Source organism: Allosalinactinospora lopnorensis (assembly GCF_000981225.1).
Classification (GTDB): domain Bacteria; phylum Actinomycetota; class Actinomycetes; order Streptosporangiales; family Streptosporangiaceae; genus Allosalinactinospora; species Allosalinactinospora lopnorensis.
Genome location: NZ_LAJC01000047.1, coordinates 1 through 46479 on the forward strand (window position 1 = coordinate 1; position 46479 = coordinate 46479).

The 46479-nt window shown below is 69.0% G+C and carries 47 protein-coding genes and 5 pseudogenes; 19 read left to right on the forward strand and 33 right to left on the reverse strand.

The window, feature by feature from the left end; translation table 11 throughout:
* Window positions 1-455: 455 nt before the first annotated feature.
* A pseudogene (locus VS93_RS31840) lies at window positions 456-926 on the forward strand (sigma 54 modulation/S30EA ribosomal C-terminal domain-containing protein); the annotation flags it as partial.
* Window positions 927-1036: 110 nt separating this feature from the next.
* On the opposite strand, the gene VS93_RS16940 reads toward VS93_RS31840, so the two are convergent.
* The 5 genes from VS93_RS16940 to VS93_RS16960 all read right to left on the reverse strand — a co-directional run bounded on the left by VS93_RS16940 (window position 1037) and on the right by VS93_RS16960 (window position 5544).
* Complete coding sequence (locus VS93_RS16940; protein ID WP_046470894.1) at window positions 1037-1765, reverse strand: aspartate/glutamate racemase family protein; 729 nt, start codon at window positions 1763-1765, stop codon at window positions 1037-1039.
* Between the two features lie 129 nt (window positions 1766-1894).
* Complete coding sequence (locus VS93_RS16945; protein ID WP_156184889.1) at window positions 1895-2338, reverse strand: hypothetical protein; 444 nt, start codon at window positions 2336-2338, stop codon at window positions 1895-1897.
* The gene (locus tag VS93_RS16950) at window positions 2335-2643 is read right to left on the reverse strand and encodes a hypothetical protein (protein WP_162231691.1); all 309 of its coding nucleotides are present in this window, start codon (window positions 2641-2643) and stop codon (window positions 2335-2337) included. The genes VS93_RS16945 and VS93_RS16950 overlap by 4 nt, the downstream gene beginning before the upstream one ends.
* 449 nt (window positions 2644-3092) lie before the next feature.
* Complete coding sequence (locus tag VS93_RS16955) at window positions 3093-3749, reverse strand: hypothetical protein (protein WP_156184890.1); 657 nt, start codon at window positions 3747-3749, stop codon at window positions 3093-3095.
* A gap of 403 nt (window positions 3750-4152) precedes the next feature.
* The gene (locus VS93_RS16960) at window positions 4153-5544 is read right to left on the reverse strand and encodes an NAD-binding protein (protein WP_201776668.1); all 1392 of its coding nucleotides are present in this window, start codon (window positions 5542-5544) and stop codon (window positions 4153-4155) included.
* Between the two features lie 472 nt (window positions 5545-6016).
* Between VS93_RS16960 and VS93_RS16965 the strand changes: the two genes are divergently transcribed.
* Window positions 6017-7165 carry a helix-turn-helix domain-containing protein gene (locus tag VS93_RS16965; protein WP_052745814.1) on the forward strand — a complete coding sequence of 383 codons (1149 nt, stop codon included), beginning with the start codon at window positions 6017-6019 and terminating at the stop codon, window positions 7163-7165.
* 133 nt (window positions 7166-7298) lie between these two features.
* Window positions 7299-8066, forward strand: a complete 768-nt coding sequence (locus tag VS93_RS16970; protein WP_046470898.1) for a Stf0 family sulfotransferase — start codon at window positions 7299-7301, stop codon at window positions 8064-8066.
* A 95-nt stretch (window positions 8067-8161) separates the two neighbouring features.
* Here VS93_RS16970 and VS93_RS16975 read toward each other — a convergent pair whose 3' ends face one another.
* Window positions 8162-8992, reverse strand: a complete 831-nt coding sequence (locus VS93_RS16975) for an SAM-dependent methyltransferase (protein ID WP_046470899.1) — start codon at window positions 8990-8992, stop codon at window positions 8162-8164.
* A gap of 137 nt (window positions 8993-9129) precedes the next feature.
* Here VS93_RS16975 and VS93_RS16980 point away from each other — a divergent pair, with 137 nt between their 5' ends.
* Window positions 9130-10695 carry an acyl--CoA ligase family protein gene (locus VS93_RS16980; RefSeq protein ID WP_236700592.1) on the forward strand — a complete coding sequence of 522 codons (1566 nt, stop codon included), beginning with the start codon at window positions 9130-9132 and terminating at the stop codon, window positions 10693-10695.
* A 9-nt stretch (window positions 10696-10704) separates the two neighbouring features.
* On the opposite strand, the gene VS93_RS27095 is transcribed toward VS93_RS16980, so the two are convergent.
* The 11 genes from VS93_RS27095 to VS93_RS17025 form a co-directional block, all read right to left on the reverse strand.
* Window positions 10705-11175, reverse strand: coding sequence for an alpha-N-acetylglucosaminidase C-terminal domain-containing protein (locus VS93_RS27095; RefSeq protein WP_052745815.1), 471 nt, complete (start codon window positions 11173-11175; stop codon window positions 10705-10707).
* The gene (locus tag VS93_RS16985) at window positions 11151-12887 is read right to left on the reverse strand and encodes an alpha-N-acetylglucosaminidase (protein ID WP_052745816.1); all 1737 of its coding nucleotides are present in this window, start codon (window positions 12885-12887) and stop codon (window positions 11151-11153) included. Before VS93_RS16985 ends, VS93_RS27095 begins: the two co-directional genes overlap by 25 nt.
* 5 nt (window positions 12888-12892) lie before the next feature.
* Window positions 12893-13822: a carbohydrate ABC transporter permease gene (locus VS93_RS16990; RefSeq protein WP_082126959.1), complete on the reverse strand. Its 930-nt coding sequence runs from the start codon at window positions 13820-13822 to the stop codon at window positions 12893-12895.
* A complete protein-coding gene (locus VS93_RS30520) occupies window positions 13819-14310 on the reverse strand; it encodes a carbohydrate ABC transporter permease (protein ID WP_201776669.1) in 492 nt (163 codons plus the stop codon). The genes VS93_RS16990 and VS93_RS30520 overlap by 4 nt, the downstream gene beginning before the upstream one ends.
* Window positions 14226-14786: a carbohydrate ABC transporter permease gene (locus VS93_RS30525; protein ID WP_201776670.1), complete on the reverse strand. Its 561-nt coding sequence runs from the start codon at window positions 14784-14786 to the stop codon at window positions 14226-14228. The genes VS93_RS30520 and VS93_RS30525 overlap by 85 nt, the downstream gene beginning before the upstream one ends.
* Before the next feature lie 49 nt (window positions 14787-14835).
* Window positions 14836-16215, reverse strand: coding sequence for an ABC transporter substrate-binding protein (locus VS93_RS17000; RefSeq protein ID WP_046470900.1), 1380 nt, complete (start codon window positions 16213-16215; stop codon window positions 14836-14838).
* A gap of 299 nt (window positions 16216-16514) precedes the next feature.
* Window positions 16515-17243: a PaeR7I family type II restriction endonuclease gene (locus VS93_RS17005; protein ID WP_046470901.1), complete on the reverse strand. Its 729-nt coding sequence runs from the start codon at window positions 17241-17243 to the stop codon at window positions 16515-16517.
* A 9-nt stretch (window positions 17244-17252) separates the two neighbouring features.
* Window positions 17253-18923 (reverse strand): Eco57I restriction-modification methylase domain-containing protein, encoded by a 1671-nt coding sequence (locus tag VS93_RS17010; RefSeq protein WP_201776671.1) that lies wholly within the window; start codon window positions 18921-18923, stop codon window positions 17253-17255.
* 199 nt (window positions 18924-19122) lie between these two features.
* Window positions 19123-19608: an NERD domain-containing protein gene (locus VS93_RS30530; protein WP_156184891.1), complete on the reverse strand. Its 486-nt coding sequence runs from the start codon at window positions 19606-19608 to the stop codon at window positions 19123-19125.
* Between the two features lie 85 nt (window positions 19609-19693).
* Window positions 19694-19951 carry a hypothetical protein gene (locus tag VS93_RS17020; protein WP_046470902.1) on the reverse strand — a complete coding sequence of 86 codons (258 nt, stop codon included), beginning with the start codon at window positions 19949-19951 and terminating at the stop codon, window positions 19694-19696.
* Entirely contained in the window at window positions 19948-20136 is a 189-nt protein-coding gene (locus VS93_RS17025) for a helix-turn-helix domain-containing protein (RefSeq protein WP_046470903.1), read from the reverse strand. The genes VS93_RS17020 and VS93_RS17025 overlap by 4 nt, the downstream gene beginning before the upstream one ends.
* Window positions 20137-20492: 356 nt before the next feature.
* Here VS93_RS17025 and VS93_RS17030 point away from each other — a divergent pair, with 356 nt between their 5' ends.
* Both VS93_RS17030 and VS93_RS17035 read left to right on the forward strand, forming a co-directional pair.
* Entirely contained in the window at window positions 20493-21311 is an 819-nt protein-coding gene (locus tag VS93_RS17030) for a helix-turn-helix domain-containing protein (RefSeq protein WP_052745818.1), read from the forward strand.
* A complete protein-coding gene (locus VS93_RS17035) occupies window positions 21295-21474 on the forward strand; it encodes a DUF397 domain-containing protein (protein WP_046470904.1) in 180 nt (59 codons plus the stop codon). The genes VS93_RS17030 and VS93_RS17035 overlap by 17 nt, the downstream gene beginning before the upstream one ends.
* A gap of 110 nt (window positions 21475-21584) precedes the next feature.
* On the opposite strand, the gene VS93_RS17040 is transcribed toward VS93_RS17035, so the two are convergent.
* Together VS93_RS17040 and VS93_RS17045 are read right to left on the reverse strand one after the other, a co-directional pair.
* Window positions 21585-22313: a response regulator gene (locus tag VS93_RS17040; RefSeq protein WP_052745819.1), complete on the reverse strand. Its 729-nt coding sequence runs from the start codon at window positions 22311-22313 to the stop codon at window positions 21585-21587.
* 336 nt (window positions 22314-22649) lie between these two features.
* Entirely contained in the window at window positions 22650-22829 is a 180-nt protein-coding gene (locus VS93_RS17045; RefSeq protein WP_046470906.1) for a DUF397 domain-containing protein, read from the reverse strand.
* A gap of 189 nt (window positions 22830-23018) precedes the next feature.
* Between VS93_RS17045 and VS93_RS17050 the strand changes: the two genes are divergently transcribed.
* The 3 genes and pseudogenes from VS93_RS17050 to VS93_RS17060 all read left to right on the forward strand — a co-directional run bounded on the left by VS93_RS17050 (window position 23019) and on the right by VS93_RS17060 (window position 24936).
* On the forward strand, window positions 23019-23282 hold the full coding sequence (locus VS93_RS17050; RefSeq protein ID WP_046470907.1) for a phosphoribosyl-ATP diphosphatase: 264 nt from the start codon (window positions 23019-23021) through the stop codon (window positions 23280-23282).
* An 86-nt stretch (window positions 23283-23368) separates the two neighbouring features.
* Window positions 23369-24222 (forward strand): annotated as a pseudogene (gene hisG, locus VS93_RS17055) (ATP phosphoribosyltransferase).
* Between the two features lie 30 nt (window positions 24223-24252).
* On the forward strand, window positions 24253-24936 hold the full coding sequence (locus VS93_RS17060) for a spermine/spermidine synthase domain-containing protein (protein ID WP_046470908.1): 684 nt from the start codon (window positions 24253-24255) through the stop codon (window positions 24934-24936).
* A gap of 28 nt (window positions 24937-24964) precedes the next feature.
* On the opposite strand, the gene VS93_RS17065 is transcribed toward VS93_RS17060, so the two are convergent.
* From VS93_RS17065 to VS93_RS17080, 4 genes are all read right to left on the reverse strand, one after another.
* On the reverse strand, window positions 24965-25621 hold the full coding sequence (locus tag VS93_RS17065; RefSeq protein WP_046470909.1) for an SRPBCC family protein: 657 nt from the start codon (window positions 25619-25621) through the stop codon (window positions 24965-24967).
* Window positions 25618-25989 carry an ArsR/SmtB family transcription factor gene (locus tag VS93_RS17070; protein WP_046470931.1) on the reverse strand — a complete coding sequence of 124 codons (372 nt, stop codon included), beginning with the start codon at window positions 25987-25989 and terminating at the stop codon, window positions 25618-25620. The genes VS93_RS17065 and VS93_RS17070 overlap by 4 nt, the downstream gene beginning before the upstream one ends.
* Before the next feature lie 95 nt (window positions 25990-26084).
* A complete protein-coding gene (locus VS93_RS17075) occupies window positions 26085-27035 on the reverse strand; it encodes a mechanosensitive ion channel family protein (protein ID WP_236700594.1) in 951 nt (316 codons plus the stop codon).
* 206 nt (window positions 27036-27241) lie between these two features.
* Window positions 27242-28054: an SDR family NAD(P)-dependent oxidoreductase gene (locus VS93_RS17080; RefSeq protein WP_046470910.1), complete on the reverse strand. Its 813-nt coding sequence runs from the start codon at window positions 28052-28054 to the stop codon at window positions 27242-27244.
* Between the two features lie 204 nt (window positions 28055-28258).
* Between VS93_RS17080 and VS93_RS17085 the strand changes: the two genes are divergently transcribed.
* Window positions 28259-28960 (forward strand): class I SAM-dependent methyltransferase, encoded by a 702-nt coding sequence (locus tag VS93_RS17085; protein ID WP_046470911.1) that lies wholly within the window; start codon window positions 28259-28261, stop codon window positions 28958-28960.
* Window positions 28961-29083: 123 nt separating this feature from the next.
* On the opposite strand, the gene VS93_RS17090 is transcribed toward VS93_RS17085, so the two are convergent.
* On the reverse strand, window positions 29084-29314 hold the full coding sequence (locus VS93_RS17090; RefSeq protein ID WP_156184893.1) for an SHOCT domain-containing protein: 231 nt from the start codon (window positions 29312-29314) through the stop codon (window positions 29084-29086).
* Between the two features lie 310 nt (window positions 29315-29624).
* Between VS93_RS17090 and VS93_RS17095 the strand changes: the two genes are divergently transcribed.
* Together VS93_RS17095 and VS93_RS17100 are read left to right on the forward strand one after the other, a co-directional pair.
* Window positions 29625-29858, forward strand: a complete 234-nt coding sequence (locus VS93_RS17095) for a FitA-like ribbon-helix-helix domain-containing protein (protein ID WP_046470913.1) — start codon at window positions 29625-29627, stop codon at window positions 29856-29858.
* Entirely contained in the window at window positions 29855-30262 is a 408-nt protein-coding gene (locus VS93_RS17100; protein ID WP_046470914.1) for a type II toxin-antitoxin system VapC family toxin, read from the forward strand. Before VS93_RS17095 ends, VS93_RS17100 begins: the two co-directional genes overlap by 4 nt.
* Window positions 30263-30276: 14 nt before the next feature.
* Here the strand turns inward: VS93_RS17100 and VS93_RS17105 are convergent, their stop codons facing one another.
* From VS93_RS17105 to VS93_RS17130, 6 genes and pseudogenes are all read right to left on the reverse strand, one after another.
* Window positions 30277-30528: a Smr/MutS family protein gene (locus VS93_RS17105; RefSeq protein ID WP_046470915.1), complete on the reverse strand. Its 252-nt coding sequence runs from the start codon at window positions 30526-30528 to the stop codon at window positions 30277-30279.
* Window positions 30525-31355 (reverse strand): class I SAM-dependent methyltransferase, encoded by an 831-nt coding sequence (locus tag VS93_RS17110; protein ID WP_046470916.1) that lies wholly within the window; start codon window positions 31353-31355, stop codon window positions 30525-30527. Before VS93_RS17110 ends, VS93_RS17105 begins: the two co-directional genes overlap by 4 nt.
* 76 nt (window positions 31356-31431) lie before the next feature.
* Window positions 31432-32241, reverse strand: coding sequence for an SURF1 family cytochrome oxidase biogenesis protein (locus VS93_RS17115; RefSeq protein ID WP_046470933.1), 810 nt, complete (start codon window positions 32239-32241; stop codon window positions 31432-31434).
* A gap of 113 nt (window positions 32242-32354) precedes the next feature.
* Window positions 32355-33392: a chaplin gene (locus VS93_RS17120; protein ID WP_046470917.1), complete on the reverse strand. Its 1038-nt coding sequence runs from the start codon at window positions 33390-33392 to the stop codon at window positions 32355-32357.
* Between the two features lie 658 nt (window positions 33393-34050).
* Complete coding sequence (gene add / locus VS93_RS17125; RefSeq protein ID WP_046470918.1) at window positions 34051-35091, reverse strand: adenosine deaminase; 1041 nt, start codon at window positions 35089-35091, stop codon at window positions 34051-34053.
* Between the two features lie 113 nt (window positions 35092-35204).
* A pseudogene (locus tag VS93_RS17130) lies at window positions 35205-36688 on the reverse strand (aldehyde dehydrogenase (NADP(+))).
* A 516-nt stretch (window positions 36689-37204) separates the two neighbouring features.
* On the opposite strand from VS93_RS17130, the pseudogene VS93_RS17135 reads away from it, so the two are divergent.
* From VS93_RS17135 to VS93_RS17145, 3 genes and pseudogenes are all read left to right on the forward strand, one after another.
* Window positions 37205-37776, forward strand: a pseudogene (locus VS93_RS17135) (TetR/AcrR family transcriptional regulator).
* A 331-nt stretch (window positions 37777-38107) separates the two neighbouring features.
* Window positions 38108-38956, forward strand: a complete 849-nt coding sequence (locus tag VS93_RS17140; RefSeq protein ID WP_338022759.1) for an alpha/beta hydrolase family protein — start codon at window positions 38108-38110, stop codon at window positions 38954-38956.
* 190 nt (window positions 38957-39146) lie between these two features.
* Window positions 39147-39788: an HD domain-containing protein gene (locus VS93_RS17145; protein WP_046470919.1), complete on the forward strand. Its 642-nt coding sequence runs from the start codon at window positions 39147-39149 to the stop codon at window positions 39786-39788.
* Here VS93_RS17145 and VS93_RS17150 read toward each other — a convergent pair.
* The 3 genes from VS93_RS17150 to VS93_RS17160 all read right to left on the reverse strand — a co-directional run bounded on the left by VS93_RS17150 (window position 39785) and on the right by VS93_RS17160 (window position 42739).
* Entirely contained in the window at window positions 39785-40543 is a 759-nt protein-coding gene (locus VS93_RS17150; protein WP_046470920.1) for a sulfite exporter TauE/SafE family protein, read from the reverse strand. The two genes, VS93_RS17145 and VS93_RS17150, sit on opposite strands and share 4 nt — an antisense overlap.
* A gap of 195 nt (window positions 40544-40738) precedes the next feature.
* Complete coding sequence (locus tag VS93_RS17155) at window positions 40739-41698, reverse strand: SPFH domain-containing protein (RefSeq protein WP_046470921.1); 960 nt, start codon at window positions 41696-41698, stop codon at window positions 40739-40741.
* A gap of 255 nt (window positions 41699-41953) precedes the next feature.
* A complete protein-coding gene (locus tag VS93_RS17160; RefSeq protein ID WP_046470922.1) occupies window positions 41954-42739 on the reverse strand; it encodes an ABC transporter ATP-binding protein in 786 nt (261 codons plus the stop codon).
* 147 nt (window positions 42740-42886) lie between these two features.
* On the opposite strand from VS93_RS17160, the gene VS93_RS17165 reads away from it, so the two are divergent.
* The 4 genes and pseudogenes from VS93_RS17165 to serB all read left to right on the forward strand — a co-directional run bounded on the left by VS93_RS17165 (window position 42887) and on the right by serB (window position 46455).
* Window positions 42887-43663 (forward strand): hypothetical protein, encoded by a 777-nt coding sequence (locus VS93_RS17165; protein WP_046470923.1) that lies wholly within the window; start codon window positions 42887-42889, stop codon window positions 43661-43663.
* Window positions 43664-43767: 104 nt separating this feature from the next.
* Window positions 43768-44415 (forward strand): DUF1707 SHOCT-like domain-containing protein, encoded by a 648-nt coding sequence (locus tag VS93_RS17170; RefSeq protein ID WP_338022760.1) that lies wholly within the window; start codon window positions 43768-43770, stop codon window positions 44413-44415.
* A 60-nt stretch (window positions 44416-44475) separates the two neighbouring features.
* Window positions 44476-45099, forward strand: a complete 624-nt coding sequence (locus VS93_RS17175) for a DUF1707 SHOCT-like domain-containing protein (protein WP_046470924.1) — start codon at window positions 44476-44478, stop codon at window positions 45097-45099.
* A 112-nt stretch (window positions 45100-45211) separates the two neighbouring features.
* Window positions 45212-46455, forward strand: a pseudogene (gene serB / locus VS93_RS17180) (phosphoserine phosphatase SerB).
* Window positions 46456-46479 lie beyond the last annotated feature (24 nt).

Sequence of the window (46479 nt, forward strand, 5' to 3'; positions counted from 1 at the left end):
CGGGGATCGCCTACAAGAAGTAGCCGGAGATATTCATGGCGGGGGCTTTGACCAGGGACGTCGATACCAACGTCCTGGTCTCATAGGGCCATCGGCCTAGGTGGGTCCGCCCCTCGCTGACCAGACTGGGAGCGATGGCCCGGCCCTGGACGAACAGTTAGGCACTACCCGTGGTAGACACAACGACCTTCGAACTCCAGACCGAAACCCGCGGACACGTCTCGGCCGAGGAGGTGGAGCATGCCCGGGAGCGGGTGCGGGCCGCCGCGGCCCACTCCCACGAGCCGGTGCTGTCCGCCCGGCTGAGGATCACCCGGTTGCCCGACCCGGCCGTCCCCCGTCCTTTCGTCGCACAGTGCAACCTCTATGTGAACGGGCGGCCGGTGCGCGCCCAGGCCGCGGAGGCCAGCTGCCACGAGGCGGTCCATCAGATGGTGGAGCGGCTGCGGGTCCGCATGAAGCGCACCTCCCGCGACTGGGAGGCCCAGCGTGGAAAGCGGCCATCGGCCGCATCGCACGAATGGCGTCACGCCAGCCCGCCGGCGGAGCGTCCGCCGTACTTCCCGCGGCCGCGGGAGGAGCGCGAGGTGATCTGCCACAAGTCCTACACGCTGGCCCGGCAGTCCACCGACGAGGCGATCCTCGACATGAGCGCCCTCGACTACGGCTTCCACCTCTTCACCGAGGAGTCCACCGGCCAGGACAGTGTGGTCTACCCGTCGGACGACGGCTACCGGCTCGCCCAGTCGTCCCCGGACACCGAACACCTCGGGTCGATCGCCGCCCCTGTGACGGTGAGCCCGCACCCGGCGCCCAGGATCACCCTTTCCGAAGCCGTCGAACGGCTCGAACTCATCGGGCTGCCCTTCCTCTTCTTCGCCGACGCGGCGACCGGGCGGGGCAACGTGCTCTACCACCGCTACGACGGGCACTACGGCTCATCGTGCCGATGCTGTGACACGCTCCTCGGCCTCCACGCCGAGGAACGTCCAACGGCGCGGATCCCGTACCGCCTCCTCCGGCGAGACCGGCGCCATCAGCCTCCGACCGGTCCGCCTCGCCACGCCGGCAGGGCCCGGTCGCCGAGGGCGACGTCGAGGGCGGCCCGGACTATCAGGCGGGTCGAGTCAAGCGCGGGGAGGGGAGAGATCTCGGGCGTCACCAGAAGCGGGATCTCGGTGCACACGAGGGCGACCGCGTCGCAGCCCCGTCCCGCCAGCCGCTCGATGACGCGGACGTACTCCTCGCGGGACTCCTCGGTGAACACACCGTTCACCAGTTCGTCGAAGATGATCGTGTTGATGGTGCGGCGGTCATCCGGATCGGGCACTTCGGTGGCTATCCCGCGGGCGGCGAACGCTCGGGGGTAGACCGGGCTGTCCATGAGGTAGGTGGTGCCGAGCACGCCCACTCGGCCGCGGCCGTCGCGGGCCGCCTGGTCGGCGACCACTTCGGCGATGTGCAGGCCGGGGAGCGCGAGATCCTCGCCCGGTTGTTCGAGGGCCTGGTGGGCGGTGTTGTCCGGGCAGACGAAGAAGTCCGCGCCCGCGCGGGCGAGCCGCCGCACGCTCACCGACAGCGTGTCCCGGACCGAGGCGTGCTCCCCGGCATCCCACGCGGGCATGCTGTGCCCGAAGGCGATGTAGTCGAGGGTCACGTCGGGGTACACGTGCGAACCGAGTCGGCGGACCCCCTCCTGGCAGAAGGCGAGGAAGCACAGGGCTGCCCCCTCTGTGCTGTGGGCGAGAATGCCGAGGTGCTTCATTCCGGCTCCGCGGGTCCAGGGACGGCATGGGTCCTGGCCAGTATCGCCGGACCCCCGTTTCCGGGAAACGGACCGCGACCGCGGTGTCCGGAGGAGGGGCCGCTCTCGCCCGAAGACCGGGGCCGGTGATCAGGTCGCGGGCCGTGTGCCGGGACTCGGGGCGGACGGGGGCGTGAACAGGTCGGGGCGGTAGTGCCAGGCGTACGCCAGGAGCCGGTTGTCCTGGCCGGGGCGACCGGCCGCGTTGAACGCTATGGCGACCTGGGATTTACCCGTTCGCGGATCGCGGGGCTCGGCCTCCAGTACGGACCGCAGTCGTTCCGGCTGCGAGCCTTTCGTGGGGAGAACCTGTTCGCCCCACCCGATGAGCCCGTCCGAAGTCGGGTAAAGCGGACCGCCCAGCGCCGTCCTCCCGCGGGCCGAGGATGCCGCCCAGGCCAGGCTCCGCGGCGCCCGGTTCATCATGAACTGCTGGACACGTCCGATCGCCGTGACGTCCCGCCACCGCATCCGCAGCCTGGTGCCGAGAAGATCGCTGCATTCCACACCGGTCGGTGAGACCCGCACGGTCACGGATGCGGCCTGGCGCCGGTGCGCGTAGCCGAGACCCGCCGTGTAGAGGCGCCGCCGAACAGACCGAAAAGCAGCGGTCCGGTGGGTCCCATGAGGCCGTACAGGCCGACGAACCCCCCGACCAGCGTCGAGAGCAGGAAGAACAGGAAAATGAAGGGGGTCCACGGGAGCAGGTACATGGCCGTGGTTCTGGAATCGAAATTCGGGTGCAGAACCTCGACATCGGGATCGCCGGGCGACGGCCATGCGGTTTCATCCGATGGACCGCCGGGGCCGCTGGAAAAAAGAGGGTTACCGTTTCCCATGAGATTCTCCATGATCTCATTCATCCAGTTGTTCCGGACACCCTAGCGGCCCGTGTCTCCGGCTTCAATAGCGGAATCCGGGAATGATCACCTCCATGAACGGTCTCCCCGGGTGCCGCACCCCTCCGGAAATCCGACCGTATACGGAGAATCACGGTATCGACCTCTCAATTTTTCGCGGCCCGATTTCCGGCCATCCGCGAATCAGCTCGGCCGATAATTGGAGATCGCGAATTGCAGCCGCCCGGCGGGTGCCGGGAGCATCGCCGTCTTCCGTACAGCGCTCCTCCCGTTTTCCGGGTACGTGGGAGGCGTGATGGAAGGCGCCGCCGGGGACCGGATCCCAGCGTGCGCGGGACAGGACCGGACCGAGCGGGACTCCCCTTCGCTGCCTGAGTCATCGTGTGGAGGCTAGGCCGGGCTCCCGGACGTCCCGGCCCCGGAGCCGGCTAGATCCCCGCTGTCCGCAGCCGGTCGGGGTCGAAGGTCGTCGTTACGGGCTCCGCGGCGTCCGCCTCGGTGATGCTGATCCCGGTGCCGTCCGCGAAGGCCACGCGTTCCGGGCACATGGAGTCGATCCCCTCCCACACGAGGGCCTGCCTGCTGAACAGCCCCCCGCGCTCCCGCAGCCAGACGCGGCAGGAGGGATCGATCAGGCTGTGGAAGGACTCCGTGACGAGTTCGTGACGGCCATCGGAACTCACCTCGGTCTCCACCACCTCGCTGCCGTCATCGGCCCAGGTGTCCACCAGCATCGCGGGCGGCCACAGGGCCACCGTCACCAGTCCCAGGACGGCGGCCAGCGAGCCCCACACCCGTGCGCGGTACCGGGACAGCCTCGGGGCGAAGGCGACGTAGAGGACCACAGCGGCCGTCCAGCAGGCGGGCGCCGCGAGAATGGGGACGTCGAAGCGGTAGAAGCGGTTCGCCAGCACAACAGCGGGGACCGTCGCGACTCCCGCCGCGAAGAACGCGAGGACGGCGAGCGACCACACGAGCCGGCGCCGGCGAAGCGCCCGATCCGCCGCCCCGGTCCCCTCCCCGCCCGCACCGGAGGCTCCTCCTCGCCCGTTTGCTCGCTCTGTTCGGCGGACATGCCCACTCACCCCATGCGATTCTTGCCGTGTCACCATCAGTTGAAGCCCGTCAGCGCCTGGTTGGTCGGTGGTGCGTGCCGACCGTGCTCGCCCGGTTGCGAGCACGGCCAGACCCTGCCCCAGGCACTGTCCTGTCCGTGCTTCGGGACCCATTCGTCTCGAAAGGACAGTAATGGCTACCGACCACCACTTCGGGCTCTCCGGCGGCTACGCTCCCGATCCCGACCGCGAGACCGCGGCGATCGTCGATGCCTTCTTCGAGCACATCGCAGCGGTACTGCGCGAACGCTCCCTCTCCGAGGGTCTTGTCGCCGCCATGCGGGAGCGGCACGAGGAGCTGGAGGCCGCGAACGCGCACCTGGCCGTGGACGAGCCCGGCCCGGACTCTCCCCGGCAGGCGATGAGAGTCCGTTCAGTTTGCGTTGGGGCATGGCGCTGGGGCCTGGCGCCACCACCCGATGTCGAGCACCGTGCCGTCCTCGAGCAGCGCGTACAGTTGGTCGTCGGCGGTGAAGGTGGCGAGTGGCCGCTGTTCGAGCGCGGTCGCTGCGATGAACGAGCCCCCGATCTGGTTGACGTCGCAGACCATGGCTATCCGGAACAGGGAGCGGGATTCGGCCACGACGTCGTCCTCACCCCCGGCCCGGATCACGATCCGCCGGTCCGGCGCCACCGCGCGGGCCGCCACCGCCACCGCCACGTTCTCCAGCGGGGCCGATGACACCGCCACGATCGCCCGGGCGTTCGGCACCCCGAGCTTTTGCAGCAGGAACCGGTCCCCACCGCGGCCGAAGATGACCGGAATCCCAGCGGACCTGGCCAACGGCAGACACGCGGCATGCCGGTCGCGCTCGACCGCGACCACGCCAAGGCCAAGCCGTTGCAGCTCCTGGCACAACCGGAGCCCGACCTGGCCGAGCCCCACCACGACGACGTGCCCACTCCGGGGCACCGCCCGCGTCCCCATCATCCCGGTCAGGCGCAGGGAGGTCATCCGGTCCACGAGCCCCGCGGTGAACAATGCGGAGAACGCCAGTACGCACAGCAGGGTCACCGTCGACAGGGCGTGGTACCACGTTGGCGCACGTGCGGCCACTGCGGGCGAGTCCACCGTGGTCAGTGTGGTGGCGGCATGCCACGCCGCGGTGATGACGGGTTCCCGGAGCACCGCCGCCCCCAGCACGGTGTCGAGCGTGAACACGGACACGAGCCCGAGCAGGCCCACCAGCAGGACCCGCGTAGTGCCCTCCAGAGGCCGCAGCTGCGCACGGAGCCTGTCCCGCACCGTTCGTCGGCACCTGATCGCGGCCCGTGGGACGCGTTCGACGCGCAGCCCGCTCGCCGTGCGGCGCACCGTGACGTAACCATCGGTCTCTCGGCTAAGGCTCACGATGGTCTCGGCGACACACGGGCCGAGCAGCGCCGGGACCAGTGCGTCCGTCATCGCGATCACCGTGCAGTTCGGGACAGAACGAACCACCTCGTCCGCCACGGTCCTGTCGAAGATCGTGACCAGCAACGGGATCCCCGGCCGTGTGTGCTCCACCAGCAGGGCGTAGCGCAGGGCCCGGATGTCGTCGCGGGAGACCACCGCGACCGCATCGACGTCATTGGTCAACGCCACCTGAACATCCCGGTTGGACGGGCCGTGCAACCGGCGAACCGGCCGCCCCCACACGTGGACGTAGGAGGCGACGGCGTCACAGAGATCATCGCCGCCGATGACCAGAAGGCGCCGATCCGAGAGTCCCGCACCACGGGCGTCCGTACCCGGCATGATCTCCGGTGCTGGCGGGGCCTCCACGAATATCTCCTCACGCCGGGAACGACAGCAGGGCCCACGTTAGAAAACCGGTTCCCCCGACCGCTTGTTCGAACGGCCAACAACGGTGGGGGCGACTTGTCCGCCACAGCGTGGACAGCGTGCGGCGGCCCCCATCTCCAGCGCGCGGGTACCCGAGCCGGCTTCTTGCCTCCCTCCGGTCGCCCGTCGCGCCACTCCCGGCCGATCCGCTCGTTGGCACCGATGATCCGACACGCTTCTGCGTTACCCACACCTTGTCGCACAAGCCGGAAGTATGCCTCCCGCTCTCGACGCAGCTTCTTAAAGCCCATCGCACCCCAAAGCCGAGGTGTTGCGACGACCGATAGAACCCGAGTGCCGCCGTCGCGGGGATCTCGTTCCCCACCACGCTCCCGCATGTGGATCCGACCGCACCAGTTGACCGGCGTTGCCTAGCCTGGAGGGCAACGGTCAACACCCCGAGGGAGCCCCCGTGACCGACTTCGCTCGCCGCGCCCGCGAGGCCATGCAGGCTCGGGGCGTCTCAACGCGGCAACTCGCCCGCGAACTCAAGTACGATCCCGGTTGTCTTTCGCGCGTGCTCAACGGCCGACAGCGCCCGTCGCAACAGTTGGCCGACGCCCTGGACCGGTTCCTGGGCGCGGACGGAACGCTGACGGACGCAACCACTGCACCCGATGAACCCTCCGCGGGTTTCCCGGAGGAACCGAGCGGCGTTGATGGCGAGATCGCGCACATGCGCGCCACCATTGATCACCTGGTCGCGCACGACAACCGGTACGGCGGGGACGAGATCGCCTCTGCCGCGGTGCGCGTATGGCGCAGCGCGCAACACCGGCTGGACAACGGCGCGATTCCCGAACCACGCCGGGGGGACTACCTGGCTTCCGCCGCCGAAGTGGCAGAACTGGCAGGCTGGTTGCTGTTCGACGCCGACCAGCAGGACGCTTCCCGCACCGCCACCTTGGAAGCGCACATGCTGGCACGCCACGCCGGGGACCGCTCCATGGAGCGGTTCGCGCTGACGAACCTTGCTATGCAGGACGTAGAGGTGGATCGCCCCGGAGAGTTCCTGAGGATCGCTGACGAGCTTCTTTCCCACCCCCGTATTCCGCCCCGCATAGCGCTGCTGGCGCGCCTACGGCGAGGACGTGCGCTCGCGTGTATGGGAGAGCACCGGCGCGCCTTGGACGACCTGGGGACCGCACGCGCCGCCCTTCAGGATTCGATCACCCCGCGCGATCCCGCGTGGACGTGGTGGGTGAACGACTGCGAGTTGAGCGGACACGAAGGCGAGGCCCTGCTCGCCCTGGGTGACGCCGACGCCGCCGTGCCGAAGATGGAGCGCGCCGCCGAGTTGTCCGCAGCGTTCCGCCCGGAAGGCCGGGGGACCCTCTATTACCAGGTGTCCCTGGTGCAGGCGTACACGGTGGCCCGGGCATGGCGAGAGTGCGCATCGGCTCTGGACGCCATTCCCCCGAAACTGGGATTGATCAGCTCCGGCCGCAACCGCCGCCACCTCCGCACGGCGCTTCGTGCCGTTGGCCGCCACCCTGGTACACCCACACACCTCTCGGAGCTCGCTCGGGACATAGCTTCCTCCCACCTGACCGCCGCTTAAGATCACTCGCCTCCTTCCGCCCCCGGCTACGGCTTGCGGCCGACGCCTTGGAACACGCCGGGTCGGAGAGCCGACCTGATCGAACGGGAAAACCGGTCGCGCCCCGCGGGCCGGGTCGTGTTGAATCTGTCCGATGCCCCAGATGACGAACGCCGCCGGATGGGCCGATTCGTACCTGGTCTGCGCGACCCCACGCACAGGGAGTTCGCTGCTGTGCGGACTGCTGGCCTCGACCGGCATCGCCGGATGCCCTGAGGCCTACTTCCGTCAACCCGACGAGCGCTCGTGGGCCCGGCAGTGGCGGATCACTGATGGTTCCGGTGTTTTCCGCTACCAGGACTACGTGCGTGCCGCGCTGGCCGCCGGCCGCACCGCGAACGGGGTTTTCGGCGCGAAGGTCATGTGGGGGACCCTGGAGGAGGTCGTCGCCAAACTGGCCGCCGTCCACCCGAGCCTGGCGGATGCGGACCTCGACCTGCTGAACCGGGAGCTCGGCCGTACCCGGTTCGTGTTCCTGCGGCGTGCGGACATCGTGGCCCAGGCCGTGTCCTGGCTGCGTGCCGAGCAGACCAACCTGTGGTGCGCGGGCCGCCCCGAGCCCTCCGGGGACGAACCCCGCTTCGACTTCGACGGCATCCACGACCTCGTCCGGCTGATCGAGGAGCACAACACCGGCTGGCGGGAGTGGTTCGCCTCCTTCGGCATCCGGCCGCACCCGGTCGTCTACGAGGAGCTGGTCGCCGACATGGCGGGCACCACCCGCGGCGTCCTCGACTTCCTCGGCCTTCCCGCCGGGGCCGCCATCGCGCCCAGGCACCGGCGCCAGGCCGACGAGCTCAACGCCGAGTGGATCGACCGCTACCGGGCTAAGGTCGCGAAGCGCAGACACCGCCCGGCGTGATCACCCGCCGCTCTGACACCTCCGTTCGTCTCTTGGGCCTCGCCCGCGCGGCGGCCGGATCCCCGTACGACCGCCCGCGGGTGCCCGCCCGGCGGCTACGGCTTGCGGCCGACGCCGCCGAAGTGGTCCAGCTCGGAGAGGGTTCCGGCCTCGGGGGGATCGGGGCGCCAGTAGGGGACCGAGACCAGGCCGGGTTCCACCGGCTCCAGGCCGTCGAAGAACCGGGCGAGCTCTTCGGGGCTGCGGTTGACCCGCGGGTTGGTGCCGACCTCGTTCCAGTGCCGCACCATCGCGTCCATCGTCTCGCCGTCGACGACGTTGGTGTCGTCGCACAGGGCCAGATAACCACCCGAAGGCAGGGCCGCCATCAGCCGGTCGACGATCGCGTACGCCTCGTCGTTGTCGGTGATGTGGCCCAGGATCCCCATCAGCATGAGCGCGACCGGCCGGTCGAAGTCCAGGGTCCGGGCGGCGGCCCGCAGGATCTCGTCGGGCTCGCGCAGGTCGAAGTGCAGGTAGTCGACGCTGCCCTCGGGCACGCCGACCAGCAGCGCGTGTGCGTGCACCAGCACCAGGGGGTCGTGGTCGACGTAGACGACGCGGGACTCGGGCGCGACCGTCTGCGCGACCTCGTGGGTGTTGTTGGCGGTGGGCAGGCCGGTACCGATATCGAGGAACTGGCGAACTCCCGCCTCGCCCGCCAGGTGGAGGACGGCGCGGTTCAGAAAGGCCCGGGAGGCGCGGGCGATGGCGAACATCTGCGGGTTGCTCTTGGTGATCTGCTCGCCGACCTCTCGGTCGGCAGCGTAGTTGTCCTTGCCCCCGAGCCAGTAGTTCACCACCCGGGCGGAGTGGGGGACGGAAGGGTCGACCAGCAGTTCGGGATCCTCGGGCGAGGGCCCGGGAGTAGGGGAGGAGCCGGTCATCGAGTTCTTCCCGTGTCGCGCTATGGCAGGTTTTCCGCCCCACCGTAGGCCGTCGTTCCGGCGACGGCCACAATCAGGCGATTCGGCGCTGTTGACGGGTATGCCCTAGGACGGCTGGAACCAGCGGGAAAGGGGCGATGATGGGTGCGATGGCCTTCCGGGAACTGACCCCCGTGGCGTTCTTGGAGCGTGCGGCCGCGGTGTTCGGCGACCGCCCGGCCGTCGTGGACGGGAACCTGCGCTACACCTACCGGGAGTTCTGGGCGCGCGCGCAGCGGCTGGCCGGGTTGCTCGCCGAGAGCGGGATCCGTCCGGGCGACCGGGTCGCGGTGCTGGCGCCGAACACGCACGTGCTGCTGGAGGCCCACTACGGTGTGCCCCTGGCCGGTGCGGTGCTGGTGGCGCTGAACACGCGCCTGGCCGCGCCCGAGATCGGCTACATCCTCGAACACAGCGGGGCTCGGCTGGTCGTCGTGGACACCGAGTACCGGCCGCTGCTGGAGCAGGCGCTGGACCACATCGACGACCGGCCGGAGGTCGTCGACTCGCAACGGTACGGCTCGCTGCTGGAGGCGACGCGGCCGCACCGGACCGATGTCGCCGACGAGCGCTCCCTGCTCTCGATCAACTACACCAGCGGCACCACCGGCCGCCCCAAAGGCGTGATGTACCACCACCGTGGCGCCTACCTGCAGGCACTGGCGATGGCCTACCACGCGAAGCTCGACACCTCGTCCAGATATCTGTGGACCCTGCCGATGTTCCACACCAACGGCTGGTGCTTCCCGTGGGCGGTGACCGCGGCCGGCGGCGTACACCACTGCCTGCGCAAGGTCAGCGCCGAGGAGGTGTGGCGGGCGGTGCACGCCGAGGGCGTCACGCACTTCTGCGCCGCGCCGACGGTACTGGCGATGCTCGCCGACTACAGCGGCGCCACCGCGCCCGCACGGCCGGTGCGGGTGTTCACCGGGGGCGCACCGCCCTGGCCCGCGCTGCTGGAGCACATGGGCGCCCTGGGGATCGACGTCCGGCACCTCTACGGCCTGACGGAGACCTTCGGCCCGGCCGTGGTGTGCGAGTGGCAACCCGAGTGGGACGACCTGCCCGCCGACCAGCGCGCGCGGCTGGTGGCCCGGCAGGGGATCGCCAACGTGGTCGCCGAACCGGTCCGCGTGGTCGACACGGAGGGCGAGGACGTGCCCTCCGACGGGCGCACGCCCGGCGAGATCCTGCTGCGCGGCAACGACGTGATGCTCGGCTACTACCGCGACGACGAGGCCACCGCCGCGGCCACGATCGACGGCTGGTTCCGCAGCGGCGACCTGGGGGTCCGGCACCCTGACGGCTACGTCGAGCTGCGCGACCGCATCAAGGACGTGATCGTCTCCGGCGGCGAGAACATCGCCTCGGTCGAGGTGGAGAATGCCCTCACCGAACACCCCGACGTGCTGGAGGCCGGGGTAGTGGGGACGGCGCACCCCAAATGGGGCGAGGTGCCCGTCGCCTTCGTGGCCCTGCGCGCCGGCGCCTCCGCCGATGAGCGGGAGCTCATCGACTTCGTCCGCGAGCGGATCGCCCCGTTCAAGGCCCCGCACCGGGTGAACTTCAGCGAGCTACCGAAGACCTCCACCGGCAAGCTGCAGAAGAACGTCCTGCGCCAATGGAGCGCTCAGCCCGGCCACGGCCCGCCCTCCCCGGAGTGACGGCGGCACTCAGCGGGGCCCGCGGCCGCCCGCGGACATCCCGGTGGCGTCGGAGGCGTAGTCGGTGAAGAGGCGGCGCGCCACCTCCAGGGTCTCCCCTTGTGGGCGGTCCGGGTAACGGTCCTGCGCGGCGCACCAGGACTCCTCCGCCTCGGTCAGCGCCCTGCCGAGGCCGCCGGCGTCCAGCCGGGTTCCGGTCGCGAGCGCTTCCCCGAGATGGTCGGACCATATCCGCCACCTCGGCAGGTGGTAGCCGGCCACCAGGCCCGCCCAGTGGCGTCCGGAGTAATCGCGCAGCGGGCTGTCGCGCGGCCCCCACACGGTGATCAGACGGCGGGCGTTCCACTCGTAGAGGCGGCCCTCCTCCTGCGTGGCGCCCCACGAGCGCGCCCGGTCGAGCCACGGTCCGAGCAGGTACTCGGGCCGCGTGGCCAGGAGCTCGTCGAGGTCGCGGATCAGGCCCAGGAAGCGTCGGCGCACCGGCGGGTCACGGCGGCGTCGCCCGCGCGGTAGGCGCGCACGACCCGGCCGTGCCGAACACGCGCGAGCAGAGTGAGGACCTGCTGGGCCACATCGACCAGGTCGCGGCCGTAAGGGCCGGCCGCGAGCTCCGGGGTGGCCGCGACCACAAGCCGGCGCCAGGCCTCCACCAGGTGGGCCGGGTCCCACTCCGGACGACCCGAATGCCGGTACGCCGGCTCGGCCGGCTCCGCCTCGTCCGGCACGCCGGGCCGGGAGATGACGATGGACGCGGGCGGGCCGGCGGCTTCCCGGTCCGCGTAGACGGTGCCGAGCAGGATGCTCCAGGCCTCCTCCGCGTCGGGCAGCCGGCGCCCGTAGCGGCGCCGGGCATAGCCGCGGGCCCACTCGTCGAGGTCGGTGACGTCCCCGCGCCACAGGAGGTCGGTGAGGCAGGCGTAGACCGCCGGGTCCCCGCCGGTGGCCTCCATCGTCTGCCCGATGCCGCTGAGGCTCCCCCGCTGCGGATCGTCGAGGAGCTCGGCGAGGTCGGCGGCGACGCGGGGCAGTTTGCCGTGCATGCCGGGACGGCCGCCGAAGTTGTGCAGCACGCACCACGCCCACGGTTTGCCGTGGAACGAGGAGGTCTCCCGCCACAGCGGCCGCTGCTCGGCCCACAGGTCGAGCAGGAACATGTGGTCGTCGGGGACGGCGCCGAGCAGCGCGCTGATCCGCTTCGGCGTCCAGAACCCGCCCTTGTAGCTGAACGGCCAGCTCTGCATGACCCATACGGCCTCCGGGTCGGCGCCGACCATGGACTCGTGCACCGCACGGCCGAGCTTGGCGAGCCCCGCCGGCTCGCCCGTCGGGGGCGTCGTCTCGATGAAGGGGTCGGCGGCGTACCAGTGGCCGGTGCCGAACCGGCGCGTCTGCTCGGCCACGAACGCCTGGCCGATCCGCCGGAAACGCGGGTCGCGCGGGTCGAGCATCCGGGTGCGGAAGTCGAACCACCGCCGGGAGTGCCCGCTGTCGATCTCCGCGGGGACGTTTCCCGCGAACGCCTGCAGCACCGGCGTCATGCCCAATTCGCGCTCCCGCTCGATGATGCGCCCGCCCAGCGCCTCGTGGGCGTCGATCCAGGACTGCGGCAGCGGGCCGCCCCACTGCTCGGTGCACCCCATCCAGGTGAACGGCAGGTAGGCCGGTCCGCCGAGGAAGGCGCGGATGTCGTCGTCGTCCATCCCCAACTGGCGGTAGACGGCCTGCCAGACGGCTTCCTGGCCGGTGATGGCGAGGGGCAGGTTGATGCCGTGCAGCGCCATCCAGTCGATCTCGCGCTCCCACTCCGGCCAGCCCCAGAACGCGGTGGTGTAGCTGAAGGTGCAGAAGTTGAAGCGGTAGCGGTACCGGAACGGCGTCGTCCGGCGGGTGCGGCGGACGTTCGGCAGCCGGGCCGGCAGGGTGATCCCGCGCGTGTCCCACGAGACGTCCCGCTCGCAGACTTGGCCGACGTACCACCTCAGCGCACTGGCCTGGGCGACCGGGGAGGTCCCGCGCAGCTCGACGCGCGCGCCGACCGCCTCGACCTCGAACGTGTCTCCGGCACCGCCGGACGGCAGCTCCGCCGGCACGAACTCCTCAGCGCGTTCGCCGAGGAGGCGGCGCAGCAGGCCGGGGATCCCTTGGGGCTGTTCGGCCCGTTCAGTGTCCGGCCGGGAAGCGGGGATGGACATCGTCGCTACTCCTTCGTGGCACCCGCGGTCAGTCCTTCGGCGAAGACACGTTGCGCGAACAGGAAAAGGATCGCGATCGGCAGCGTCATGACGACGGAGGCCGCGAGCAGCACGGTCGGCGCGACATCCTGGTTGTCCAGCAGGGCGATGCCGATCGACGCCGTCCAGCTCTCCCGGGTCTCCAGCAGGAACAGCAGCGCGAACAGGAACTCGTTCCACGCCACGATGAAGACGTAGAGCGCCGTGGCGACCAGAGCGGGCACCGCGAGCGGCAGCACCACGTGCCGGATCGTGCGCAGCCCGCCGCAGCCGTCGATCGCGGCGGCCTCCTCGATGCTCTCGGGGAGGCCCGCGAAGAAGTTGCGGAGCATGAACAGCGCGACCGGCACCGTCTGCGCCAGATAGATGACCACCAGCGCCACGAGCGACCCCCGCAGCCCCATCCCCGTGAAGAGGACGAAGAGCGGGATCGCGATCACCACCGCCGGAAACAGGTAGACCGACAGGAACAGCACACCGAGCGTCCGCTTGCCGGGGAAGTGGAACCTGCTCACAGCGTAGGCGCCGAGCACGGAGAACAGCAGCGCGCACGCGACGGTTCCCAGCCCGACGAAGAGGCTGTTGAGCAGAAAACTCCCGACGTCGTAGCCGCCCTCCTCCATCGGGGCGAGCGCGCGCCGGTAGCCGTCGAGCGTCGCCTCGGCCGCCGTGGGGAGGATCCGCAGCGGGTCGGCCAGCAGCGACTCCAGCGGGCGCGCGGACAGCGCGACGAGGTACACCAGCGGCACCACGGTGATCACCAGGAGGAACGCACGCATCAGCCACGCGAGCGCGCCGAAGACCACGTTCTCCACCCGCTCGCGTTCCCAGCCGCGGCGCCGCAGGTGCGCGGCCGCGGACCGCGCCGCGGTCGCCGTACGGTGCGTGTGCGTCATAGCCGCCCTCCGCTCCGCGGTTGGACGCGCCAGATGTAGGCGACGAGCAGCACGCCCATGGCCGCGGCCATCACCAGGCCGAGGGCGGAGGCGCCGCCCAGGTCGTTGCGCGCGGTGAGGTACTCGTAAACCTGGAGGCTCATCATCTGGGTGCCGCCCGCCCCGCCGGTGAGCAGGTACACATCGGTGAAGTTCTGGAAGATGAAGATGGCGCGCAGCACGAGCAGCAGGCTGAGGACGCCCCATAGCTGCGGCAGCACGATGTGCCGGAACACCTGGCTCGGGGCCGCGCCGTCGATCCGGGCCGCCTCGATGAGGTCGCCGCTGATCACCTGCAGCCGGGCCAGGATGAACAGGAACGAGAAGGCGAACGACCGCCAGATCTCGAAGACGATGACGGTGATCAGGCGACCGGGACCGCCACGGTCAGGCCGAGCACCTCGACGTCGGCGCTGCGCTGGCTGAGGAACAGCACCGGGTCGTCCCATCCCAGCCAGCGCTGCCCCGCCGCGTTGATGAAACCGAACTGCGGGTCCAGCATCGTCTGCCACAGCAGGGCGGCGGCCACCACCGGAACGGCGAACGGCACGAGCAGCAGGCTGCGCAGCGCCGCCCGTCCGGGGAAGGCCCGGTGCAGCGCGAGCGCGGCCAGCAGCCCCATCAGGACGGAGCCCACCCCGCCGAACAGCGTGTAGGCGGCGGTGGCGGCGGCGCTGGACCAGAAGTCGGACGACGTCAGCACCTGCCGGAAGTTGCCGAGTGTGTAGTCGGCGTTGGTCAGGTTGACGTACGGCAGGTCGATGAGGCGGATCTCGGTGAGCGCCAGGAACAGGGTCCAGCCGAAGGGGATCAGCACCACGAGGGCGATCACCAGGAACGTCGGGGACACCAGCGCCAGAGCGAAGCGCGAACGGCGCTGCGCGTAGCCGGACGGGCGCAGCAGCGCCGCCACCCCTTTGGCCATCCTCGCCCCTTCCTACCTGCGCGTGGTCGCCGGACCGCCGGTGGCGGCGTCAGTCGGCGCTGAGCTCCTCGGCCCGCTCCTGGACCTGGCGGGCGGCCTCGTCCGGGGTCATGGTGCCCTGCATCACGTGCTGCAGCGCCTGGGACACCACGAACTCCCCGTAGAGCGCCTGCACGAGCGGCCCCTGGTCCCCGGCCACCGCCCAGCGCTCGAAGTTCAGGGCGCCGTCGGAGATTGCCGACACGCCGTCCTCGCCGATCATCGCGCCGATCGTCGACGTCTCAGCCGTGTCTCCCACCTCGGCCTCCTTCCAACTGCCGATGAACTCCTCAGGGGCCTCGCCGGTGCCCGGGCGCATCGGGAACTGCCCCTCGGCCGCGACCTCCAGCAGGCCGGGATAGCCGTCGGACAGCAGGTGGCCGACGAACTCCTGGGCCTCCTCGACGTCGCCGTGCGGGGTGATGCCGAGATTGAGGGTCTGGCCGAACTGGACCGGGTCCCCGCCGGGTCCGCTCACGCGCTGCACGAAGCCGGTGTTGTCGGCGAGCCAGCCGGGGTCGTCCGCGCATTCGGGGCAGGACGGCGCGATCTCCGTGGACAGCCCGTACAGCTCGTCGAACAGGTGCGGGGACCAGATCATCATGGCCGCCCGGCCGGAGAGGTAGGTCGCCCGCGTGGACAACTCGTCCTGCTGCCCGCCGGCCGAGTACTCCGTCATCCACGTGGTGTAGCGGTCGATCGCCTCGACGCAGCGCGGGGTGTGGAAGTCGACCCGCCCTTCGCTGTCGACCAGTTCGCATCCGTTGGCCAGGGCGATGTGCTCGAACGTCTGCTGGGTGTAGGGCGTGCTGGTGGAGGTTCCGGCGAGCAGGCCGACCGTGTCGCCGCCGTGCAGGGTGCGCGCGGCCTCTTCGATGGCGTCGAAGTCCGTCGGCGGCTCCAGTCCGGCCTCCTCGAACAGGTCCTCGCGGTAGAAGATCAACTGCCCCCACCCGTCGCTGGGAACGGCGGCGGTGCGGCCCTCCGACCGGACGAGGTCCAGCGCGGCCGGGTTGAAGGTCTCCCGCCCGAGAGAGGCGATGACGTCCTCGGCGGCGCCGGCGTCGAGGATCCCGTCGGCGGCCCACCCCTGCGTCAGGTCGACCGTGTGGAACAGGACGTCGGGCAGGTCGCCGGCCGCGGCCGCGTTCGTGACGGCTGTCGGCATGTCGCCGGGGTCGATCGCGACGAGCTCTGTCTCGATCCCGGTACCGGCCGTGAAATCGTCCAGGACCGACTGCATCTGTTCGAGCTCGTTCGGCAGGACGAGGACGGTCCAGACTGTGATGACGCCGTCCCTGCTGTGGCCCCCGGCCCCGGGGAAGCACGCGGTCGCGGCCAACGTGGCCATCGCCATGAGCGCCACGGCGATCCGTCTGGCCACCGGCATGAAAGCGACCTCCGCTCGCGAAGCCGGGTCGAGCTCTCTACCGCTCTGTTCTACGCCGGACGGGGAGCAGGGTCAAAGACCCAGCGCGGGACCGCCGTAACGCGTCGGCCCCCGGGCCGGGTCGTGCCGCGGAGCCTTTTCGCACCGGCCGGTCTCGGCGAAGACGCCTTTGAGGTCCTGGCCATCGGGGTAGGCCGGTGCGACCTCGAAACTCGGGCACGACCACGGCGTAGATCTGCCACTGTCCGGAAAATCTGACGGGGCCGCTTGTGGACGCGGGACGGGTGGCCATAGCCCTGTCACCCCGGGTATCCGAGATCGCGCAGGTAGCTAATGCGGGCGTTGACTCCGGCGCAGAAGTGGGCCCAGTCCAAGGATGCGACGGGTTCGACCGGGTGGGGGTCGTGCTGGGAGGAGGTGATGTAGCAGACCGCGTCGTAGAGATTCTCCTCGATCAGGCGCCGGCAGAAGACAGCGAACCGATCCTGGTAAGAGGTGCCCTGCCAGATGCTGTCAGCAGGGATCGCCGCTTTGGAGGCGAGGCGCACCGGTTCCCGGGACTTGGCATGGTCTTCCATGATGAAGAAGTAGCCCAGCCAGGGCTTCTCGCCGGGATATAGCTCGGCGAGGGCGGCGCGGCGCAGGTCCACGGCACTGCCCAGGGCCTCTTCGATCCGGTTGTTGTAGTTGTTGCTGAAGGAAGGCCCGCCCAGCGCCTTGAGTTCGAAGGCCGCCACCAGAGTGCCGCGGTGGGCGATGACGACGTCCCACTGCTTCTGCGGCCGGTAATAGCCGGGCAGCTCCATGCCGTGCTTTTTGGCGATCCTGATCGCGCTGTCGGGGTAGCCGGCCTCCCGGAAGAACTTGGCGATGAGTTCAGCGATGACGTCGAAGTGCTTACCACCGCGCACCGAGCCCGCGGTGCCCGCACCCACGCGGCCCGCCACTTGTGAGCTGGTGTTCTGGGCGTCCTTCACCCCCCAGTACCGGGCGATCGCCTCTTCCAGGTCGCGACGGGTGACCGCCACCGGGGCCTCCTAGTCGGGCAGGTGGTCCAAGCCGTAGGCGTCGAGAGCGGCCTCGGTCGCCACCGCGACATCGCGGCGCTCGAAGGCCTTCGACAGCGCCGCTTGGACCTTATCGCCAATCCGGCCGGGGTGGGGAACTCGGATCTTGCGCAGGTATTGGGCCTGGAACCGCAGTGTGCCTCCGCGCATTTTGACGCCGTAGGCGTGCACGAAGGCCTCAGCGATGCCGGAGATCAGCAGCCCGCCCAGCACGCGCAGGTCCCAGTCCTGGGAGGTGATGTAGTACAGGTTGTGGTGCGGGTAGAAGCCGCCCTCGTCCAGCACCGGGTGGATGGTGGTCTTCATGTCCGGCAGTAGCAACTTGGAGCGGCCGATGAGGGAGTGGTCGACCTTGTCGATGGTCTTGTACCAGCGCTCGGGTTGCTTGACGGCCACATAGCGCCGGCGCAGCACGGCGGCGTGCGCGGTGAGGTAGCGGCGCAGCCGCGGCAGGTCGTCCAGGCAGACCAGGTTCCCGGCGGGGGTCCACGGGTTGATCAGGTAGTGGCCCTGCCAGGTGAAGGTGCCCGAGGCGATGTCGCGCACCATCGCCAGCGGCAGCAGGCACTCGGGTTCGACGATGTCGGGGTCGGTGGTGATGAAGACCTTGTCGGCGCCGGTGGCCACACCGATACTCACCCGTGTGGCGCCGTGAGGGTCTTCCAGGGTGGGGAAGCGGTCGGTGAGGTCTTCCAGCAGCGCCAAGCGCGCCGGGGAGGCCGCCGGCCAGAAGTCGCCGCCGCTGAACCAGTGGGGCAGCCGCACCGCCCGCACGCCCCAGCGCTCCAGCCCGCCTCCGCCCGCGCGGCACCACTCCACCAGTTGGGCGGCGTCCTGGGGGGTGAAGGAGCGGGTGGCCTCGGCGGCCACGACCTCGCCCTGAGGGCGGCTGCTGAGGACGGTGATGGCCGGGTAAGCCGCAACCTGCTCTTCGAAGGCGTCTACATCGTGCATGGACAGCACCACGTCCACGCTGTACTCGCGCCCGACGAGTTCGCGCAGCCGGGCGCCGTACTGATTGTGCATCCAACGGTCCGCGCAGATGAAGCCCAGCACCCCGCCGGGGTTCAGGCTGCGCAAGGCGGCCTCGTAGAAACCGACGTAGACATCGGCGCGCCCGCCCATGGTGGGATGCGCGGACCGGTAGGCCGCCATCCGCGCCGCAGGTACATCCTCCAGGCGGATGTAGGGCGGGTTGCCCACCACAACGTCCGCGCCCGACGCGGTCGGCCGGGCCAAAAGGTAGTCGCCCTGGCCGACCCAGTGCTGCGCGCAGCGCCGGGCCTCATCAGCATCCCAGCCCTGGGCGGCGAGCTCCTGATGGACCAGGACGCGGCTGTGCTCCACATTGGACTCCAGCAGGTCATAGGCGACCACTGAGCCCAGCGCATCCTCCAAGCCGCGGCCGTGGCGCCGGCAGGACTCGCCGAGCCGGCGGGAGATCGGGCCCAGGAACGCCCCGCGCCCGCAGGCCGGCTCAGCGATCACCAGCCGGGCCAGATCCCGTTCAGGGACATAGCCCACGAGATCGAGCAGCAGTTCGACCACCCAGCCGCGGGTGAACACCTCCCCGTGCTCGATCGCCTCCTGCAAAGACGGAGGGAGCACGTCACTGCCCTGGAAAAGCCCAAGCTGCGTCACAGGGAGCACACTACAAGCAGAACCCCCGCAGCCCCCTGCGCCAGCAGCGATTGTGGACGAGACAAGGGTCGCTCTGGGCCGGAGCCGCTCGATAGCAGCAAAGGTGCGCGATAGGACAGTGCCCCCGGGCCTCGCGGCAGCGGACCAGCACGGAAGCTCTCGGCGGCGCCCCAGGCCTTCACGGAAAGACAAGGAGTCCTCACCGCTCCTGCTCCTGATAGCGCGGCGGAAGGGCCCGTTGGAGCGCGCTGATGGTGCGTTCGACGTCGGCCTCGGTGAGGCCGTCCGTTTCCTGCCTGCGCAGCCACCGGCGCACGTTGAACCCGCCGATGACATCGACGCCGCCGATACGGTGAATGTTCCAGGGCAGGGTTGGGCCGTAGACGACCAGGCCGGCACGCACCGCGACCTTTCTCTGCAGCTCGTCGGTGATGACTCGCTGGACGGCGCGGGACTTCTTCCGGACTTCCTCCAAACACTCGTTCTTGGAGAACCTGCCGTGATACAGCCGGTCGAGCTTGGTGTAGACCGAAAGCCGCCGATCCCAGTTCTCCGAATCGAGGAGGAACACCCCGCGCGTACCCACGATGACGTGGTCGACCGCGCCCTCGCCGCCGGGAAGCGCGCGAGCGTGCCGAACGCGGTCGGACGCTCGGACATGAGCCGGCCCCGCCGCGAAGGGGATGCGGCGGGGCCGGAGCGCGGTGTGTCCTGTGCTCGGTGACGTTGGCCTATAAGGGTTGTCTTCCGCTTGGTTGTCGTTGGGGTGTCTACAGCGGGCAGGAGTGCGACATGGGGGGGCTGGAGGAGAAGCGGCATCCGGAGGCCGGGCACTGCCAGTGTGCCTGGATCGGTTCGGCGGCGGAGGGCGGCTGTTCGGTGTCGAGCCATTCGGTCAACCGCTCGCGCAACTCCAGCGAGGTCTGGCGGACCGATCCCAACCAGTAGGCGTGGTCCTCGGTGGCCTCGACCAGTTGGTCAACGAGGTCGTTGAGCGCGTGGCGCTCCTTCGGGCTCAGGTCCATCATCGCTGCGCCTTCCGGGCCTCGCGCAGCGCGTAGACGTCACCGGCGCGGTAGTAGCGCCAGCCGTGCACGGTGGCCAGGTAGCCGATCCGTCCCTTACGCGCCCAGGCCCGCATGGTGGAGGGGGAGATGTTCAGGACCTGGGCGGCCTCACTGGTGGACAGGTAGTGGTCGGGGTGGACCTCCATCACGCCGCCACCGCCTCGGGAAGAAGACCGAGAAGGCGATCGGCGGCGGTGGCCCAACACTGACGCCTGGCGATCCACGCCGCGCGCAACCGCCGGTCGGCTCGCCGCCGCTGCTCAACCGCGACCAGGTAGGGGCGAATCCGCGCGCTTGGGCGCGATGGCAAACTGATCATGTCATCAGCTCCCTGCATTAGCTGGTGGCCACGCCCTAGGGCCGCTACCACGGTCGCTAGGGCTTTTGTGTGTTCGCCCCAACCATGACGGAACCAGCATTGACCTGCCATGGAAGCCACACTTTTGAGTCTTTTTGTCGAAGTGGTCGCTCTTGGTCACCAAGCGGTGCGATTCTGAGGCGCATGGCGAGGAGAGAGAAGACCCGATGGTTTCAGTTCGGCACCGAGCTACGTCGTCTACGGGAGCAAGCTGGGCTAACGCAACGCCAACTGGCGGACAAGATCAATCTCTCCCACACGATGCTGGGTGCGCTTGAGCGAGCGATGCGAGTTCCGCGAGCGGAGCATGCGGATGCTCTGGACGCCACCTTGGAAACAGGTGGGACCTTACGACGCCTGTGGCAGGACCTGCACAATCAGCGGTACGTTCCGGAGTGGTTCAAGGACATCCTGATCCTGGAACGGCGCGCGGCCGAGATCAGGGCGTATGAGCCCACGACCATCCCCGGCTTGCTTCAGACCTCTGGCTACGCCCGGGCACTAGTCAAGGCCCGGTCCCCCAGTGCGCCCCCCGAGGAGGTAGAAGAGATCGTCAAGGGGCGCACGAAGCGCCTCCCCGCGATCACGGAGAATCGGTCATTGGTGCGTTTCATCATCAAGGAGGGGACGTTCTTCCGCATTGTGGGTGATGAGACGATTATGAGAGACCAACTGGGACATATTGTCCAACTCACGGAAGAGGGAAGGATCCAGGTCCAGGCGCTTCCAGACACTCCCACAAGCGCGGATCCCGGCACCCCGTTCCGGGTGATGGCGCTTAGTGACACACAGTCGGTCGGCTATGTGGAGCACACTCTAGGCGGCGTGACGTTCGACGCTCCGGACAAGGTGCGGGAGCTGTCGACCCTGTTCGGAACGTTGCAAGCGGAGGCCCATCCGTTCCCCACTTCCGTCGAGTTGATACGGAAGATTCAGGAGGATCGCTATGGAGCAGTGGCATAAGAGCAGCTACAGCCAGGGAAACGGCGGCGACTGCGTCGAGGTTGCCGAGTTGCCGGAGCAGGTGAAGGTCCGGGACACGCAGAACCGCACCGCCGGACATCTGTCGTTTCCCCCCGCCGAATGGTCCGCCTTCCTGGCGGACCTCCGCACAGACGACCTGTAGACCTCGGTAAGGCGCCCCCGGCCCACCGCATGGGCCGGGGCGTCTCGTGTGTGCGGGGCCGGTGGTCGGCCGAAGCGGGCGATCCTGCCGCACAGCGGCCCGGGAGACGGTCAGTCGTCCTCGATCAGCTCGGCCTGCACCGCGTAGATCGCGGCCTCCATGCGGGAGTGCAGGTGGAGCTTCTCCAGGATGTTGCGCACGTGGTTCTTGACCGTGTTCTCGGTGATGAAGAGCCGCTCGCTGATGGCGCGGTTGCTCAGGCCCCGCGCGATCAGCTTGAGCACCTCCATCTCCCGGTCCGTCAGCGGGGACTCCGCGGCCTGCTGCGCGCGCACCTTGTCCCTGTCCCTGCGGGCCAGGCTGGTGAACTCCGAGATGAGTTTGGTGGCCATGGACGGGTTGAGGAACGACTGGCCGTCGGCCACCGCCCGCACCGCCTGCGGCAGTTCGGTGACGGACACCTCTTTCAGCAGGTAGCCGGTTGCTCCGGCCTTGAGCGCCTCGAAGAGGTCGTCCTCCTCGTCGCTCATCGTCAGCATCACGATCTTGGCGTTCGGCGCCGCGCTCTTGATGCCGGTGCACGCGTCGATGCCGTTCACCCGCGGCATGCGCACGTCCATCAGGACCACGTCGGGAACCAGGTCACCGGCCTTGCGGATCGCCTCCTCACCGTCCCCAGCCTCACCCGCGACGTGGATGTCGGACTCGTCGGCGATCACAGAGACCAGGCCGCGCCGGAAGAAGGCGTGGTCGTCGACGACGAGGACTCTGATGGGCGTGGGGGGTTGCCCGCTCACGTGTGTTTCCTTTCTCAGGGCGGGGGTCCGCTGCGCCGACATCACCCGCCGGTGCGGGGCCGACGGGATCGCCCCGACCTGGCACAGCAACCGCGGAAGGCGCCGTCGTCGTTGCAGCCTCATTCCCGCGGCCAGGACATGGGTCGGCTAGTGCATCTTCCTTTACGTCGCCGCTTCTGTACAAGGGGTGGCCCGGAGCAGGGTGGCGCTGACCAGTGGCTCATGCCTGGCAAGCGCGCTGAACTGCGGGTTTCGTCCGCCGGTTCCGCGGCGCCGCCGGACGGCGCCGCGCCTTTCCGGGGCGCGCGGGACGATCGGCCGCGGCGGAACGGACAGAGGAAGCCCGCCGACGGTGCCGGCGGGCTTCCTCTGTACCTGTCAGAGTTCGTCGTGCTTCACCGCGTCGAGGAAGCGGCTCCACTCGACGGAAGTGAACAGCAGGGTGCCGAGTTCGCGGTTCTTGGAATCGCGAACCGCGGTGGCACCCGGACCGCCGGCGACCTCGACGCAGTTTTCCAGCTGGGTGTAGCTGGATGTAAGGAACACTGATTCGCTCATGGCAGGAGCATTACCCCAGAGAGGTTCAGATGACGCAGGTCGTTTCCGGTACTCGGCCGCTTCCCGAGGGAGGTGCCCGCTCCGGGAGGCGCGGCGCGGGAGCGACCGGCGCCGGTTTCCGGGCCCCGTCACGACCGGGGGCGCGGTGCGCCTACTCTGGGAGGGCACGCCACCTGTAGGAAAGTGACGATGAAGACCTTCGAAGAGCTGTTCGCCGAGCTGTCCGAGAAGGCCCGCACCCGGCCCGAGGGATCGGGCACGGTCGCCGCCCTGGACGCCGGTGTGCACGGCATCGGCAAGAAGGTCGTCGAGGAGGCCGCCGAGGTCTGGATGGCCGCCGAGTACGAATCGGACGATCAGGCCGCCGAAGAGATCTCGCAGCTCCTCTACCACCTCCAGGTCCTGATGCTGGCGCGCGGCCTGCGGCTGGAGGACGTCTACAAGCATCTGTAGGTCGGTCTCGGGTCCAGCCGCGAGACCGGCCGTCGTCGACGTCCGCCCAGCAACGCCAGAGTCGATGAAGTAGGGGACCGCCTCCGATGCCAGACCAGCTCCGTATCGCCGTACCCAACAAGGGCCAGCTCTCCGAGCCCGCCAGCGAAATGCTCCGCGAGGCGGGGTACCGCCAGCGCAAGGACTCCCGGGACCTCGTGCTGGTGGACCCGGACAACAACACCGAGTTCTTCTTCCTCCGCCCCAAGGACATCGCCGTCTACGTCGGCGAGGGCATACTGCAGGTCGGCATCACCGGCCGCGACATGCTGCTCGACTCCGGGGCCCGGTCGACGAGGTCCTGGCGCTCGGCTTCGGCGGGTCCACGTTCCGGTTCGCCGCACGCAACGGCGCGAACATGAAACTGGAGGACCTGAACGGCACGCGCATCGCCACCTCCTTCGCCGGGGTGCTCGACCGCTACCTGAAGGAGCACGGGATCGACGCCCGCGTCATCCACCTCGACGGCGCCGTCGAGAGCTCGATCCGGCTGGGGGTGGCCGACGCCGTCGCCGACGTGGTGTCCACCGGCACCACGCTCCGCAACGCGGGGCTGGAACTGTTCGGGGACCCGATCCTGGAGTCCGAAGCCATCGTGATCCGGCAGAAGGGCGCCGAGGACGACCCGCAGATCGAGCAGATGCTGCGGCGGCTGCGCGGTGTCCTGGTCGCGCGCGACTACGTGATGATGGACTACGACGTCCGCGCCGAGAGGCTCGACGCCGCCGTGGCGCTCACCCCCGGAATGGAGGGGCCCACGGTGTCCCCGCTGCACCGCGAGGGCTGGGTCGCCGTCAGGGCCATGGTGCCCCGGCGCAGCGCCCAGCAGATCATGGACGACCTGTGGGAGCTGGGTGCCCGCGCCATCCTCGTCACCGACATCTACGCCTGTCGCCTGTGAAGCCGTAACCCGATCCCGCGGGAGTCCTCGTTGTCCTCCTCGCCGCGCGCCGGTGCCTCCGAGTCGGAGGTGATCGCCCGCGCTCCCGGAGTGACCGGGGGCGAGCTGGTGCTGCGGCGGGTCGGGGAGCACTTCGAGATCATCAGCAACGGTGTCTTCCTCATGGACACCCGCGGCGGTGCCTCCGAGCGCGAGATGGTGCGCGCCGCGCTGGCGGCGCTCCCGGCGGGGAGAACCGGTATCCGGGTGCTCATCGGGGGCCTCGGCGTGGGGTTCTCCGCGCGCGAGGCCCTCGACGACGAGCGGGTCGAGCACGTGCGGGTGGTCGAGCTGGAGCCCCGGGTCATCGAGTGGCACAGTGGCCCGCTCGCCGAGGTCGCGGGCCGCCTGCCGGAGGATCCCCGTTGCGAACTCACCCGGGCCGACTTTCTGAGCTGGCTCGGCGCGGCAACGGAGACGTTCGACGCGATCTGCGTGGACATCGACAACGGCCCCGACTGGACCGTGGTCGAAGGCAACGACCGGCTGTACGAGCCGCCGGCGCTGGAACGGCTGGGGCGGATCCTCTCCCCGGAGGGGGTCATCGCCTTCTGGAGCGCCATGCGCGCCCCGGGCTTCGCCGCCCGCCTGGAGGAGCGGTCCAGCGCCGTACGGACCATCGAGATTCCCGCCCCGCGCGGTGAACCCGACATCGTCTACCTGGCCCGACCCTGACCCGGCCCTCGGGGCCGGAAGCCCCTGATCAGGCGGTGGACGCCCCGTCCGCGCCGCCGGTGTAGAAGGCCGTGGTGCGCTCGGCCGCGGCCCGCGCGGCGGATTCCTCGGCTCCGGCGGCGATGTTGGCCTCCCCCCACAGCTGGCTGGCGAGCGCCGTGAACCGCTTGCCCTCCTCGGAGCCGAACCACGCCTCGGCCTCCTTCGGGTCCACGGCCTCTCCACTGCCCAGGTGGAGGGTCAGGCCGATGAGCGCCATGTCCCAGCCGACGCCCGTGGCACCGGGGCCGTACTCGGCCCAGAATTCCTGGAGGTCGTCCTTGAGCGCGAGGTGCTCAAGCTCCAGCCGGGTGCGGCCGTCCGCCTCACCTGCCAAGCGCACCTCGATCCAGCTGACCTGCCCGCCGTACTCCCAGGTCGCCGCGAAGCTGTTCGGCGGGTCGCACTGTTCGATCGTGCCCCCGGCGTTGCCCTCCAGCTGGTAGCGGCCGTTCAGCCGGAGGTCGCCGGAGACGGGCAGGAACCAGCGGGGCAGGCGCTCGGGATTGGTGCAGGCGTCCCAGACGTCCTCGACGTCGGCGTCGTAGCTCCGGGTGATGGTGGTGGTCCGCGCCTCGCCGGCTTCGAGTACCCGGCTGCCGACCTGGCGGCGCACGGTGCTGATCTGCTGGTCGACGTCGATCATGGGGTTCCCCTTTGGTCCGGTTCCTCATCGGTCTGCGCGCGGAGGCGGCGCTCCCGCCGCCCCCGCGCCAGTTCGGTCGCCAACGCGTCCAGGTGCGGTTCCCAGAAGCGCCGGAAGCGGTCGAGCCACACGTCGGCTTCCCGAAGGGGTTCGGGGTTCACGGCGTACAGCCGCCGGGTCCCCTCGGGGCGCACGGTCGCGAACCCCGCATCACGCAGCACCCTGAGATGCTGCGACACCGCCGGCTGGGAGATCCCGAACTCTTGCTGGATCACCGCGCACACCGCACCCGAGGTCGCCTCACCGTCGGCGAGCACCTCCAGGATCCTGCGGCGCACCGGGTCGCCGAGTACGTCGAATGCGTGCACGACAACCAAGCTATCAGCTTCCACTTATACAAGTAAGTAATTATATAAGCACCGGTTGCGGCAAAGGACCCCTCCTCGGGGGCGGGCGGAGCCTGCTACGCCTGGGCGATTTGCGGGATCGGGTAGGCGACCTCGATCCCCTCCTGGTCGAGGCCCTGCTTGAGGTGGGACCGCAGAACGCGGCCGATGGTCCACTGCTCGCCGGGGCGGGTCTTCGCGATGACGCGCACCGTCACCGCGCCGTTGCCGATACTCACGACACCGGCGACCTCGGGCCGGTCCAGGAGCTTGTCCTCGTACTCGCCGGAGTCGGCGAACTCCGCGACGTTCCGCTCGATGGCCTGCTCGGCGTGCGCGACGTCCACGGTGTGGGAGAGCGGAAGGTCGACCACGGCGTTGGCCCACCCCTGGTTCATGTTGCACACCCGCCGGATCTCGCCGTTACGCACGTACCAGAGCCCCCCGTCGAGGTCTCGGATCTTGGTGATGCGCAGGCCCACTTCCTCGACCGTGCCGACGGCGTCCCCGACGTCGACCACATCGCCCACGCCGTACTGGTCCTCGGCCATCATGAACATCCCGGAGAGGAAGTCCTGCACCAGCCCCTGGGCTCCGAAACCGATGGCCAGGCCGAGAACGCCCGCGCTGGCGAGGATCGGACCGAGGCTGATACCGAACTCGCCCAGCACCATGAGGAGGGCGACACCGAAGATGGTGAACGAGGCGAGGCTCCGCAGTACCGAGCCGATCGTCTCCGCGCGCGCCTGCTGCCGGGTCCCCCCCGGTGCCGCGGACTTGGTGACGACCGTGCGCAGGCCGCCGCTGATACGCGCATGCGAGTCGACCATCCGCTTGAGGAGATGCGTGATCACCCGTCCCACCAGCACGCGCGCGAGCACCGCAAGCACCAGGATGATGACGACGCTGACCGTCCCCGAGACGAAGGCGCCGCTGTTCTGCACGGCCCAGTCGACGACCGGCCCGGCCATGGCGGCCGTGGTGGAGCTCTCCATCGCGAAGGGCAGTGGGCTGCTGATCGTAGACACGAGTGTTCCCTTCGTCGCCGGATTGGGGGAGCTCCGCCGCGCCGCGTCCGTAATGGCCCCGCCCCGGTGCCCGGGCAGTGGAGCCGCGGCAACAGAGGTCCGCACCCCGCTGCCGCACGCCAGGGTGCCACATCCGCAGGCCACATGGAGCGGGGAGAACACGTTCGTTGCCCGGTCTCCATCACGAGGAGACCGGGCGAGGGGAGTCAGCGCATTCGGCGGGCGAGGGCCTTGAAGAGCGAGCGGGGTACCGCCCGGAGCAGGCCGTCGGCGGTCCTGTATTGAACGCCCGGAACCACGCTGGTGCGGCCGGCCGCCCACGCGCGCAGCGAGTCGCGGACGACGCGCTCCTTGGAGACGAAAGCGAGGTCGGGCATACCACTCTCCTGCAGGCCGCGCGTCATATCGGTGCGCACGTACCCGGGGAGCACCGCGGTGACGTGCAGCCCGTGCTCGGCTACCTCCGCCGCCACACTCTCGCTCCACAGTGTCACGAACGTCTTCGTCCCCCCGTACATCGAACCTCCGGGGTTGACCGGCAGCTCGCCGGCCAGGGACGAGACGTTGACCACGCCCAACGGGTGCCGCCGCTCGTCCGCCTCGCGCCGGGCGATCTGCACCGGCAGCACCGCGCGTGTGAGGTGCACAACGGCGCGGATGTTCAGGTCGAGCATGGAGTCGATCTCGTCGTACTCCTGCCGGACGAACTCACCGCCGTCCCCCCTGCCGGCGTTGTTGACCAGCAGGTCGATCGGGGCGTCGTCCCCCGAGCCGTCGGCGCGCAGGCGGTCCTCCACCTTTCCCAGGCCAGCGGGGCTGGAGAGGTCGGCCGGCAACGACCGCACGCTCACTCCCCACCGCTCGCTCAGATCGGCGCCGAGGTCGTCGATGAGTTCTGCGCGGCGCGCCACGAGGACCAGCGAATACCCTCGTTCCGCCAGTCCACGGGCGTACTCCGCGCCGATTCCGGTGGAGGCACCGGTGATCAATGCCGTTCTGTGGTGTCGTGAGCCGCTCATAGCGTCGAATGTTACCCACCAGTCGCCTTTTAAGACGGCGGTTTGGCACCTTTTGGAAGGGGCTTTCGGGGACGGAACGGGCACGGCCTCCGGCCGCGCCGCGGGCGGCACATCGCGGCATTGCGGCCTTGCCCTGCGTGTCCGGCCACGACACAAACGCGCCCCTAACCAATGAGTCGGATGAGCAGGCATTAGCGTTCAAACATGGCAGCGACACGAATCCCATCGAATTCCGATGACGCCCCCCGCCTCGAACACCGGCTGCGCGACGTCGGCCTGTTCGTGCGGCAGGCGTTCCACACCTTCCGAGCGACCGGGGCGGTCGTCCCGAGCGGTCCCGCACTGGCGAACTCGCTGACGCGATTCCTCAAGGAGAGAGAGGGGTCGGACAGCCTCTCCATCCTGGAGGCCGGAGCCGGAACGGGCCCGGTCTCCCGGGTCATCGCCGCTCACCTGCGCCCCGGCGACACCGCCGACCTCGTGGAGTCCAATCCGGAGTTCGCCGACTACCTGCGGGAGCTGGTCGGCACCGACCCCACGATGTCCCGGGTGGCCGACCAGCTCACCGTGCACCAGACTCTCGTCACCAACCTGGGGACGGACCGGCGTTACGATCTCATCCTCTCGGGGCTGCCCCTCGCCAACTTCAACGCTGACGAGGTCCGCGAGATCTTCGACTACTACTTCACGGTGCTGCGCCCCGGCGGATACCTGTCCTTCTTCGGCTACCTCTACACCAAGGAGGTCAAGGCGGTCATCGCCCCCCGAGAGGACTACCTGCGCCAGGCGCGGTCCAGCTGGGTCGTCGAGGAATGGGTGAACCGCTACAGCGTCGGCACCGAACGGGTCCTGGCCAACATCCCGCCGGCCTGGATCCACCACCTGCAAAAGCCCGACGAGAAATGAATACCGCGCCTCGCTGAGGCCGCACAGCCACAACGACCCCGCACCACCACCGCAACGCGGGGTCGTTCTGTCTCTCCCCGCTCCTCCCCGCGCGCAGGCGGCGGCCGCGGACCGCGAGAGCGCTCAGCGCTCGGGCGGCTCAGCGCGGAGGCGCTCGTACTCCTCCCGATCGATCTCGCCCTCGGCAAGCCCGTGCTCCACCTCCCGTGGATCCGGGCCGCCCGCGGAGCGCCGTTCCCGCTCCTCCCGCTCACGCTCGGCGGAGCGCTGACCGAGGTGGAGGATCAGCAGGATCGGTACGAGCAGACCCGCCAGGGTCATCACCAGCCAACCGAACCCCATTGGCTCCATCATGACCACGGCCTCCTCTCCCCTTCGGCGAGTGAAACGCCGGACGCGTGTCATCGTGTAGCCGCGGTTGACCGGCTACCCCCTAGGCTCCGCGGCGACACCTCACCTGGTGTGAGCCGACTGCGGCCGCACGGTCCTGCTCCCGCGGCGCATCCGGGCAGCCTTCCAACGCGGCGACTCGGACCTCAGTGCCGAAAATGGACGAACAGCCGACCAGAGTTCTCTGCTTGATGCACTTGTGCACCACGGCCGAGGCATACCCCACCACCAAGGGAGGGGTTCCTGCATGCGAAATGCATGCTACACTGGGCATATGGGTGAGACGACAGTTGTCCAAGTACGGGATGTGCCCGCCGAGGCGGTCGAGACCCTCAAGGCACGAGCAGCCAACCGCGGGCTGTCACTGGCCGCGTACCTGCGTGAACTGATCCTGGAGGAGGCGTCTCTTCCAGCGGTCGACGAGGTAATGGCACGGATCGCTGAGGACGAACCCATCAACTATACGACCGAGGACCTGCGTGAGTTCATGACTGACGGTCGCCGATGAGCTACGTCGTCGACTGCTCGATCATCATCAGGCTGCTGGCGGCCCATCGGGAGGACGAGCTACTCCGCCGTCGCCTCATGCGCCGGGTACACGCCCCAACACTGCTCGACGCCGAAGTGTCCAGTGTCGTCCGGGGTTTGTCCATCACGACCAAGCCCAATGTCCGGATCTCGCCACAGCGGGCGCGAACGATGCTGGACCGCTACCAGGGACTACACATCACCCGCCATCTCATGGCGCCACTGCAGCTACGTGCTCACGAACTCCGCGAGAACCTCACCGCCTACGACGCGATGTACATCGCTCTCGCCGAGGCACTTGATCTCCCCCTCCTCACCGACGACGCCAAGCTCGCCAAGGCAGCGGGACACCGAGCCCGGATCCTGCACTATCCGCAGGAGTGACACCGTTCGTCTGTCTAGTGCTTGAAATGCACGAACAGCCGACCGAAGTTCTTGGAGTCCTTTTCCACACGGTGGTAGCGGTTTTTGACGTCCTTCTGCTCGAGGAAGCGCAGCACGCGCCTCTTCAGCTGGCCGGACCCCTTGCCGGGGATGATCTCGACGGTCTTGGCCTTGGTCCGTTCGGCTTCGTCGAAGATGTCGTTCAGGGCCCGGTCGATGTCCCGGCCGCGGTTGTAGATGTCGTGCAGATCGAGCTTGAGCTTCACGGCGCATCCTTCTCGGCGACGAAGATCGCGGTTCCCGGGATGATACGTCCGCGCAGCGGGCTCCAACCGCCCCAGACCCGGTCGTTGTCCTCGGGCCACTCCGGCTCCACCAGGTCGTGCAGGCGCAGCCCCGCGCCGGCCACGGCCCGCACCCAGTCGCCGATGGTGTGATGGTGCTCGACGTAGCACGCGCGTCCCTGTCGGTCCTGCTCGACATAGGCCCGGCGGTCGAAGTAGGGATCCTTGGCGACCAGACCGCTCTCGCCCGGATCGTCGGGAAAGCACCAGCGGATGGGGTGCGACACCGAGAACACCAGCCGTCCGCCCGGCCGGAGCACCCGCCCGCTCTCCCGCAACGCCGCTTCCGCGTCAGGGACGAAAGGGAAGGCGCCATAGGCGGAGCAGACCAGGTCGAAAACCGCGTCGGCGAACGGCAGGCGCTGGGCGTCGGCCTGCGCCACAGCCAGCGTGTGGCCGGTCTGCTCGTCGATCCGGCGGGAGTGCTGCAACTGGCGCCGGGAGACATCGATCCCGACGACCTCGGCCACCCCTTGGGCGCGCAGCCAGCGGCCGCACTGCCCGGCCCCGCATCCCACCTCCAGGACACGCGCGCCCGCCAGTTTCCCGGGGTCGCCGAGGAACCCGACGTTCCCCTCGTCCACGCCTTCCGGCCCCCAGACGAACCCGATGTCCCGCAGGAACGCGCCGTGCTCGGCCTGGTACTCATCGGCTGAGCGCTCCCACCAGATCCGGCTGGCCCGCGCGCTCTCGTCGGCCCCTGCCGGCCGACGCGTGATGTGGGCTACCTCGGCCTGCTCATCGGTCATGCTGCCATCCTGACAGTTCCGTGGCCCCGCCAACGGTTCCTCGCGAGTGTTCGGCCGCTCGCGGAGTGCGGGGCCTTCACACCTGCGCGCGGGGCGGTGGGGCCGGGGCGGGGGAGGTAGGGCCGTCCTTGAGGGGCGCGGCGCCGGGGCCTTCGCCGGGAGGCCGTCCACCGTCGCGGGCATCGTGCAGCTCGCGGCGCACCAGGAAGATCCAGCCGCCGATCGCGATGGCGGTGAACACCCACCACTGCACCGCGTAGGACAGGTTCATCCCCAGGTTGGGCTCGGGTGCGGCGACGGGCTCCGGCGCGGGGTCGGAGGGCGGCTCCTGGTCGGTCAGTTCCACGAACCCTCCATAAAGGGGATAGGGCAGCCCTTCGCCGATCTCCTCCACCTCGATGAGCATGATCTGGCCTTCGGGCAGGCCGCCGCGGTCACGGATCCCGGTGTTCTCCTCGGTTTCGCTGAACTGGATCCGCCCGGTCACCGTCACCTCGCCCTCCGGCGGAGGCGGAACATCGGGCTGCGACGTGGCGGTCGGCGGCTGCCCCACCCACCCTCGGTTGACCAGAACGGCCGCGCCGTCGTCGGTGACCAGGGGGGTGAGGACGAACAGGCCGACGCCCGCCGAGCCGTCGCGGTTGCGGACAAGCAGCTCGTTGCCGGTGTCGTAGCTGCCGGTCGCGGTGACCGGCCGCCACCGGTCGGCGTGGTCGACGTCCTCGCCGACCTCGCTCAGCTCCTGTAGTGGGACGGGGTCCGCATTGATGTTGGCCTCCTGCAGGTCCGCCGCAGCGGCCCGGTCCTCCCAGCGGCCGAGCTGCCAGAAGCCCAATGCGATGAACGTGGGCACGATCAGCGCCACCAGCGCGTGAAACGCCAGCATGCGCGAGGACACCAGGACCCGAAGCACATATTCGAGGCTATGGGACGCCCACGAGAACACGGCACCGCCCCCGGAGTGTGTCCGGGGGCGGTGCGTGTGCGCGGCAGGACCGGTCAGGCCTCGTCACCGAGGGCCGAGGCCGCCTTGCGCTTGCGCGCGAAGTACATCGCAGCGCCGCCGCCGCCGAGAGCGGCCGCGGCCGCGGCGATCAGCCCGGCCAGCGCCGAGCCAGTCACGGGAAGGCCGCCGGACGCCTGCTCGGAGTCGTCGCCGGGCGCAGCCTGCTCGTCGCCCTCGTCGGCCTCGTCCTCCTTGCCGTCCTCGGGCGCCTCTTCCTCCTTCTCGCCCTTGTCACCCTCGTCGCCCGGCTTCTCGGGCTTCTCGGGCTTCTCCTCCTCAGGTGCCTCCTCCTCGGGGGCCTCCTCCTCGGAGATCTTCTTCATGCAGCTGGCCTCGGCGGTACCGAGAACGGACACGGCGTTTCCGCAGATGTCCACGGCGGCGTTCACCGGAACGTTCACCTCGTTGCCGCTGGCGGTACCGCCGGAGCCGTTGTTCTCCGAACCGGCCCCGTTGTCCTCGGACTCCTGCATGTCGCCGACCATCGCCTCGCAGTCGGCTTCGGACTCGCCGAGCACCGCAAGGGAGTTCCCGCAGATGTCGACCGCAACGTCGACCGGCACGTTGATCGTGTTGCCGCTGGCGGTACCGCCGGACTCCGAGCCGCCCTCTTCACCGCCGTCCTCGCCGGACTCCTCGGCCATGTCCTCCATGACCTTGGTGCAGCCCGCCTTGGAGAGGCCGCCGACAGCGGCGGAGTTGCCGCAGATGTCCACGGCGGCGTTCACGGGAATGTTCACCTCGTTGTTCTGGGCGACGCCATCGGAGCCACCGGATTCCGAGCCGCCCTGCCCCTCCTCGCTCTCGGCGTAGAGGGTCTCCGCCACCTTCTGGCACTCGGCCTCGGAGATACCAAGGGCGGCGAGGGAATTACCGCACAGCTCGGCCTTGACGTTGGCCGGAACGTTGACCTGGTTGCCACTGCCCACGTCGTCGGTTCCGGGGGCCGCGAACGCGATGGAGGTCGCCCCGCTGACCAGCCCTGCTGTGAGGACGGTGACGGAGGCGGAGGCGTACAGCTTCTTACGCATATTCAGGCATGACCTTTCGAAGATTCGATCACGGATCGTGATCCCCTGAGGCCGCAGAGCCACTACGAGCGGGTTCAGCGGACGTCGGCCCAAAGAAGATGCGGGGGGATTCATATCGCGCGCCAGTGGTGTGCGACAGACCGGCCAATTCGGCACGGCCCGGCCACCCGAATGCGCAGGGATGCATTCTGACCCACCGACGATCCGCAACGCTACCAGCTTGTCCACCCGCGCACGGGGCTCTTTAAAAAAAATCCGCGCGCCGCCGGGAGGCATCGCATTGCACGCTACGGTTTGCGACCCTATCCGCTGGCCGTCGATACCTTCTCGATAAGCGAGAGTTACCGAAAAACAACCTTCGTTCCGCCGAACAGCGCGGCCTCCCACTGCCTCGGAATTCGCGCCAAGAAACCACGAATCTCCTTCACATATTAGTATCAGAGGCCCGGGCCGCCGCATCACTCCGGCAATACCGACAATTGGTACGAGAAATTACCGGAATGCTCTGACCGCCCGCGGACACACAAAGGCCCCGGGCCGGAGGGCGGCGGAGCCGAGGCGTGGCCCACGATGGTGCTCACCATGCCGGCACGCTCGTTCTCGATCCCGGTTAAGCGTGCCGCGTTGCGGTTGTCCGTGCGGGGGGTGCCCCGTTCCGCTACTGCCCCGACCATCGCTCCAGAACCTCGTCGATCTCGGCGAGCAGCGCGCGTTCGACGGAGCCGTCGAGGTAAGAAGCGACCACACCGTTGCGGGCCAGATCGGTCAGCTCCGCGGCGCCAAGTCCGAGCCGGTGGGCGACGCGGTACTCGTTCAGCAGATCGGTACCGAACATCGGCGGATCGTCGGAGTTCAGCGAAACGGTCAGACCCGCACGCAGCATCCGCGGCAGCGGATGCCGCTCGATCCTCTCGATGGCACCGGTGCACAGGTTCGAGGTGGGGCAGACGTCGAGCGGTACGCCCGTCTCCCTCAGCCGATCGACCAGCGCGGGATCGCGCATGCAGTCGATGCCGTGACCGATCCGCTCCGCGCCCAGCAGGTCGAGTGCCTCGCGGATCCGCTCCGGGCCGCCGTTCTCCCCCGCATGCGGGAGGCTGTGCAGCCCGGCCGCGCGTGCGCGGGCGAAGAGATCGGCGAACGGCGCGCGAGAGACCTCCACACTTCCTACGCCGAAGCCGATGACACTGGCCGGGCCGTCCTTCAGCACCGCGTCGAGCGTCTGCTCACCGGTCTCGACCCCGTAGTCACCGGGGAAGTCGGGGACCCAGCGCATGCGGATGCCGTGCTCGCGCTCGGCTTCGCGCCGGGCATGCTCGATGCCTTCGAACACCACACCGGCCGGGATACCGCGCATGAGGTGGGCGTACAAGCTGACATGCAGTTCGGCGTACCGCACGTTCTGCGCCGCGAGGCGTGCCGCGACGTCGGCGGTCAGGCGCGCGAAGTCCTCCTCGTCGCACAGCGTTTCCAGAGAGGTCAGGTAGACCTCGATGAAGTGCGGGAAGTCGCGGAACTCGTACCAGTCGCGCACCCCCTCCAGCGAGTCGGGCACGCTCGTCACACGGTGTTTGGCTGCGAGGTCGAGCAGCGTCGCCGGCTGCATCGAGCCTTCCAGGTGGACGTGCAGTTCCACCTTGGGCAACTCGCGGATGAATGCCTCGATGCCGGGAGAGACGGCCGCCGGAGAGCTCTGCATGGTAGCGACGCTATCGCGCGGCCGCCTCCACCCCAAGCCTCTGTCCACCACCTGTGGACGGCAGGGCGCAGGGGCGACGGGGGGAGGCGGCCGGAGCCGGTCCCGCGGTCCGCTCAGCCGCCCTCAGGCGCGCCGTCTACCCGCCGGGGCAGTCCGAGCGGGTTTCCGTCGCGCAGTGCCTCGGGAAGCATGGAGTCCGGCAGTCCCTGGTAGCTCACCGGACGCAGGAAACGGCGGATCGCCGTGGCTCCCACTGAGGTGTGCAGCGCCGCGGTCGTCGCCGGATAGGGACCGCCGTGGTGCATCGAATGCGTCACCGCGACCCCGGTGGGCCACCCGTTCCACAGGACGCGCCCGGCCTTCGCGGTGAGCTCGTCCAGCAACCGCGGGGCGAGCGTGTCGCCGTCGCTGTCCTCCTCGGCGTGCACGGTCGAGGTGAGCTGCCCCTGCAGTACGCCGGCCACCTCCAGCAGCCGGTCCTCCTCGGAGTACTCGACCACCAGCGAGGCCGGGCCGAAGCACTCCTCCAGCAGAACATCGGTGTAGGCGAGCAGCGCGTCGACGTCCGTGCGCAGCAATGTGGCGTCCAGCCGTCTTCGGTCGCCGCCCCGCGCACCAGCACCTCCGTCACCGGATGTTCGGCCAGCTCACCCAAACGCTCGTCGAACCCGCCGGCCACACTCTCGTTGAGCAACGGAGCCCGGTTCCGCTGGGTCAGGTTGTCGACGAGCGTGTCCAGCCCGGTTCCCTCCGGCACCAGCAGAACGCCCGGCTTGGTGCAGAACTGGCCGACCCCCAGCGTGAATGAGTCGGCGTACCCGCTGAGGATCTCCTCACCGCGCTTGGCCATGGCGGCGCGGGTGACGAAGACCGGGTTGAGGCTGCCGAGTTCCCCGTAGAACGGGATCGGATCAGGACGCGACGCGGCCAGGTCGTGCAGTGCGCGACCGCCGCGGATCGACCCGGTGAACCCGACGGCCCGTGTCTGCGGGTGCAGCACGGCGCGCCGCCCGGTCTCGGTGCCGAAGACGACGGCGAAAGCCCCGCCGGGAGCGCCCGCGTCGGCCAGGGCCTCCGAGACGACCGCACCGGTGCGCCACGCCAGGCGCGGATGGCCCGGATGGGCTTTCACCACAACGGGGCACCCGGCGGCCAGGGCCGAAGCGGTGTCGCCGCCGGCCGTGCTGAACGCGAAGGGGAAGTTGCTGGCCCCGAAGACGATGACCGGCCCGAGCGGTACCAGCATCCGCCGCACGTCCAGGCGCGGCCCCATACCCCACTGCGGGTCGGCGGTGTCGACGGAGGCCTCCAGGTAGGAGCCCTCGTCGAGGACATCGGCGAAGAAGCGCAGCTGGAATGTCGTGCGCCCCAGTTCCGACCGGCAGCGCGCTTCGGGCAGGTGGCTCTCGGCCTGCGCGATCGGGACGAGCTCCTCGGCGGCGGCGTCGAGGGCGTCGGCAACACGCCGCAGCAGCTCGGCGCGTTCACCGGGCCGCATCCCGCCGAGAACGGGGGCCGCCGCCGCGGCGGCGGTCAGCACCCGGTCGAGCTCGGCCTCGGTGGTGTCGGGAAGGGGAGCGGCTGTATCGGTGGTCATAAACATGCCCTCCGCGAGAGAGAGTACGAAAGATCATCCAGGGCCCAGCCAACCGTCTCCACCCGCTCATTCGAAAGGGTTGCGCACGTCCCTCGCGGGGTAAAGGCACCAACCAGCCCTCCGAAAAATACGGCAAACACCCCCAGAACCCGCGAAATGCGGCAGCAGGATCGGTGCGGATACGGTAAACCGGGCCTAACGACTCTGCTAAGCCCCTGTTGTCGACGGTTCGTTCACCGCCTCCCACAGGCGAAACCGGACATATCCACTCCGAGTGGGAACCCGCAGCAAACCGGGACGTACGGGAACCGGGCCCATACCCAAGGACATCATAGAAGCGTGATGACGACTCACAGCGGCTCCACGACCGCCGCCCCCGGAAGCCACGAGGCCACCGGAACGGGCGGTGGCGTCAGCGAGCGGACCGATACGGGAACCGGCACGTCCCCGGAGCGCCCCGCCGAGGCACCCCTGATGAACGCTCCACTGCGCCGCAGGCCGGCGCAGCAGCGCAGCATGGCCCGAGTGCGGAAGATGCTCGACGCGTGCGCCGAACTCCTGGAGGAGAGCGGCTACAACGACCTGTCCACGACCAGGATCGCCGAGCGCGCCGGGGTCGCCATCGGCTCGGTGTACCAGTTCTTCCCGGACAAGAAGGCGATGGTCCAGGCACTCGGCCTGCGCTACCTGGACCAGTTCAGCGGCCGGGTAACCGACCGGCTGCGCCAGAACACGTTCGGGCACTGGACCGAGGCCGTCGACGTGATCATCGACGAGTACCTCGACATGCACCGCAACGTACCGGGTTTCCGCGTCCTGCACTTCGGCGACGCGGTGGACGCCCACCTCCTCGACGCCGGCGCCGACAACAACAAGGTCATCGCGACCCGGCTGCGCGAACTGCTCACCTCCACCGCCGGTGTGGAGGACAGCGAAGAGCTCAACTACGCGGCGATGGTGGCCGTCGAGGCCGCCGACGCCGTGCTGAAGCTCGCCTTCCGCGACGCCCCGAAGGGGACCCCCGCCTGATCGAGGAGACCAAACTCCTCGTCCGCGGCTACCTCGGACGGCATTTCCCCGCGGAATAGGACCCCGGCACCGGTGCGACCTTCGCGGCCCGGACAAGCCGAAGTGTAGGGTGTCTTCGCCCCGGCCACTGATGAAGACGACGCCGCACCTGGCACCATGGACAGTGGCGGGCCAGGCTCCGAGCACCATCAGGACCGGCCTGTTCGTCGCCGCGAAGGCAGCCGGGGGATACGGACACCGGTTCCCGGTAGGGTGCGCCGGAACCGATCAGACGCCACACGGCGGCACCCACTCTCATCGAAGACTTGTCCGCCACGCACCAATGAGGTTCACAACGCGCGCCGGATCCCGCCTTCCCAAGCCGCGTTGGAACACGGGAGGGAACCCTCAGTGGTAGCTGACAATACGCTCACCCAACCGATAACCGGCTCGGCCGCGGGAGTGCCCTTTCTGGCGATCCCCCCGGCGATCATGAACGACCCGGACGAGCCCGCTCCGATGATCATCGCGCTCCACGCGTTCGAACCCCCGCGCAGCGAGACCGCCCTCGCAGGTACCCTCCCGCTGGCCTCGCTGCCGGCATGGCGGTTCTACCTGGGGCTTCCACTGTTCGGGTCCCGGCTGCCCGAAGGCGGCGTCGCCGAGATCAACCGCCGCGGCCAGGAGGACTACCTGATCCAACTGTACGGCCCCATCGTCGAGCAGGCGACCGCCGAGGTATCCCGTGTCGTCAGCGAACTGCGCGCTAGGTTCCCCATCCACGACGGACCGATCGGCCTGATGGGAGTCGGCACCGGAGGTGCGGCGACCCTGCTCGCGCTGGCCGAGAGCAAGCTGGAGATCGGCGCCACCGGGGTGGTCAACCCGATCATCGACCCCACACCAGTACTCAAGGCGCGCGAGCAGCGGCTCGGCGTGGCCTACCAATGGAGCGACACGTCCCGCGACGTCGCGACGTGGCTCGACTTCATCTCCCGCGCGGGCGACCTCTCCGGGCGCCGGCCGCAGTCGCCGCTGCTGATCATCAACGGACTGCAGGACCCGGTGATCGTCCCCGAGCACGGACAGAGGCTCTACGACGCCCTTGCGCCGCAGTACCCGCAGTCGAGCCTGCGGCACATCGTCATACCCGACCTCGCCCACACGATGGGCCCCGAGCCCGGCCTCGAACCCGGGCCGCCGGCGCCGGGCAACGTGCTGGCCGACCGCGCTTGGCAGAGTGGTTCCATGTGCACCTGACCTCCGCGGCGGCCGCGCCCGAACCGCGGTAGCCCCGGCGCGCGGGCGGTCGCGGCCTTTCGTGAACCAGCGTTCACCCGCGGCTCTCCACCGCATTCACCGGTGGACTTCTCAAGGTCAGTCCGAGCACCTTGTATGGGTAGGACCCCTGGTGTGATCCGAGTACCCATTCCTTAGGAAGGCGGCCTACGTGACGGAACCGGCACCGGTCTTCGCCAGCGGGGTCGATCACGAACGCCTCACCGAGCAGCTCCGGTTCATCCTGGAAACCGACAAGCTGAAGCGGATCCTGCGCCGGAACATGCTCATGGACGGGTCCCGACGTGAGAACGATGCCGAGCACTCCTGGCAACTCGCCCTCACAGCCCGGGTCTTCGCCGAGTACGCGCCGCCGGGAACCGACATCGACCATGTCGTCGAGATGCTGCTGCTGCACGACATCGTCGAGATCGACGCGGGGGACACCTTCGTCTACGACGTCCACGCCTCCGAATCGCAGGCTGAGCGCGAGCGCGCCGCCGCCGATCGGCTCTACGCCCTGCTGCCCGCAGACCAGGCGGAGCGCACCCGCGCGCTCTGGGAGGAGTTCGAGGCTCGCGAGACCCCCGAGGCCCGGTTCGCCGGCGCCGTCGACCGGCTCGCCCCCATGCTCGCCAACTGGCATACCGAGGGCGGAGCCTGGGTGCGCTACAAGGTCACCCGGGCCCAGGTGACGGAGCAGGTGCAGATCATCGCGAAGGGCTCCGAAGTGCTGGGATCCTACGCCGCGGCGCTGATCGAGGACGCCGATCGGCGCGGCTACTTCGTTCACTCCCCGCCGCGGGTGGACTAGATCCGGCCGAGGAGCAGCTGCGCCGCCGCCGTCAACCCAACGGCCACTATGACGATACGCAGCACGAAAGGCGTGAGTTTGCGGCCGAACCAAGCGCCGAAGTACCCGCCGAGGACTGAACCGGCGGCGATGAGGCCGACCACCGGCCAGATGGGCGAGGCGAAAATGATATAGAACGCGGCGGCCGTCGCGTTGACGACGAAGGCCAGCACGTTCTTCAGGGCGTTGATCCGGTGCAGTTCCTCGTCCATCGCCGCACCCATCATGCTGATGAGGACGATGCCTTGGGCCGCCGCGAAGTACCCGCCGTAGACCCCGGCGCCGTAGATCCCGAAGGGCAGCAGCACCCCTCCGTTCAGCCGGGCGGGGCGCCGCTTCCGCGCCCACGCGGTGATCCGCGGCTGCAGCATGATGAGGACGCAGGACATCGCGATGAGCACGGGAACAACGGACTCGAACACGCCCTCGGGCAGGTTGAGCAGGAGCGCCCCGCCAGTGAGCGCCCCGGCGAACGCCATGGAACCGAACCGGATCAACCGGGAACGCTGCCCCTTCAGCTCCCGCCGGTAGCCGATCGCCCCGGTGAGCGCCCCGGGAGCCAGGCCGATGCTGTTGGAGATCGACGCCAGCACGGGCGGGTACCCCAGCGCCAGCAGCACCGGGAACGTGAGGAGTGTCCCGGAGCCGACGATGGCGTTGATGCCACCGGCACCTATGCCCGCCAGCAGAATGGCGAGCGCGTCCCACAGACTCATCCTCGACCTTCGCGCTCAGACGACAGTGCCGCCGCCACACCACCGCTCCCATTACGGCGGGAAACCCTGATCGCGCCAGGACAAGGGCATTCATGGCAGGAACGTGCCCGCCTATGAAATCAGACCGGCCTCACCCGGGAACGAGAGCCCCCGTGCGGAGGCCGTCCCGCGTTCGGAACAGCGAAGGAGCCGAACCTACCGGCTCGGGGGCGTCGCCTGGCGGGCCTCGGTCTGATCGGCTCCGGCGTCGTCCCGCATCTTCTCGAAGACCCCCCCGATGCCCTCCAGTGCCTTGCCCATCTCGCTCGGCACGATCCACACCTTGTTGGAGTCGCCCCGCGCGATCTCCGGGAGCTTCTGCAGGTACTGGTAGGCGAGCAGCTCTTGACTGACCTTCCCGGAATGCAGCGCCTTGAACACCATCGCGATCGCGTCGGCCTCACCACGGGCGCGCAGCGTCATCGCCTCCGCCTCGGCTTTGGCCTGCACAGTCGCCGACTCCGCCTCACCGCGGGCGCGCAGCACAGACGCGGACTGCTCGCCTTCGGCCCGCAGGATCGCCGACTGCTTCTCACCCTCGGCGCTGAGGATCTGCGCGCGCTTGTCGCGGTCGGCGCGCATCTGCTTCTCCATGGCCTCCTGCACCGACTCCGGGGGCTCGACGCCCTTCAGCTCGACCCGGCTGACTTCGATCCCCCAATTGACCGTGGCCTCGTCCAGCACCGAGCGGAGCTCCCGGTTGATCTCCTCCCGGGAGGTCAGGGTCTGCTCCAGGTCCATACCGCCGATGACGTTGCGCAACGTGGCCGAGGCGAGCTGCTCTACCGCCTGTATGAAGTTGGCCACCTGGTAGGTGGCGTTATAGGGGTCGGTGACCTGGACGTAGACCGCGGTGTCGACGTTAACGGAGAGGTTGTCCTGGGTGATGGCGGCCTGCGGCGGGAAGCTGACCACCTGCACACGCAGGTCGATGCGCTCGCGGACGTGGTCGACGAACGGGATGACGATGTTGAATCCCGACTTCAGCGTGCGGTGGTACCCGCCGAAACGCTCCACGACGTCGGTCATCCTGTGCGGAACGATACGGACGCTGCGATAAGCGATGGCGAGCAGGATCGCCACGAATATCAGCAGGATTATGACAACGGGAAGCATCGGGGGCGGCTCCGGCTCTCCTGTCGGGGGTGACGCAGCGGTACGCAGATGGACGAGACGATCACAGACGTGTGCGCGCATCCACGCGGAGATCATAAAACGCGCCTATGCGCGCGTTCGCACAGAGCATCTATGACGTCACATCAAACCCGCGCAACCTGACCACATTCGGCCAGCAGTCCTGGTTACGGCCGACCGGATGCCCTGCTTTCGGCAGGGCGCTATTCGCTCCACCACGGTCGCCGCTCCTCGGTCTCACACCGCCTTCGCGCTCCAGCGCTCTCCGTCGAACTCCACCTTCAGCGGAAGGCCGAACGTCTCACCGAGGTTGTCCGCGGTCATCACCTGCTCCGCCGGACCGGCGGCGACAACGCGCCCCTCCCGCATCATCAGGACGTGCGTGAAACCAGGGGGGATCTCCTCCACATGGTGCGAGACGATCACCAGCGCGGGCGCGTTGACGTTCCCTGCCAGCAGACCGAGCCGCCGCACCAGGTCCTCCCTGCCGCCCAGGTCCAAGCCCGCGGCCGGCTCGTCGAGCAGCAGCAGTTCGGGGTCGGCCATGAGCGAGCGGGCGATGAGGACACGCTTGCGCTCCCCCTCCGACAACGTCTCGTACCGCCGCTCCGCGAGATGCGCCACGCCCCAGTGGCCGAGGACCGCCCGGGCCCGGCCGTAGTCGGGGGTACCGTACTCCTCGGTGAAACTGCCCAGATAACCGTAGGAGGCGCTGATCACGAGGTCGAGCGCGGTCGACGACCCGGAAATCTGGTTCGCCACGGCGGCGCTGGCGAATCCGACAAGGGGACGGAGCTCGAAGACATCGACCTCACCGACCCGTTCGCCGAGCACCTCCACCTCGCCCGTAGTGGGGAACAGCTGCGTCGCGGCGACGCTCAGCAGCGTGGTCTTCCCCGCGCCGTTGGGGCCGATGACGGCCCACCGCTCGTCCTCCTCAACGCTCCATTCCGCTCCGTTCAGCAGGTACGCACCGTCGCGGCGCACACTGACCCCGCTCATGCGCAGCACATGCCCGTTCATTGCTCTCCTTGCCTGTTCTCTCGTCCGCGGCCGCTCACCCTCGCACCGCTGTTCCCGGTTCGACCGGCACGCCCAGATGCGAACCTACTGGACACCTTCGCCGGTTGGAGTCGCCGATTGGCCCACTCGCGGTCTTAGGCTGAACTAATGTTGCGAGAACTGTCATCCGCGCCCTTGGTCACCTGGGGGAACGCCTGGCTGTCCGGGCATGCCGGGCTGGACGACGCCGTAGACGCGGTGGAGCGGCGCACGGGGCCGCACGTCATCGCGGCCGTCGCGGATACGGAGCTGCCCTTCGAGGCCGGGGCACCGCTGCGCTCGGCGCTTGCCCGCCTGCGTTCCCTCGGACTGGCCTCGTTCCGGTTGTGCCTACCGGTCCCCGGCGATCCGCTCGGGCTGGTAGGGGGCGCGGAACTCAACACCGCGGCGATCGACGCCCGCGAGGCCGTGCTGATCCGTCTGAAGGACCGGCAGATCGGGCTGGTCCCACGCGAAGACCGGCGGGGCTCGTCCTACGTGGGGGTGGCCTGGACCCCCTACCCCGCGGCCGACGCCGCGCCGCAGCCGGTCTCCCTTTCCGAGGCCGAACAGCGGCTCAACGCCGCCATGCAGGAGTGTGCCACTCTGTTCGGCCGGGTGGACGACGTCGCGGGGTGGGGCCCGGAGGTCACCCGCGCCCTGGAGGACCTGCGCGACGCCGGACGCCAACCCACCGAGGGCCTCGCCCCGGGACATCCGCAGCGGGCCCACAGGCTGGCGGCCCAGGCCGACCGGCTGGCCGTCGTGATCCGACTCGCCTGCCGGGACGAAGGCCGCGGACTGTCCTCCTCCCAGATGGCGGCCCGGAGGGAAGCGCTGCGCATACTCGACAGCGCCGTACGGCGCGCCCGGGTGACCTCCTACGGATCCGCCGTCGAAGGGTGACGCCGCCCCCGGCACATAGGGGTCGATCAGGGTTGCTGGCACCCCGAATCAGGGGAAGGCCAGGGTTGTCTCCGGTTCCCGCCCCATCCGCCCGGCACGAATACTTGTGCCATGACCCACACAGCCAACCGGGAGAGCGGGACGGTCGGCGGCAGCTTCCGCGCTTCCGACTCAGACCGCGACCGAGTCGCCCACATCCTCTCCGACGCCTCATCGAGGGGCGCCTCACTCAGGAGGAGCACGCCGAACGCATCGACGCGGTCTACACCGCCAAGACAGTGGGCGAACTCGCACCGCTCACCGGGGATCTCCCCGACAAGGGCTCCCCGGGCGGCACGCCCCGCACCGGACCTGCTGCTTTCTGCGCAGCGGACCGGGAACTCCTCGGGACCGGAACCGGCTTCGAAAACATCACCGCCGTCGTAGGCGTCGCCGAGCGCCAGGGGCGCTGGCTGGCCGAACCGCGCACCAACGTTTCCGCGGTAAGCGGTCATGTCACGCTGGACCTGCGTGAAGCCGTCATGGCGCAACGCGAGGTCACAGTGCAGTGCGCGCTGTTCTGCTCCGGCATGCGGCTGATCGTCCCGCCGGGTGTGCGCGTGACGAACCGGACGTCGGGAATCCTCGGCAACGTGGATCTCCAGGGCTACACGGCCCCGGCCGACATCGGCGCCCCGACAGTCCATCTGACAGGGGTGTGCGTATTGAGCGGCGTCGATGTGCAGACCCGTCCTTCCGGACCCCGTCCGTAAGATTTGTAGCTGTAGCGCAGTCTCTTTTGAAGACGTGGTGAAAAGGAAGAGGGAACGACCATGGAGCCCGAGCACATCCGCGCGTCCGATGCTGATCGGGACCGCATAGCGGAACGGCTCCGTGAGGCTCTCGCCGAAGGGAGGCTCGGCCCGGCCGAGTACGAGGAGCGCCTCGACGCCGTCTACCGGGCCAAAACCGTGGGCGAACTGACCCCCGTGACCCACGGCCTTCCTACCAGTCTGGAGTCCTCCACTTCGGAGTCCGCTTCTCCTGGCCTGACGGTCTCCTCCGAGGAGGCGCGCAGACTCGCCGCGGGCAGCCAGGGCCGGGAGAATCTCGTGGCGGTGTTCGGCGGAGCCGAGCGCAAAGGCCGGTGGCTGGTCGAACCGCGCACGAACGCCTCAGTCCTCTTCGGCGGGATCGCACTGGACTTCCGCGAAGCCGTGCTCACCCAGCGGGAAGTGACCGTCCAGTGCGCCGTCATCTTCGGCGGCATGGAGATCGTCGTGCCCCATGGTGTACGCGTAGTGAACAACACAACGGCGATCCTCGGCGGAACCAGCATGCACGGGACGGACACCGTGACCGATCCCAACGCCCCCACCATCCGGCTCACCGGCACGTGCATGTTCGGCGGTATCGACGTCAAAGCCAAGAAGCCGGGGCGGAAGAAGAACAAGTAGCCACTGACCAGGCATTTCGATATTCTCGAGTGACCTTTGAACGAGCTGTCGCCGCGTGTTCACCGCCCTGCCGCCAAGCTCCACGAGGTGCCCGAGTAACGTAGTTATCGCCATGACAGACGAATTCACCAATTCCACGCTGCTCGTGACGGTTACAGGCCGTGACCGCCCGGGAGTCAGTGCACGCCTGCTCAGTACTCTTTCCGTGTTCCCTGTGACCCTGGTCGACCTCGAACAGGTCGTCATCGGCGGCCGCCTGGTCCTCGGAGCACTTCTCGACGTCGACGAGAGTGTCGCGCCCGGTGTCCGCAGGGAGCGCCTCTTCCAAGAGGTCCGCAGCGCTGTGGAAAAAACCGTCATCGACCTGGACATGGTCGCGGAGTTCGCCGGTGGCAACGGGCGGGTGAGTCCTACCACTGCGGATCCGCTGCACGTCACCATCCTGGCGTCCCCTTTGCGGCCGGGAGCGCTCGGAGCGATCGCCTCGTGTGTGGCACGCGCCGGAGCCAACATCGACCGCATCGAGCGGCTCGCGAGTTATCCGGTCACCTCGATCGAACTGGACATCTCAGGCGCCGACCCGGAGAAGCTGCGCGGCGACCTGTCCATGGAAGCGGCGACTCAGTCGATCGACGTCGCTGTCCAGTCCAGCGGTCTGCACCGCCGGGCCAAGCACCTGGTCGTCATGGATGTCGACTCCACCCTCATCCAGGGCGAGGTCATCGAACTTCTCGCCGACCACGCCGGCTGCGCGGAGGAAGTCGCCCGTGTCACCGAAGAAGCGATGCGCGGGGAGCTGGACTTCGAGGAATCCCTGCGGCGCCGGGTAGCGCTGCTGGAAGGGCTGGACGCCTCGGCTATGGAGGAGGTCCGCGACAAGCTGGTCCTGACGCCTGGGGCGCGCACCCTCGTCCGAACCCTCAAGCGGCTCGGCTACGAGTGCGCCATTGTCAGCGGCGGCTTCAGCCAGATCACCGATGCCTGGTGGATCGCCTGGATATCGACTACTCGGCAGCCAACACTCTGGAAGTCGTCGACGGCAAGCTCACCGGTGGACTCGTCGGTCCGATCATCGACCGGAAGGGCAAGGCCCTCGTCCTGCAGCGCTTCGCGCAGGAGGCCGGTGTCCCCCTCAATCAGACCGTGGCCATCGGTGACGGTGCCAACGACCTCGACATGTTGCAGACCGCGGGTCTGGGAGTCGCGTTCAACGCCAAGCCCGTGGTGCGCGAGCAGGCCGACACGTCGGTGAACGTCCCCTACCTGGACACCATCGTCTTCCTTCTCGGTATTTCCCGTGAAGAGGTGGAGGCGGCCGACCAGATGCCGGAAGCGCCGCCGGCCCATCCCGCGTAACCCACCCACCGGCCCGTACGGGCC

Bases quoted from the DNA above. Each gene is read 5' to 3' on its own strand.
- VS93_RS17040 (WP_052745819.1), bottom strand. From the start codon at position 22,313: ATGTCGGCGCAGCGGACCCCCGCCCTGAGAAAGGAAACACACGTGAGC.
- VS93_RS16990 (WP_082126959.1), bottom strand. From the start codon at position 13,822: ATGACGCACACGCACCGTACGGCGACCGCGGCGCGGTCCGCGGCCGCG.
- VS93_RS17095 (WP_046470913.1), top strand. From the start codon at position 29,625: ATGGGTGAGACGACAGTTGTCCAAGTACGGGATGTGCCCGCCGAGGCG.
- VS93_RS17150 (WP_046470920.1), bottom strand. From the start codon at position 40,543: ATGAGTCTGTGGGACGCGCTCGCCATTCTGCTGGCGGGCATAGGTGCC.
- add (WP_046470918.1), bottom strand. From the start codon at position 35,091: ATGCAGAGCTCTCCGGCGGCCGTCTCTCCCGGCATCGAGGCATTCATC.
- VS93_RS17080 (WP_046470910.1), bottom strand. From the start codon at position 28,054: ATGAGCGGCTCACGACACCACAGAACGGCATTGATCACCGGTGCCTCC.
- VS93_RS17090 (WP_156184893.1), bottom strand. From the start codon at position 29,314: ATGATGGAGCCAATGGGGTTCGGTTGGCTGGTGATGACCCTGGCGGGT.
- VS93_RS17175 (WP_046470924.1), top strand. From the start codon at position 44,476: ATGGAGCCCGAGCACATCCGCGCGTCCGATGCTGATCGGGACCGCATA.
- VS93_RS17065 (WP_046470909.1), bottom strand. From the start codon at position 25,621: ATGATCGACGTCGACCAGCAGATCAGCACCGTGCGCCGCCAGGTCGGC.
- VS93_RS17050 (WP_046470907.1), top strand. From the start codon at position 23,019: ATGAAGACCTTCGAAGAGCTGTTCGCCGAGCTGTCCGAGAAGGCCCGC.
- VS93_RS17100 (WP_046470914.1), top strand. From the start codon at position 29,855: ATGAGCTACGTCGTCGACTGCTCGATCATCATCAGGCTGCTGGCGGCC.
- VS93_RS17115 (WP_046470933.1), bottom strand. From the start codon at position 32,241: ATGCTGGCGTTTCACGCGCTGGTGGCGCTGATCGTGCCCACGTTCATC.
- VS93_RS17035 (WP_046470904.1), top strand. From the start codon at position 21,295: ATGGAGCAGTGGCATAAGAGCAGCTACAGCCAGGGAAACGGCGGCGAC.
- VS93_RS30520 (WP_201776669.1), bottom strand. From the start codon at position 14,310: ATGGGACGACCCGGTGCTGTTCCTCAGCCAGCGCAGCGCCGACGTCGA.
- VS93_RS17030 (WP_052745818.1), top strand. From the start codon at position 20,493: ATGGCGAGGAGAGAGAAGACCCGATGGTTTCAGTTCGGCACCGAGCTA.
- VS93_RS17155 (WP_046470921.1), bottom strand. From the start codon at position 41,698: ATGCTTCCCGTTGTCATAATCCTGCTGATATTCGTGGCGATCCTGCTC.
- VS93_RS17045 (WP_046470906.1), bottom strand. From the start codon at position 22,829: ATGAGCGAATCAGTGTTCCTTACATCCAGCTACACCCAGCTGGAAAAC.
- VS93_RS16950 (WP_162231691.1), bottom strand. From the start codon at position 2,643: ATGGGAAACGGTAACCCTCTTTTTTCCAGCGGCCCCGGCGGTCCATCG.
- VS93_RS17120 (WP_046470917.1), bottom strand. From the start codon at position 33,392: ATGCGTAAGAAGCTGTACGCCTCCGCCTCCGTCACCGTCCTCACAGCA.
- VS93_RS16980 (WP_236700592.1), top strand. From the start codon at position 9,130: ATGATGGGTGCGATGGCCTTCCGGGAACTGACCCCCGTGGCGTTCTTG.
- VS93_RS16985 (WP_052745816.1), bottom strand. From the start codon at position 12,887: ATGTCCATCCCCGCTTCCCGGCCGGACACTGAACGGGCCGAACAGCCC.
- VS93_RS16970 (WP_046470898.1), top strand. From the start codon at position 7,299: ATGCCCCAGATGACGAACGCCGCCGGATGGGCCGATTCGTACCTGGTC.
- VS93_RS17165 (WP_046470923.1), top strand. From the start codon at position 42,887: ATGTTGCGAGAACTGTCATCCGCGCCCTTGGTCACCTGGGGGAACGCC.
- VS93_RS16975 (WP_046470899.1), bottom strand. From the start codon at position 8,992: ATGACCGGCTCCTCCCCTACTCCCGGGCCCTCGCCCGAGGATCCCGAA.
- VS93_RS17110 (WP_046470916.1), bottom strand. From the start codon at position 31,355: ATGACCGATGAGCAGGCCGAGGTAGCCCACATCACGCGTCGGCCGGCA.
- VS93_RS17025 (WP_046470903.1), bottom strand. From the start codon at position 20,136: ATGGAGGTCCACCCCGACCACTACCTGTCCACCAGTGAGGCCGCCCAG.
- VS93_RS16940 (WP_046470894.1), bottom strand. From the start codon at position 1,765: ATGAAGCACCTCGGCATTCTCGCCCACAGCACAGAGGGGGCAGCCCTG.
- VS93_RS17085 (WP_046470911.1), top strand. From the start codon at position 28,259: ATGGCAGCGACACGAATCCCATCGAATTCCGATGACGCCCCCCGCCTC.
- VS93_RS17020 (WP_046470902.1), bottom strand. From the start codon at position 19,951: ATGATGGACCTGAGCCCGAAGGAGCGCCACGCGCTCAACGACCTCGTT.
- VS93_RS30525 (WP_201776670.1), bottom strand. From the start codon at position 14,786: ATGGCCAAAGGGGTGGCGGCGCTGCTGCGCCCGTCCGGCTACGCGCAG.
- VS93_RS17000 (WP_046470900.1), bottom strand. From the start codon at position 16,215: ATGCCGGTGGCCAGACGGATCGCCGTGGCGCTCATGGCGATGGCCACG.
- VS93_RS17160 (WP_046470922.1), bottom strand. From the start codon at position 42,739: ATGAACGGGCATGTGCTGCGCATGAGCGGGGTCAGTGTGCGCCGCGAC.